Below are 55,285 nucleotides of genomic sequence, written 5' to 3' on the forward strand. Positions count from 1 at the left end.
CGCAAGCCCGGCGATGACGACACAGCGCCACCGGACAAGCACCAGCGCAAGGCAGGTGACTCCGAGCCGGTGGCGCAGTGGCGGGCGCGCATGGCCGGCGACGCGGCCAAGGCCGTGTACAGGCAGCGCGCGGCCACGGCCGAGTGCGTCAACGCGCTGGCGCGCAACCGGGGGCTGCAGCGCATGCCCGTGCGCGGGCTGGGCAAGGTGCGCGCGGCGGCCTATCTATGGGCGCTGGCGCACAACCTGCTGCGCCTGGTCACGATCGCGCCGCAGATGCTGCTGGGCAGAGGTGCGTCCGAAATGGCCGCGGCGGCGGCATAAGAGGCGTCCGAGGCGCACTTCGCGCCCCGAAGGCCCGCGGGGCGGCCCCTGTAGGCCCTGCGCCGACCCCGATCACCCGAATCCGCCAGCACATCGCGGGCAACTGCATCCCATGGCTCGCCGGCCACTCGGCTAACGGCAATCAAATGCTTCTCAGGCTCTGAGGCTGGGGCTGAAGATCAATTTCTCGGCCGCGACGCGTTGGACAAGGGTTTCTGGCGGGCGCTGGCCGGACTGCAATCCGAGCGCACGGCCGCCATCGCGCCGGCGGCGCGGCGCTATCCACTGAAGAACAGCGTGGACTTGCGCCGGTGCGCGAGATCACCGAGCGGCGCGTCGAAAGTCAGCGCGACTGAATCACTTGCATCGCGGCGCGCACCCGCAGCAGCATCGGCGAGGCCGCCGTCACGCTGGCGTCGAAGGGATGCAGGCGCTGACCGCCCGTGGCGGCCATGATCTTGCGCACGTACATCCGCGTCTCCGCATAGGGCGGCACGCCCAGATAGTGGTCCACCGCCTTCTCGCCGGCGTTGTAGCCGGCCAGGGCCAGCATCACGTCGCCCTCGAAGTAGGCCAGCAGCCAGCGCAGATAGGCCATGCCGGCACGGATGTTCTGCGCCGGGTCGCGCAGCTTGGTGGCCTTGAAGCGCAGCGCAGTGTCAGGCAGCAGCTGCATCAGCCCCTGGGCCTTCTTGGGCGATTCGGCCAGCGGGTCGAAGTTGGACTCGGTCGCCATCACGGCCAGCACCAGGGCCGGCGCGAGCTGATACTCGGGCGCGATCAGCTTCACGTAGTTGACGATGGCCGGCGGCGCCTGCGGCGGCAGGGGCAACATGGCCCACAGCGAGGTCGACGCGCGCGGCCCGCCCCCCCGCGCATCGGCGGCCACGGGCGGGTCGGTTTCCGGCGGGCGCAGGCAGGGCGGCGGGTCACCCAGCGGCGTGCCGCCCATGCGATCCAGCATGTTCTGCGCCTGCTGCATGCCCTGCTCGGCGGCGGCGGCGAACATATGGGCAGCCTCGGCATCGTTGCGCTGGATGCCGCGCGCATTGGTCAGCATCCAGCCCAGGCTGTACTGGGCCTCGGCATCGCCGTAGCGCGATGCGCGGCAGTAGAGCCGGGCCGCCTCGACCTCGTCGCGCTTCACGCCGTCGCCATACTCCAGCGCCTTGGCCTCAAGGCGCCAGCGCTCAACCTGCGCCGGCACCACCGGGCCACGCTCGCCGGGCGGCATGGTGGGGCGGGGCAGTTGCTCCAGCGTCAGCGACGGCACCTGGGCGATGGCCGCCGAACCGGCACACAACAGGGGCAGCAGCAGGCGTCGCAAGGGTCAGTCCGGAGGGAGACGTCGGTGACAGGAAGTCTAGACTGCCCCAAACAACTTCCACTCCCCATGAACAAGTCCCGGCTCGAAGCTTTCAGCGATGGCGTGATCGCCATCATCATCACCATCATGGTGCTGGAGATGAAAGTCCCCCACGGCAGCGACTGGGAGGCGGTGAAGCCGCTGTGGCCGGTGCTGCTGTCCTACGTGCTGAGCTTCATCTACGTGGGCATCTACTGGAACAACCACCACCATCTGCTGCATGCGGTGCACAAGATCAACGGCAGCGTGCTGTGGCCCAACCTGCACCTGCTGTTCTGGCTGTCGCTGCTGCCGTTCGCCACGGGCTGGATGGGCGAGAACCATTTCGCGCCGCTGCCCGTGGCCGTCTACGGCGGCATCCTCGTCATGGCCGCGCTGGCCTGGGCGCTGCTGCAGCGCACGCTGACCTGCATCCCTGGCAACAACACCGCCCTTGCCCGGGCGCTGGGCAAGGACTGGAAGGGCAAGCTGTCGCCGGTCGTCTACACCGCGTCCATCGTGCTGGCCTTCGTGCACGTGGGCCTGTCGCTGGCCGGCTACGCCCTCGTCGCGCTGTTGTGGCTGATCCCGGATCGGCGCATCGAAAAACACCTCAACCCCGCGGAGTGACCATGCCCACGCTCGACCCGCGCATCGACGCCTACCTGGCCGGCGTGCCGACGTTCGCGCTGCCCATCCTCGAGCGGCTGCGCGAGGACGTGCACGCCGCCTGCCCTGAGGTCGTCGAGACCATCAAGTGGAGCCGGCCCCACTTCATGCTGGACGGCAAGCTGCTGTGCGGCATGTCGGCCTTCAAGGCGCATTGCGCTTTCAGCTTCTGGGAGCGCGAGGGCGCGGGCGAAGGCAAGGGCGGCGCGATGGGCGACTTCGGCCGCATCGCAAGCCTGGCCGACCTGCCGCCACGCACCGAGCTGCGCCGGCAGGTCAAGGCCGCCGCCGCGCTGTTGCGGGCGGGCGCGCCGCGGGCGCAGAAGCCCGGCCGCGAACCGCGCGCCCGGCTGGAGATGCCCGCCGACTTCGCCGCGGCCCTCGCCAAGGTCGAGGCCGCCGAGCGGCACTACGACGCATTCCCGCCCAGCAAACAGCGCGACTATCTGGAATGGGTGCTGGAGGCCAAGCGCGAGGACACGCGCGCCAAGCGCATTACCCAGGCCGTGGAATGGCTGGCCGAGGGCAAGTCGCGCAACTGGAAGTACGAGAACTGCTAAAGGCGCTCGCCCGTCTCTGCGTCGAACACCAGCAGCGCGGATTCCGGCAGCCGCAGCGTCACCACGTCTCCCGGCTGCAGCGCCGGCCAGCCTGCGCAGCGCCAATGCAGGCGCTGCTCGCCCAGCTGCAGCTGCACTAGGCTGTCCACGCCAGTGGGCTCCACCAGCAGCACCGGTGCCTGCAGAGACAGGCCGGCCCCCCCCTCCCCCAGCGACTCCGCCCGCCAGCCCAGCAGCAGCGGCCGGCCCAGCAGGCGCTCGCGGCGCGGCAGCGTCTCGGGCCGCCAGCCCAGGGCGCCCGCGCCCTGCAGCGTCAGTGTGAACTCGCCCTCGGGCTCCAGCCGCGCCGGCAGCAGGTTCAGCGCCGGGCTGGACAGGAACTGCGCGACGAAGAGGTTGGCCGGCTGTTGGTAGACCTGCTGTGGCGTGCCGACCTGCTGCAGCCGGCCCGCCTTCAGCACCGCAATGCGCTGGCCCAGCGTCATCGCCTCGGTCTGGTCGTGCGTCACGTAGATGGCGCTGCGGCCCACGCGCTGGTGCAGCAGCTTGATCTCGCCGCGCATCTCGGCGCGCAGCTGGGCGTCGAGGTTGGACAACGGCTCGTCGAACAGGAACAGCCGCGGCTGGCGTGCCAGCGCCCGCCCCATGGCCACGCGCTGGCGCTGGCCGCCGGAGAGCTGGGCCGGGCGGCGCTGCAGCAGCGCCTGCAGCTGCAGCATGCGCGCCACCTCCTGCACGCGGGCGTCGCGCCGCGCGCGCGGCCAGCCCTGCATCTCCAGGCCGAAGCCGATGTTCTCGGCGACGCTCATGTGCGGATACAAGGCGTAGTTCTGGAACACCATTGCGATGTCGCGCTCGCGCGGGCTCAGGCCCTCGATGCGCCGGCCGTCCAAGTGGATCTCGCCCGCGTCCTGCGCCTGCAGGCCGGCCACCACGCCCAGCAGCGACGACTTGCCGCAGCCCGAGGGGCCCACGAGGATGAGCATCTCGCCCGGATCCAGCGACAGGCTCACGTCGTCCAGGATGGTCTGGCGCCCCACGCGCCGCGTGAGGCCGTCAATGCGCAACCCCGTTGCTTCTTCAGTCATCTCTAACCCTTGACGGCGCCCGCCACCAGGCCCCGCGTGAAATGCCGCCCGGCCAGCAGGTAGACCAGCAGCGTCGGCGCCGCCGCCAGCAGCGCCGCGGCCATCTCCAGGGGATAGGCACGCGCGCCGGTCTCGGTCTGGGCGCTGAGCTGGGCCAGCGCCGCGGTGATGGGCCGCGCGTCCTCGGGCCCGAAGACCAGTCCGAACAGGTACTCGTTCCAGATCGTCGTGAACTGCAGGATGAGCACGACGACGAAGATGGGCCGGGACAGCGGCAGCACCACGCGCCACAGCAGCCGCCAGAAGCCCGCGCCGTCCAGCCGCGCGGCCTGCAGCAGCTCGTCCGGGAAGGAGAGGAAGTGGTTGCGAAAAAACAGCGCCAGCGGCAGGCTGTAGATGACGTGGATGGCGATCAGCAGGCCCAGCGAGCGGTCCAGCCCGAGGCGCGCCATCGTGATGGCTAGCGGCAGCAGGTAGACCTTGATGGGCAGGAAGAAGGCCAGCACCAGCAACAGCCCCACCCAGCGTTCGCCGCGGAAGCGGTACTTGCACAGCACAAAGCCATTGACGGCCGCGAGCAGAGCCGACAGGAGCACGGCCGGCAGCGCCAGCATCAGGCTGATGCCGAAGCTGCCCGACAGCCTGGCCCACGCTTCACGCCAGGCCGCGAAACCGGGCTCGCGCGGCAGCGCCAGGAAGCCCAGCTGCGCCTCGGCCGTACCCTTGAGGCTGTTCATCAGCATCAGGAGCAGCGGCAGGGCGATGACCACCACGGCCAACGCCGCCAGCAGATAGAGCGAGGTCCGCTTCATGCCGCGGACCTCCGGCGCGAGCGCACCACCGCATAGGGCAGCGCGACGGACAGCACCATCATCACCAGCACCATCGCGCTGGCCGCGCCCAGGCCCAGGCGGCTGCGCTCGAAGGCCATCTGGAACATGTAGAACGCCGGCAGCTCGCTGGACTGGCCCGGGCCGCCCTCGGTCAACACGACGACCAGGTCGAAGGTCTTGATCGCGGCTGGCAGCAGCACCAGCAGCGCCGAGGCGAGGCTGGGCCCCAGCTGCGGCAGGATGACGCGACGCAGCAGCTTCCAGCCCCGGGCGCCATCCAGCCGCGCGGCCTGCAGCATGGACTCGTCGATGCCGCGCAGGCCCGCCAGGAACAGGGCCATGACGAAGCCGCTGATCTGCCACACGGCGGCCACCACCAGCGCGTAGACGGCCATGTCCTCCTGCGCCAGCCAGTCCCAGCGGAAGCCCGTCCAGCCCCAGCCGCGCACGGCCTCGGCGAGGCCTTGCTCGGGGTCCATCAGCCAGCGCCAGGCGCTGCCGGTGACGACCATGGACAGCGCCATCGGGTGCAGCCACACCCAGCGCAGCAGGCCCTCGCCGCGCAGCTGCTGGTCCAGCAGCAGTGCCAGGCCCAGGCCGATCAGCAGCGGCAGCACGACCAGCCCCAAGCCGAAGCGCAGCAGGTTCCACAGCGCGGCCTGCCAACGCGGGTCCAGCAGCAGGCGCTCGTACTGCTGCAGGCCGACGAACTCGGAGCTCGGCAGCAGGTTGGAGCGCGTCAGCGACAGCCAGCCCGTCCACAGCAGGAAGCCGTAGAAGAACACGGCGCCGATCAGCAGCAGCGGGATCAGGCAGGCCAGCGCGGTGCGTCTTTCGCTCACGATCAGTCCCTCTGCCTCAAGGCCTGCGCCAGCCGCGTCTGCGCCTGCGCCGCCGTCATGCGCTCGCTGGCCCAGTAGGCCGACAGCGCGTCCTTGAGGCCGCCATAGGCGCTCTCGCCCAGGCGTGCACTCAGGGCCAACACCAGTTCGCCGCGCGCCTCGCCGGCACGGAAGTCCGCCGCCGAGCGCTGGGCACAGGCGTTGAATCCGGACAGGTCCGCGTCGCGCCGCACCGGGATGCCGCCCTTGAGCCGCGCCAGCTGCGCCGAGGTCTCGGGCTGCAGCAGCAGGCCGGCCAGGCGCTGCTGGGCGCCCAGCCGCGCTGGCTGGGCGAAGAACACCAGCCGGTCGAACTCGAAGTAATGCAGGCCGCCGTTGCCGGGTGCCGCCGTGCAGTCGTAGTCCACGCCGGGCTGCCAGCCAGCCTTCCGGAACTCGCCGTTGGCCCAGTCGCCGGTGAACTGGAACACGGCGCGCCCTTGCAGCAGCAGCGCGGTCGCACCGGCCCAGTCGCGGCTGACCTGGCCGGCGTCGGTGTAGCTCTTGAGCGAGCGGAACTCCTGCAGCAGCGCGGCCATGCGCTCGCCAGCCAACAGGGCCGGGTCGGCCTGCACGACGGCACGCTCGAAAAAGTCCCGCCCCGCGCGGCCCAACACGACGGCGACGAACAGGCTGAGCTTCTGCCCCGCCGAACTGCCCATGGCCAGCGGCAGCAGGCCTGCGCCGCGCAGCCGAGCGGCGGTGCGGTGAAATTCGTCCCAGTCCTGCGGCACGGCCAGGCCATGGGCACGCAGCAGGCGCAGGTTGCTCCACAGCGTGTTGAGGCGGTGCACGTTCAGCGGCACGGCGGCCGGCTTGCCCGCATGCCGCAGCTCGGCCGCCACCGCATGCGGCAGCGCGGCGAACTGCACGTTGACCGCACCGCCAAGGTCGGCAAGCGGCACGGCCTCGGCCCAGATGCGCAGCGGCTTGTCGGTCTGCGCCAGCGTAGGCGGGTGGCCGGACAGGAAGCGGGCCTTCAGCAGCGTGTTGGCGTTGGACGCGCCAGCCACGGCCGTCGCCTTCAGGTCCACGCCGCCGCGGCGGGCGGCGGCGGCCAGCTCGCCGACCATGGCGGCCTCGCTGCCCGAGGTCCAGGCATGCAGCAGCTCCAGGTCGGCGGCCCGCGCGCCGCCGACCAGCAGCAGCGCGATGACGGCGAGGCGCCTCATGCCAGCGCGTCCAGGCGGTGCTGCAGCGGCTGCACGAGGGCGGGCAGCATCTCGTCGACGAGAGCGGCGGCGTCGTGCAGCCGCTGCTGCGCGTTGGCCGGCACGCGGCCCGCCCACAGGGCCAGGCCCAGCTCGAACAGGTCGGCCAGCACGTCCAGCAGCGGCAGGACCGGCACCAGTCGCGGCGCGGCGGACAGCAAGGCGCGCCATGCCGGCAGCCGGTCACGCGCCTCGCCCAGTGCGGACTGCCAGGCCGCCGCGTCGTCCCGCAGGGCCGGTATCAGCGGGCTCTGCGCCGGCAGCGCGTCGGCCAGGCGGTCCAGCGCTTCGCCCTGGTGGTAGGTCTGGGCGCTCTTCTTCGCGTGCTGGCGCGCATAGCCGGAGCCTGGCTCCAGCCACTGAGCCAGCGCACGCAGATTCGCGCGCTCGGCGGCATCGGGGCAGAGCCGTGCGAACAGCGGTGCCGCGGGGTCGGCGGGCACGCGGCCGGTGACCATGAGCCAGCGCTGCGCGGCGGCCAGGCGCTGGTCGAGCTGCCGTTCGTCGGCCGGGTCGCTCCACAGCCGCTCGGCCACGGCCAGGGCCCGCGGCCAGCAGCGCAGAGCCAGCTGCGGCGCCTCGACCAGCTCGGCCCACAGCGCGGCCTCGCCACCCAGCATGGGCGTGGGCCGGGCAGGCTCCTCGGCCGGCCAGGCCGGCGCGCCGGCCCGCAGCGGCAGCCAGTCGCAAGGCTGGCGCAGCGCCCCCAGACGCAGCCAGCCGCGGCCGCTCCTGTCGGGCCCCCAGAGCTCCAGCTCGCCCAGGTCGCTGTCGACCTGCAGCCGCCACACGCCTTGACCGGCAACGACGCGCGGCGCCAGCCATTCGTCCAGCGTGCCCGTGCTGCGCAGGTGCAGCCTGGCCGCGCCGCTGCCCAGCCACAGCCGGCCCTCGACCTGCCAGGCCCCGACCCTCGCCTGCAGCGACCAGGCCTCGGCGCCCTCGGCCGGCGCCGCGGGCCGCGTGGGCGGTCGCATGCTGCGGCGCCAGTGATAGGCGGCAGGATGGATCTGGTCCAGGTAGAAGCCCGCGCTGCGCAGCCGGCCGGCGAGGCCAGGCGGCGCCAGGCGCAAGGCCTCGTCGCCGCGCCAGCACTGCAGCAGGCTGCCCGGCGGCAGCGCGCTTGACTGGCCCATCTCGTCCCAGGCCACCAGGCGCCGGTCATGGCGGCGCAGCAGCTCACCGATGCGGGCGAGGTAAGCCGCCTGCAGCTCGGCCAGGCTGCCACCGCGCTGCTCGGCGAGCGCGGCCCAGGCGGCGGGCGCGAGCTCGTCGCCGCCCAGGTGGAGGAAGGGGTCGGGGAAGACCTCGGCCCACTCGGAGAACAGGCCGTCGAGGAAGGCATACAGCGCCTCGCTGTCGGGGTTCACCGCTGCTCCGAACACACCGAAGGCGGGCTGCACCTCGGTCGGCGCCGGCGCGCACAGCAGTTCGGGACACGCCAGGCCCAGCGCCCAGCAATGGCCGGGCAGGTCCAGCTCGGGCACGACGCGGATGCCGCGCGCAGCGGCCTCGGCCACCAACCGCCGCGCCTGATCCAGCGTGTAGAAGAAGCCGCCGCTCGCGCGTTCGTGCAGCGCCGGGAAGCGCCGCGACTCCAGCCGCCATGCCTGATCGTCCGTCAGGTGCCAGTGGAACACGTTGAGCCGCGCGGCGGCCATACCGTCCAGCAGGCCCAGCATCGCGTCGAAGGGCAGCGGCCGCCGCGCCACGTCCACCAGCAGGCCGCGCCACGGGTGGCGCGGCGCGTCGTCGATCTGCAGCGCCGGCAGCTCCCGCAGGCCGGCCTCGCGCGCCGCATGCCACAGCTGCGACAGCGCCTGCAGGCCATGGCTCACGCCGGCCGGCGTCTCGGCCTGCAAGCTCATGGACCCGGCCGTCAGGTGCAGGCGGAAGGACTCGTCGTCGCCCAGCTGCGGCAGGCGCGGCGCCAGGCGGGGCAGCGCCAGCCACTCCCGGCCCTCGGACTCGTCGCGCGGCACCGCCGGCCCGCGGCCGGGCAGCGGGGTCAGGGACTGCGGCTGGGGCAACAGGGCGGCGGCGATCTCGTCCAACGACATGCGGCCATCATCTGCCCGCCCAGCTTGGAGCCACCTCAAGCAAATCTGAAGATTGCCTCAAGACAGGGCAACCCCCTTACCCCAGCGGCCGGTATGCCACCGCGTCGATCTCCACCTTGGCCGGGATCATCAGCCGCGACTCCACCGTCGAGCGCGCCGGCCTGGCCACTGGGAAGAAGCCCATGTAGACGCGGTTGAAGGCGCCGAAGTCGCGGGCGTCCTCCAGCCAGACGGTGGTCTTGCAGACGTCGGCCAGCGTTGCGCCGGCCAGCGCCAGCGCGGCCTCCAGGTTGGCGAAGACCTGGCGCGTCTGCGCCTCTATGCCGCCGTCGACGACATGGCCTTGCGCGTCCACCGGCACCTGGCCAGAGACGTAGACGAAGTCGCCGGCGCGCACGGCGGGCGACAGGGGGCGGGGCTGGCGATCGCTGGCCGCGGGCTCGGCGCCGAGGAAGGTCAGTGCAGTCATGCGCGGCAGTCTGGTGGCGCGCCAAGCCTTGTGCAAGAGCACCCTTTAGACGCTCTTCAGACAGCGGCGCGATGATGACGCCATGGAACAAGATGACACGCCGCGACCGGACTGGCTGGGTCCCTGGCTGAAAGGCTTTCCCGCGCGGCAGCCGCCGCTGCCGCTGGCCGACGTCGCGCAGCGCGGCTGGACGCTCGCCGAGCTGCCCACGCCGCTGGCCGTCGTGCGGCGGCAGGCTCTGGCGCACAACATCGCGTGGATGCAGGACTTTGCCGCGGCACGCGGCGTGCAGTTGGCGCCGCATGGCAAGACGACGATGAGCCCGCAGCTTTTCCGCCGCCAGCTCGATGCCGGCGCCTGGGGCCTGACCTTCGCCAACGTGCACCAGCTGCGCCTGGGCCTGGCCGCGGGCGCGAAGCGGGCGCTGATCGCCAACCAGCTGATCAGCGCGGACGAACTGGCCGAGCTACTGGACCTGAGACGTCGCCACCCGGGCCTGGAGCTGGCCTTCTTCGTCGACTCGCAGGCGCAGCTGGACCTGCTGGCCGCCCACTGGGCGCGGCTGGGTGCGGGTGAAGCCCGCGTGGACGTACTGATCGAGCTGGGCAGCTCGCGCTGCGGCCTGCGCGAGCATGGGCAGGCGCTGGCGCTGGCGCGCGCGCTGAGAACCCACCCGGCATTGCGACTGCGCGGCATCGGCTTCTACGAGGGGTTGCAGGTGGCCGGCGAGACCGGGCCCGATACCGCGCTGATGAGGCAATGGCAGGCGCGCATCGAGGCGCTTCTCGCCGACATCGAGTCCGAAGGACTTGCCGAGGTCCAGCCGCTGTGGCTCAGCGGCGGCGGCTCGGCGCTGTTCGACCTGGTGGCCCCCGTCATCGCCGGCAAGCCGGGCCGCCTGGGCCTGCTGCGCTCGGGCTGCTACGTTTGTCATGACCATGCGCACTACGGCCGCTACATGCGGGTCATGGATGCACGCATGGGTGCGCCGCAGCCCAGCCTGCAGCCGGCACTTGAGGTCTGGACCCAGGTGCTCTCCTGCCCCGAACCGGGCCTGGCGCTGCTGAATGCCGGCCGGCGCGACGTCTCCTTCGACCAGGGCTGGCCGGTGCCGGTCTGGCATCTGCGCGGTGGCACTCGGGCGCCGGCGAGCTGGCAGGTGACGGGGCTGAACGACCAGCATGCCTATTTGCGCTGGGACCCGGCCGAGACCGACGGACCGGCCGTGGGCGAGCGCGTGGCGCTCGGGCCGTCGCATCCCTGCACGACTTTCGACAAGTGGGCGTGGATGGCTGTCGTGGACGAGGACGACCGCGTCGTCGACGCCATCACGACGCATTTCAGCTGATGCTGCTCCTGCACGGCGCGCTGATCGTCGACGGCAGCGGCGCGGAGGGCTGGATCGGGGACCTGCTCATGGCCGGCGGACGGATCGCGGCACTCGGCCCCGCGCTGCAGGTCGACGCCGCCGTGCCGCGCCGCGACTGCACCGGCCTGGTGCTGGCGCCCGGCTTCATCGACGCGCACAGCCATGACGATGCAGCGCTGATCACAACGCCTGCGATGACGCCCAAGCTCAGCCAGGGCGTAACCACCGTCGTGACCGGCAACTGCGGCATCTCTCTGGCGCCACTGGTGACGCCCGACCCGCCGGCGCCGCTGAACCTGCTGGCGCGCGAGCAGTTCCGGCACGCCGGCTTCGCGGACTGGCGCGACGCCGTGAACGCAGCCCGGCCGGCCGTGAACGCGGTAGGCCTGGTAGGCCACACCGCGCTGCGGCTGCGCTGCATGGACGAGCTGAACCGCCCGGCTTCCGCAGCCGAGCGCGACGCCATGGGCGAGCTGCTGGACGAGGCCATGCGGCAGGGTGCCGCGGGCCTGTCCTCCGGCACCTTCTACGCCCCCGCCACCGCCGCCGACCCCGCCGAGCTGCTGGCCCTCGCCCGCGTCGCGGCGCGACACGGCGGCGTCTACGCGGTGCACCTGCGCAACGAGATGGCCCAGGTGCTGGACGCCATTGCCGAAGCCGCTGACTGCGCGCACGAGGCCGGCCTGCCGCTGGTCATCTCCCATCACAAATGCGCCGGCCGCGCGCAGTGGGGGCGCAGCCTGCAGACGCTGGCCCTCATCGAGCGACTGGGCCAGCGGCAGGCGCTGGGGCTGGATGTCTACCCCTACCTGGCCGGCTCCACGGTGCTGCGCGAGGACCTGGCCGATGGCCTGACGCCCATACGCCTGACCTGGAGCGAGGCCCACCCGGAGCTGGCCGGCCGCTGGCTGGCCGACATCGCCCGCGACTGGGGCGTCAGCGAGCCCGCGGCCGTCGCGCGGCTGCAGCCGGGCGGGGCCTGCTATTTCCAGATGCACGATGACGACGTCGACCGCATCCTGACCCACCCGCTGGCCATGATCGGCTCCGACGGACTGCCGCACGACCGCTTCCCGCACCCGCGACTTTGGGGCGCATTCCCGCGCGTATGGGCGCACTACGGCCGCGAGCGCGGGCTGCTGACACTGGAACAGGCTGTGCACAAGATGACGGGCCTGACGGCGCAACGCTTCGGGCTGCCGGACCGCGGCGTGCTGCGCGAGGGCGCGGCGGCGGACCTGGTGCTGTTCGACGCCCTGTGCTTCGGCGATCGCGCGGACTACGGCGAACCTTGCGCGCCCGCTGCGGGGCTGACGGCCGTGTGGGTGAATGGCGAACTGGCGCTGGACAACGGCCGGGCGCTGGCCCGCGCAGGCCGCGTGCTCACGCGGCAGGCTCGCGCGGGAAGCTGACCTTCACCGTCAGCCCACGGCCGCCGGGTCCGTCCAGGAGCTCCACGCGCGCGCCGTGCTGGGCCGCCGCGCGCTCGACGATGGTCAGGCCCAGGCCGCTGCCGTGGTAGTCCTGCTGGCCCGCCAGGCGCACGAAGCGCTCGAAGACGCGCTGGCGCAGTTCGGGCGGGATGCCGGGGCCGGCGTCGCTGACCGTCAGCACGACGGCGTCGTCTGCCTCAACCAGCACGACGCTGACCTGGCCGCCGGCGGGCGAGTACTTGATCGCGTTGTCGACGAGGTTGTCCACCAGGCTGCACAGCGACTCGCGGTTCAGCCAAAGCGTCAGCTGCTCGGGCGCCACCAGTTCCAGCTCGATGCGCCGCTTCACGGCCAGGCCGCCGCCCAGCGCGATGCGCTCGCGCACCAGGTCGACGAGGTCGTGGCGGGCCTTGCTGAGGTCCAGCGTGTCGGCGCCCGAGCGGGCCAGGGCAAGCAGCTGGTGCACCGTATGGGTGGCGCGCCGCACACCCAGGCGCAGGCGCTCGCGTGACTCTTCGCGGGCGCGCTGGTCAGCCTGGTCCAGGCCCTCGGCGCCGAGCTGGATGACGGCCAGGGGCGTCTTCAGCTCGTGCGCGGCATCGGCAAGGAACTCATGCTCGCGATCCAGCCGCTGCTGCAGCCGAGCCATCAGCGAGTTGACGGCGTTGACCAGAGGCGCCAGCTCCACGTAGCGCGTGGCCGACAGCGGCGTCAGGTCGTGCGCGGAGCGGGCCGAGATCTGTGCGCCTATGCGCTTGAGCGGCGCGAAGCCGAGGCGGAACAGCAGCCACAGCGGCAGCGCCAGCAGCGGCAGGCCGTACAGCAGCGGCCGCGCGTAATAGCTCAGGCCGGCGAGGCTGAAGTGCCAGTCGCCGGGCCGCTCCTGCCAGCGGCGCACGACCAGCTCACGCGCGTCGTCGCGTACCTCGGTGTAGAGCCAGCGCTCGTCCTCGCCCGGCGCGGACTCCTGCGGCAGCACGCGGTCGCGGCCGCGCAGGTCGGGCAGCTGCTCGGCCAGCACGACATCGCGCCTGAGCACCTGCAGCAGCCGGAAGGGCGTGCGGTGACCCTTGAGCCGCCACTCGCGCGCGCGCATGCCCTCCAGCGCCAGCAGCGCCTGGTCAAGCCGGGTGGCGTCGGCATGGGTGTCGCGGGCGCGCTCCAGCGCCAGTTCGGCCCACAGCCGGTTCTCGGCCTGGCCGTTCCTGACCTGCAACACGCGGATGTCGATGAGCTCGCGCGCGACGAGGAAGAGCCAGCACAGGAACAGCACCGCGAACACGGCGCCCAGGCTGCGCCGGAACAGCGAGCGCGGCGCCGACGCCACCAGGTCGGTCACGCTTCGCGCTCGACCAGATAGCCCACGCCGCGCACCGTGCGGATGTAGCCCTCGCCGATCTTGCGGCGCAGGTTGGAGATGTGCACGTCCAGGCTGCGGCCGTCCATCTGGCAGGGCGCACGGTTCTCCAGCTGGCGGCGCGTGACGACGCGGTCTGGCAGCTTGATGAGGGTGAGCAGGATGGTGAACTCGGTGCGCGACAGCGGCACTCGCTCGGGGCCGCGGCGCACCTCCATGCGCGGCTCGTCCAACACCAGGTCGCGCAGCTGCCATTCAGCGGGCTGGTCGGCGGCGTCTTCACCCTGCGTGCGACGCACCACGGCGCGCAGCCGCGCCAGCAGCTCGGAGCCGGCGAAGGGCTTGACGAGGTAGTCGTCGGCACCGCCGTCCAGGCCGTCCAGCCGGTCCTCGATGGCGTCGCGTGCCGTGATGACCAGCAGCGGCAGCTTGCGGTGGTTGCGGCGCAGCGCGCGCAGCAGCTCCATGCCGTCGCCGTCGGGCAGGCCCAGGTCCATGACGACCGCGTCAAAGCCGCCCTCGGCGATCCACAGCCGCGCGTCGGCGATGCGGCGCAGCCACATCACCTCGTGGTCGGCGTTCTGCAGCAGCGCCTGCAGCGAACGGCCCAGTTCCAGATCGTCTTCGAGCAGACAGATTCGCATGGCACGGATTCTGGGGCCGGCCGCGTTAAGACGGCCTTAACAAGCCATTGAAGCAGCGCATAGGCACCCCGTCGGACAGTCGCGGCCATGATCCGAGTCATCGTCTCCCTGTGCCTGCTGCTGCCTCTGCTGTTGCCCTCGGCCGCGGTGGCCGGTTCGCCCTTCCTGCCCAGCCGCGCGCAGTTCGACGCGCTGTTTCCCGAGCGCATTGCCTTCTACAGCTACGAGGGCTTCGTCGAGGCGGTACGCCAGACGCCCGGCTTCGCCGACTGGGGCGACGAGGTCGGACGCCGCCAGGAGATGGCAGCCTTCCTGGGCCAGATTGCGCACGAGTCCGATGAGCTGCGCGCCCAGCGCGAGTACAAGCGCGAGAACTGGGACAAGTACTGCCGCGACGACGCCCGCCTGCCCTGCGCGCCGGGGCGGCAATACTACGGTCGCGGCCCCATACAGCTGAGCTGGAACTACCAGTACAAGGCCGCGGGCGACTTCCTCGGCATCGACCTCTGGAGCGACCCCGACCGCGTCGCACGCGACTCCACCGTCGCCTGGCGCACGGCCCTCTGGTACTGGATGACGCAGCCCGGCGAATCCGAGCAGCCCGCCCATGCGGCGCTGCGCGGTGGCGCCGGCTTCGGCGCCACGACGCGGGCCATCAACGGCCCGCTGGAGTGCGACAAGCCCGCCGACCCCGACGCCAGGCGCAAGAACGCGCGCCGTGCCGAGTTCTACAGACACGCCAGCCAGCTGTTTGGCGTCCCCCTACTGCACCCACTGGGGTGCTAACTACAACGGAGACAAGCGCATGAAAAACCAGAACACCCTCCCACCCAAGCGCCGGGCCATCGCCGCGGCCGCGCTGCTGGCGCTGGGCTTGCCCGCGCAAGCCCAGCAGGCCGCGCCGGACGGGAACGACAACAAGCTGGACACCGTCGTCGTCACCGGCATACGCGCCAGCATGCAGAAGGCGCTGGAGGCCAAGCGCAACGCTGACGCCATCGTCGACGTCATCACCGCCGAGGACGTGGGCAAGTTCCCGGCTACCAACGTCGCCGAGGCCATCACCACCATCCCCGGCGTGACCATAGACAAGGCCTTCGGCCAGGGCGAGAAGGTCTCCATCCTGGGCACCGACCCGGCGCTGAACCGCACGTTGCTGAACGGCCAGGCCGTGGCCTCGGGCGACTGGTTCTTTTCCGAGCAGCAGGGCCGCACCTTCAACTACACGCTGCTGGCGCCGCAGATCGTCAGCAAGGTCGAGGTCTACAAGTCGCCCGAGGCCTGGCTGGACGAAGGCTCCATCGGCGGCACGGTCAACATCTCCACGCGCAAGCCGCTGGAGCTGAAGGGGCTGACGCTGGCCGCCTCGGTGAGCTACCTCTACAACGACCGCACGAAAAGCGGCAAGCCGACGCTGTCAGGCATGTTCGGCTGGAAGAACGAGGCCAACAGCTTCGGCGTGCTGATGTCGGTGCAGCGTGCCGAGGAGCAGATCCGCCGCGACGGCGTCGAGTCCTACGGCACGGTGTTCGGCCGTGACTACATCAACGGCAAGGGCGGCTCGCCCAACTCCGTCACGACCACCACCACCGACTGGTCGCAGAACCCGCCCGCCACGATGCCGCCGAGCTGCGTCGGCGCCTGCAAGACCACGCTGCTGGCCAATCCGAACGCCATCGCGCCCAACTCCATCAGCGCCCACTACTTCGACCAGACGCGCAAGCGCGACACGCTGTCGCTGGCACTGCAGGCCCGCCCGCTCAAGGAGATGGACGTCGAGTTCAACCTGCTCAAGGTCAAGGCCAACTACGACAACCTGACGCACTCCATGTTCGCCTTCAACGGCAACCCCTGGAATTCGCTGAATGCGCTGACGGGGCTGACAGTCGACGGCGGCGTCATCACCCAGGCCTCCTTCCGCAACGGCCTGACGGTCTACGACTTGATCAACCGCCGCGCCAAGGTCGACACCGACTCCTACGACCTCAAGCTGGGCTGGAAGGAGGACCGCTGGTCCGCCTCGGTTCATGCCGGCTACTCCAAGGCCGCCGGCGGCACCGACCGCCAGGTCTTCGGCGAGTTCCTCGGCAAGGCCAACTACAGCTACGACCTGAGCGGTCCCGTGCCCCAACTGGTCTTCGGCGGCTACCAGACCGCCCCCATCAGCGACATCGCCTCGCACATGGCACCGGCCAAACCGGGCAGCCCGCTGAGCGACCCGAACGGCTTCCGCCTGGACGGCGGCGGCCCGGCCGGCGGCTGGCACACCAACCCGCCCAGCGCCACCAACTGGAGCGCAGGCTGGGGCGGCAACATCGTCGCCAAGCCGACGCGCGACCAGGAGCGCTTCTTCCAGACCGACTTCGCCGTCAAGTTCGACGCGCCCGTCTACCAGGTGCGTTGGGGTTTCAAGCACCGCGAGCACGAGACCGGGCAGACCATGGCCGGGGTTTCTCTGGCCTCGATCAAGGGCTATGGCGACCTGAGTGCGGCGCAGTTCAGCCCGAAGTCGGTGCCGGGCAACTACCTGTCCGGCTTCGGCAACGTCGGCGACCTGAGCAAGCGCTTCATGATCGACGGCTGGGCACTGGCCGACTACATCAACAGCGGCAAGTGGCTGGCGCCATGGCAGACCATGCCCACGCCCAGCACCTTCAGCGACCCGTCCTACGCCTCCAACACCTGGACGGTGAAGGAAAGCATCGACGCCGGCTATGTGCAGGGTGACTTCAGCCATGACAAGCTGCGCGGCAACCTCGGCCTGCGCGTGGTGCAGACCAGCTCCGACAGCATAGGCTGGACCTGCCTGGCCAATGTCAGCCCCTGCCCGGCCGACAAGTACGGCCCGACCAGCGTCAAGAAGTCCTACACCAACGCGTTGCCCAACCTGAACCTGACCTATGACCTGAGCGACACGCTGGTGCTGCGCGGCTCGGTGGCCAAGGTCATGTCGCGCCCCAACTACGGCGACATGTCCAGCTATCTGTGGATAGGCGACGCGACGCTGACCGGCGGCGGCGGCAACCCCAACCTCGCCCCCTACAAGTCCACCAACCTGGACTTCTCGGCCGAGTGGTATTTCGCGAAGAACGCCATCCTGGCCGGCACTGTCTTCCACAAGCGGGTCAACGACTATGTACTGGTGACGACGCAGAAGGAGATCCATTACAACCAGAACCAGCAGAAGGACACCGAGTACGACGTCTCGCGGCCCAACAACGCCGGCAGCGCCACCATCCAGGGCGCGTCGCTGGCCTTCCAGGCCAACGTCGGCTGGGGCCTGGGCCTGCTGACCAACTACACCTATGCCGACGCCAAGGCCGCGGCCGGCTCCCGCCTGCCGTTCAACTCCAAGCACCAGATCACGTTCAGCCCTTACTTCGAGAACGACCGCTGGAGCGCGCGCACAACGTACTCATGGCGGTCCAAGTACTACACCCAGGCCGACCGCGGCAACTTCCTCGTCACCGACGGCCAGAAGTCGCTGGACGCCAGCATCAACCTCAAGCTGACGGGCCAGCTGACGCTGGGCCTGGACGGCATGAACCTGCTGGACAGCGAATACCGCTCCTACGCCGACGTGCCGGGCGTGGCCAACACCGAGAAGCTGACCCGCGGCATCTACCGTACGGGCCGGCGCTACATGGCCTCGCTGCGCTACACCTACTGATGTCGACGGCCGCCCGTTGATCTCTCCTCGTGGTGGCAGTCTCCTGCCTCCTGTTGGGCGGCCCGTGCGGGCCGCCCTTTTTTGCTGGGCGCCCGCCGTGCCAGCGCGCCCCGGGTCTAGCCGACGACCGACTGCAGCGTCGAGTTGCGCAACCAGTCGTCGGCCACGACGACGCGGTTGCGGCCCTTCTGCTTGGCCTGGTAGAGGGCCTTGTCGGCCAGGTGCATCAGCGTCTCCGGCGTGTCGCCGCGCGCCGCCTCGGCGACGCCGGCAGACAGCGTCACGCGCAGCGGCTGGCCACCGTCGCCACGCAACTCCAGCGCCTCGACGGCCAGGCGAACCTGCTCGGCCAGATGCCGGGCGCCGACCGCGCCGGTGGCCGGCAGCACCAGGCCGAACTCCTCGCCGCCCAGGCGGCCGAACACGTCCGAGCCGCGCAGCCGCGCCCGCGCGCAGGCCGCGACGGCCTTCAGCACCTGGTCGCCCATGGCATGGCCATGGCGATCGTTGACGCGCTTGAAATGGTCCAGGTCCAGCATGACGAAACCGACCGGCTGCCCCTCGCGCCGGCCGCGTTCCATCGCATGGGCCAGCAGCGACACCGTCGTGCTGTGGTTCATGGCGCCGGTCAGCCCGTCGACGCTGGCCAGCTTGCGCATCTGGCTGGCCATGCGCTCGAAATGAGCCAGCACGAAGGCAAAGCCCGCCGCCAGCACGGCGAGGAAGGCCAGCAGGAAGACGTCGCGGCTGCCGTCCTGCCAGGCCGCGGCCTCGGCCGGCGGCGCGCCCAGCCAGCGGGCGGCCAGGCCCGCGCGCAGCCACAGCAGGAGACTGGCCAGCAGCAGCAGCAGCGCGACGGCACGGAAGCTCAACTCGCCACGCCAGCCCAGGCGCATCGCGGCGAGGGTGGCCGGCAGCAGCAGCACGCCCATCGCCACCGACATCGCGCCGGCGCGCACCGGCGTCGGCACGTCCAGCACGGCCGGCACCACCAGGGCCGCGGCCAGCAGCAGCCCATGGTGCCAGACCGGTGGCTCGCGGTTCAGAAGATGGCGCGACACCGCCGCAGCCAGCGCGGCCAGCCCCGCCATCAGCAGCCAGTTGCCGCCCAGCAGCACCAGCCAGCCAGGCAGCCAGGGTCGCAGGCCGAACAGCGCGAAGCCGAGGCAGAAGGCCAGGCCGGCCAAGCTCAGGCGCCTGAGCTCGCTGCGGCCCAGCGCGCCGCAGCCGGCCATCCAGAGCTGCAGCGTCAGCAAGCCGAAGCCGGCCGCCAGCATCAGCACCAGAGTGGGCACGTGTAGCGTCATGCGCGACAGGCAGCTTGTCGTAGTCGAGTCCTGGTGCAGTGTAGGCAGGCCCCACGGCACGTGGCGCCAGGGTCTGCGCCGATGGCGGGCCTCGGCGCGCACGGCTTCAATGCCGGGGCGATCGCCGCCCCGATCCCAGCCGCCATGGCCTGCCCTTTGGACCCGCATGCCGCCCTCGCCTCCCACATGAAACGCCGCCACCTGCTGAGCCTGCCTGTCGCCGCCCTGATGCCCGCCGCTGCCGCCACGACCTCGCCACGCTTCCTGCATGTAGGCAGTTATGCCCCGCTGGGCCAGGGCCTCTACAGCTTTGGCATCGCACCGGACGGCGGCCTGACGTCGCTGGGCCTGACGGCCAATGCCCACAGCCCCAGCTGGCTGGTTGCCCAGGGCCGGCGCGTCTACGCCGCCGAGGAGGGCGCCGACCAGGTGGCCGTCTACGCCCAGGACGAGGCCGGCGGCCTGCAACTGCAGCAGCGCCTGGCAAGCGGCGGCCAGGGACCCGTCCACCTCGCGCTGGGCGCCGGACGCGCCTGGGTGGCCCACTACGGCGACGCCCGCTTCGCCGCGCTGCCGCTGGGGGCCGATGGCCGGCTGGGCCCGGCCGAGAGCTGGACCGCCTGCTCCGGCGCCGACTGCCGCCCCGGACCCGTGCGGGCGCAATACGGCCCGTCCGGCAGCAATGCCATCAGCGGCCACGACGCGCCGCATGCCCACATGGTCCAGCCCAGCGTCGACGGCCGCTGGCTGCTGGGCACCGACCTGGGCCGCGACCGCCTGCTCGTCTGGCCGCTGACGCCCGGCACGCCGCAGGGCCCGGCGCTGGAACTGGCCCTGAGCCCTGGCTCGGGCCCACGACACTTCGTCTGCCACGCCGACGACCCGCGCTGGGTCTATGTGCTGCAGGAGGAGTCGTCCACGCTGTCCACCGTCGAGCTCACGCCCGCCGGGCCGCTCCTGCGCGGCGAGATTTCCGTGCTGCCGGCCGGCTTCGCCGGCACCAGCTACGCGTCCGACCTGCTGCTCGCATCCGGAGGCCGGCATCTCTACGCGCTGAACCGCCTGCACGACAGCCTGGCAGTGCTGTCCCTGGCCCGGCCCGCCGCGCCGCGCCTGCTGGACCACCACTGGGTGCATGGCAGCTACCCGCGCAGCGCCTGCCGCGCCGGCCCCCACCTCTATGTCTGCAACCAGCGCAGCGACCAGCTCAGCCACTTCGACCTGAGCCGCCCCGAGCGCCCGCGCTTCACAGGGCGGCAGACCGCCGTTCCAGCCCCCGCCAGCGCCTGTTCGCTCTAGACTGGGCTGATGAAGCACGCTGCCCTCGTCCTGCTGCTCGCCGCCAGCGCGCTGGCCCGGGCCGAGCCCATAGGCTCGGTCGACACCGCCTTCAAGCTCATCGGCCCCGATCACAAGATCGTCGTGGACGCCTATGACGACCCCAAGGTGAGCGGCGTCGCCTGCTATGTGTCGCGCGCCAAGACCGGCGGCATCAAGGGTGCCATCGGCCTGGCCGAGGACAAGTCCGAGGCTTCCATCGCCTGCCGTCAGGTCGGGCCCATCGCGATAGCGCAGCCGCTGCCGCGCCAGGAGGAGGTCTTCAACGAGCGCATCTCCCTGGTTTTCAAGCGGCTGCGCATCGTCCGCATGGTGGACGTGCAGCGCAACACGCTGGTCTACCTGACCTACTCCGACCGCCTCATCGACGGCTCGCCGCAGAACAGCGTGACCGCCGTGCCGGTGCCGCGCGAGACCGCCATCCCGGTCAAAAAATGAGTTTCACGGAAGCCCTGTTCGCGCTGATGCCCATGCAGGCGCTGGCCGCGGCGCTGGTGCTCGTCACCCTGATTGGCTGGCGCGGCGCGAACGCCGGCGGGCGCTGGGCCCAGGTCGGCATGGTGGCCGTGGCCCTGGGCCTGGCTCTGGCAAGCCCGGCGCTGAGCGGACACCCCACCGCGCTGCACGGCCTGCACAGCGCGGGCGTGGCGGCCCTGAGCGTCGGGCTGTCGGCGCTGTGGTGGGCCCTGGGCCTGTGGCTGACGCCTCGGCCCGGACGCTGGGCGATGGCGGCAGCGCCGCTGCTGCTGGGCATCGGCCATGCGCTGCTGCAGGGCGACCAGGAAGGCGCGCAGACGCTGATCGACCTCATCCTCGGCGCCCAGCTCGCCTGGCTGGGCGTGGCGCTGACCCTGCCCAGCCGCAACACCTTGCTGCAAGGCCTGAACAGCCGACGCTGGCGCCTGCTGGGCCTGGCCGCCGTGCTGCCGCTGCTGGCCGCCATGCTGTGCCGCGCCATCAGCACTCAACTGGGCGAGGCAGCGGCCTGGCCCCAGCTGCTGCTGGGCCTGGCCGGCCAGCTCGCGCTGCTGCTGACCCTGCCCATGCTGCTGCTGGCGTGGCGCGGCCAGATCGAGGCCGAGCTCGCCAGCCTGACCCACACCGACAGCCTGACCGGCCTGACCGACGGCGACGCCTTCGTCAGGCGCTCGGTGGAACTGATCTCCATGGCGCGCCGCTACGACGAGCCGCTGGCCCTCGTCGTGCTGAACCTCGACGACTTCGAGACGCTGCAGGCCGAACGCGAGCTGGACTTCGCCGGCCACGCGCTGGCGCTGTTCGCCAGCTGTGTGCAGGCCCAGATGCGGCTGGGCGACCTGGCCGGGCGCCTGGCCGACGACTGCTTCGGCGTGCTGATGGCGCGCAGCCTGCCCGAAGGCCCTCAGGCCCTGGACCAGCGCCTGCGCGCCGCGCTGGCCGAGCGCGCACCTGCGGAGCTGGGCGTCAAGCTGTCGTTCAGCGCCGGCTGGGCCCGGCTGCGCCCGGGCGACCGCGGCCTGGCCGACATGCAGCGCCGTGCCGAGACAGCGCTCTACGAGGCGCAGCGCGCCGGCCGTGGCCAGCTGAGAGCCGAACCGGGAGTCGCAGATTGAACGCCGCGCCGGACAACCTCGTCGACGACTGGGTGGGGCACAACCTGCTGAGCAGCGACCCGGCCCTGCTCGCCGCGCTGCGCAAGGCCGCGCCCCAGGCCGTCGAGCCCCTGACGCGCTACGGGGCCGAGCTCGGCAGCGCCGAGACCGCCCAGCTCGCGCGCGACGCCAACCGCAGCGGCCCGGTGCTGCGCCAGCTCGACGCCCGCGGCCGGCGCGTCGACCTCGTCGACTTCCACCCGGCCTGGCATGCGCTGCTGGCCATGTACCGCCGCCAGGGACTGGTGGCCGACGTGTTCGCCAGCGACACGCCGGGCCGCTGGGCCGCGTTCGCGGCCGGCTGCTACCTGCACGGCCAGGTGGAGGCCGGCTCGCTGTGCCCGGCGACGATGACACAGGCCGCCATTCCTGTGCTGGCGAAGCAGCCCGAGCTGTTCGCGCCGCTGCGCGACAAGCTCTTCAGCCGCGAGCATGACCCGCTGGACCGCCCCATGACGGAGAAGCCGTCCCTCTGGGTGGGCATGGGTATGACCGAGAAACAAGGTGGTTCCGACCTGCGCCGCGTGGCGACCGAAGCCGTCGAGCAGGCGGACGGCAGCTACGCCATCAGCGGCCACAAATGGTTCTTCTCGGCGCCCACGAGCGACGCCCATCTGGTGCTCGCGCGCACCGGGGCCGGCCCGACCTGCTTCTGGCTGCCGCGCTACACGCCCGACGGTGCGCGCAACACCATCCAGGTGCTTCGACTGAAGGACAAGCTCGGCAACCGCAGCAATGCCAGCAGCGAGGTCGAGTTCCATGGCGCCTGGGCACGGCGCCTGGGCGACGAGGGCCGCGGCATCCCGACGCTGATCGAGATGGCCGGCTACACGCGCCTGAACTGCGTCATCGGCAGCGCGGCGCTGCTGCGCGCCGGCCTCGTGCAGGCCTTGCACAACGCGCGCGAGCGCCAGGCCTTCGGCCGGGTCCTCGCAGAACAGCCGCTGATGCAGACCGTGCTGGCCGACCTGGCCCTTGAGAGCGAGGCCGCGATGCGTCTGATGCTGCGCCTGGCCCAGGGCTTCGAGCAGGGCGAGCCGGCCTGGCAGCGGCTGATGACGCCGGCCGCCAAGCTGTGGGTCTGCAAGCGCGCCGTCGAGTGCAGCGGCGAAGCCATGGAGCTGCTCGGCGGCAATGGCTACGTGGAGGACGGCGTGCTCGCGCGGCTGTACCGCGAGGCACCGGTCAACTCCATCTGGGAGGGTTCGGGCAACGTGATGGCGCTGGACGTGCTGCGTGCCGTGGCCCGCGAGCCCGATGTGGCGCTGGCGCTGCTCGACGAGTTCGACGCCAGCGTGGACGCCCCGGTGCGGGCCGAGGCCCAGGCGCTGCGCCGCCTGCTGACCGGCGACCCCGCCGCGCTGGAGGCCCGGGCCCGCCGCGTCGCCCAAGGCCTGGTGCTGTGCGCCCAGGGCTTGCTGATGCGCGAGCAGTCGTCCACCGCCGCTGCCGATGCCTTCGTCGCGACGCGCTTCGGCGGCGACGGCCGCCTGGTCGGCACGCAGGCAGTGCCGGGCGCGGCGGCCCTGCTGGACGCGGCACTCGCAAGCTAGGGTGCCGGGTCACCCAGGTACTTGTTGAGGACGCGCGCCAGCGTGCCATCCCTCTCCATGGCCGCGCTGACCTCGCGATAGCGCTGCACCAGCGCCGCATCGACGGAGCGCTTGCTGAGCATGATCTGCACAGGCTCATGCGGCACGGCGACGGGTGTCGCCACGACGCGCCCCACCAGACCGAGCTCGCGCAGCTCCCAGCGCGCAGTCGTCTCGCTGGCGATCACGCCATCGATGCGGCCGATGTCCAGCATCTGCCACAGACTGCGGCGCGCCGAGACCTGGGTCAGCGCGGCACGGAAGGCCTCGTTGCCGAGCAGCTCCGCATAGTCGGGGCCGTAGACGACGCCGATCTGCACGCCCAGCTTCAGGCCGGGTCGCCAGGCCTCCTGCAGACGCGTCGCGGCGCCGAACTCGTTCTCCCGGCCGGCGCGCACGAAGAGCCGGTTGGACAGGGCGATGTGCTGCGGCACCCAATGGGCATAGGACTCGCGCTCGGGCCGGCGCAAGGCGCCGGGCAACATGTCGAGGCGGCCGGCCTGCAGCTCTACGAGGGCGCGCGCCCAGGGCAGCTCGACCCAGACCGCCCGGCAGCCCAGACGCTGCAACGCCTGCTCGATCAGATCGACCTGCAGGCCGACGACGTGGCCGGCCGCGTCGCGCATCGTGTACGGCGGGTCGGGGTTCCAGCGCACCCGCAGCTCGCAGGCTTGCAACGGCAGGACGGTGAACGCCAGACAGGCCAGGCCCAGGCGCAGCAGTGAGCGGAGTGTAGACACCCCCGCATTCTGGGCGAGACGCGCGCTTGTCGGCGCTCTCCGACACGCCGCAGCGTTACAAGCCGATATCTGGCAACAGGGGCCGACGCCAAGCTGTCGCTCACAACCGGAGCCGCCCATGATTCCCGACGCCCCGCCGCAAGACCCCATGGCCGAAACCCGCCCGCGCCCCGTCTGGTCGCTGCTGACGCGCTTGTGGTCGCCCGCCGCGGCCGCGGGCGAGGCCGAACTGGGCTATGAATCCGCCCTGCCCTGGACGCTGGGCGAACCCGCCCCGACGGACGGCAACGAGACCCGCTACTGAATCAGCCCGTTCTTCAGGGCGTAATAGGTCAGGTCGCTGTTGGTCTGCAGCTTGAGCTTCTCCAGCACGCGCGTGCGGTAGGTGCTGACGGTCTTCACGCTCAGGAACAGCGCTTCGGCGATATGCCCCACGGTCTCGCCCTTGGCCAGGCGCAGGAAGACCTGGAACTCGCGCTCTGACAGCGCCTCATGCAGCGGCTTGTCGGCCGCCGCCGCGCCCGGGCCGCCAGCGACGCTGTCCGCCAGCTGCTCGGCCACGGCCGGGCTGATGTAGCGCCGGCCACGCGACACGAGGCGGATGGCGTTGGCGATCTCCTCGGGATCGCATTCCTTGTTCAGGTAGCCGCTAGCGCCCTGGCGCAACAGCGTCGTCGCGTAATGCGCCTCGGGAAAGCCGCTGAGGATGAGCACTGGCAGCTCGGGGAAGCGCGCCTTGATGGCCGCCAGCGCGTCCACGCCGCTCTGGTCTGGCATGGAGATGTCCAGCAGCAGCACGTCGACCTCGCCGCCGCGCGCCATCTCGAGGGCATCGTGGCCGCTGGAGCCTTCGCCGGTGACACGCAGGTCGACGTGGTCGGACAGGTACTGGCGCAGGCCGGTGCGCACGATGGCGTGGTCGTCGACGATGCCGATTCGGATCATGGTGGTAACAGGGTGCGGGACTGCCGCCAGCGTAGCAGTCCGGCGCGCCGGCCGCGAGAGCTCCCGTCCTACAGCGGCGCCGGCCAAGTCCGACAGGGGGCTGCGCCGAGGGACTATGCCCGCAGGTCTGGCCGGGCGCGATAGTGACTCCAGCGACTCCCGGAGTCGCCCACCACAGGAGATTCCAATGCTCAACAAATCCATCCTGACCCTCGCCTGTGCCGCTGCCCTGGCGGCCACACTGGCCGCCACCAGCGGCTGCGCCGTCACCCGCAGCCAGGAAACCGTGGGCGCCTATGTCGACGACACGGCGCTGACCACGCGCGTCAAGGCCAAGTTCGCCGCCGACCCCACCGTCAGCGCCATGGCCATCAGCGTCGAGACGCTGAAGGGCACGGTGCAGCTGTCCGGCTTCGCGAAGTCCTATGAGGAGAAGTCCATCGCCGAGAAGCTGGCCCGCGAGACTTCGGGCGTCGTGGCCGTGCGCAACGACATCGCCGTGCGACAAGGCTCCTAGGAGAAGTCCTACAGCGTGATGCGTTGCCGGCACCACCGGCCCGAGGCCGAAGCAGTCCATACTTCAGCCCTCATCCTCCCCCACCGCAGCCGTCGGGCCATGCCAGCACTCAAAGCCTTCATCGTCGAAGACAGTCCGGTGATTCTTGAGAACCTCATCGCGACGCTGGAGGAGCTGGCCCAGGTGGAGGTGGTCGGGTCGGTGGCCGACGAGGCCGGCGCCGTGCGCTGGATGAAGCGCGACCCGGGCGCCAATGCCGACCTCTTCATCGTCGACGTCTTCCTGCGCTCCGGCACCGGCCTGGGCGTGCTGCAGGCCGCCCAGCAGCTCGGCGTGCGGGCCCGCCGCGTCGTGCTGACCAACTACGCCACCGAGGAGATGCGCCGCCGCTGCGCCAGCCTGGGCGCGGAGCGCGTCTTCGACAAGAGCCACGAGCTCGACGACCTCATCAGCTACTGTGCCGAACTGGCCGACCCGGCAGCTGCGGCCAACTGAGCGGCTGCGCGTGCTGCGCCATCTCGACCCCTGGCTGGAAGGCGCCAGCCGCAACCGCGGTCTGGCCATCGGCCTCGCGGCACTGGCTGCCGCGGCCGTCATGGGCGTCAGCGAGGCCGCCTTCCGCGGCGCCGACGAGGCGCTGAAGGTATCCCAGGCCCGCCACATCGCGCGCAACGACGGCCTGCGCCTGCGCGAGCTGCTGACCGACGCGGAGACCGCCCAGCGCGGCTACCTGCTGACTGGCCGCGAGGACTACCTCGGTCCCATCCAGCTCGCCGAGCGCGAGCTGCCCAGCGTGCTGGCCCGGCTGCGCGGCCAGTACGCCAGTTCCGAATGGGAAGCCCTGGTAGCCGACGCCAGCCGGCGCGCACGGGAGAAGCTCTCGGAGCTGCAACTGGTCGTCAAGCTCTACCGCGAGGGACAGGAGACCGCCTGGCGCGGCCTGGTCGAGTCCGACATCGGCCGCGAGAAGATGCAAGCGGTGCGCGACGCCGTCGCCCAGCTCGACCAGCACGAGCTGGTGCAGATCGCCAGCGAGCGCGACGCCGTCTTCCGCTCCCTGACCTATGGCCGCATCGGCACGCATGGCCTGACCCTGCTCAGCCTGTTCGGCCTGGCCGTCTTCCTGCGCCGCAACGAGGCCTTGCACCGCGCCCGCCGCGAGCATGCCCAGGAACTGGCGCTGGAGCGCGACCGGCTGGACGGCGAGGTGGCGCGCCGAACCGCGGAGCTGACCGAACTGGCCCGCCACCTGCAGACCGTGCGCGAGGACGAGCGCGCCCACCTTGCCCGCGAGTTGCACGACGAGCTCGGGGCGCTGCTGACGGCGGCCAAGCTCGACGTCGCGCGCATCCGCCGCATGACTCGCACCCACGCGCCCGAGATCGATGAGCGCCTCAAGCACATGAGCGAGCTGCTGGATCAGGGCATCGCGCTGAAGCGCCGCATCATCGAGGACCTGCGCCCCTCAGCCCTGTCCAACCTGGGCCTCGTCCCGGCGCTGGAGATCCTGACGCAGGAGTTCGCCCAGCGCTCCGCCCTGCAGCTCAGCCTGGAGCTGGCCGACGCGCCCACCAACGAGGCCAGCCGCCTGGCGCTGTACCGCCTCGTGCAGGAGGCGCTGACCAATGTGCTGCGCCACGCCAAGGCCAGACATGTGCGGGTGTCGCTGAGTGTGGCCGACGACTGGCTTCAGCTGCAGATCCGCGACGACGGCCAGGGCTTCAACCCCGAGGCCGTGGGAGCAGGCCACCATGGCCTGCTGGGCATGCGCTATCGCATCGAGAGCCTGGGCGGCACGCTGCAGCTGTTGTCCGCCGCGGGCCGCGGCACGCTGGTACTGGCGCGCCTGCCACGGACGGAACCCGAGCCCGAGCCCGAGCCGCCCCCGGCCACGGTGCCCGGCGACCTGGGCGGGCCCATACGCTCCTGACACCCCTCCCGTCGTCCTACAGGCCAAGCCTGCGCAGGCCGACAAGCCGCGGCCCGCCTGCCGTCCAGACTTGAAGCAGCGCGTCACGGACCGATCCAAGGAGAGCCATGCAGTTCCCGAAATCCTCGCATGCCGAAGGCTGGCATGAGCAACTGGCCGACCTCCCCCTCGGCGCGCGCGATACCGACTCGGTCTCCCCGCCCCTGCGCAGCCGGCGCTTGCATGCGCTGGCCATCGTTGCCGTCGCGACACTGGGCGCGAGCGCCGGGCTCAACCTCGTCGACGACCCGCGGCCGCTGGACGTGCAGCTGAGCGCCGCCATGGACCACGCCGGAGAAACGCTGCAGCAATGGCAGGCCCAGCTGTCGCGCGGCCTGCAGGTGTCGCTGCGCGCCGTGGCGGACACCCGCGAACCGCCCGCCGCCGAGTCCACCGTGGTGGCCCAGGCCCCCGCCGCATCGCAGCCGGTCGCCGACGAACACTAGACCGGCAACGCCTCCTCGAGCCCGGCCAGGACCTCGGCCAGAGGCTGCGGCCGGTGCAGCAAGAAGCCCTGCACCTCGTCCACGCCCAGGCGCGCCAGCTCCTGCAGCACCTCGGCGGTCTCCACGCATTCGGCAACGGTCGCCAAGCCCAGGGTCCGGGCTGCGTCGACGAAGCTGCGCACGGCCACCTGGTCCAGCGGGTTGCTCATCAGGGCCCGCACGAACTGGCCGTCGATCTTCAGCAGGTCCACCGGCAGCACCTTCAGGTGGCTGAAGGACGAGACACCGGCGCCGAAGTCGTCCAGCGCGATGCGCGCGCCCAGCGCCCGCATCTGCTGGATGAAGCTCGCGGCCTCGTCCAGCCGCGTGATGACGGCCGTCTCGGTGATCTCAAGGCACAGCGCCGCCGCGCGGGCCGGGCCGAGCGCGGTCAGCAGCGCCCGCGCCTCCTGGTGGTAGGCCACGTCCCGCAGCGTCAGCGCCGACACGTTGATGGACAGCGCCGTGATCCGCGGCGCGCCGGCGCGCTGCAGCAGCTCGACGGCCTGACCCAACACCCAGCGGTCCAGCCGCGGCGCAAGGTGAAAGCGCTCGGCCGCCGGCATGAAGGCGCCCGGCAACACGCGGGTGCCGTCGCGCTCGCGCAGGCGCAGCAACAGCTCGCCGCGCAGCCGGCCGTCATCCTCGCCCTGGGCCGGCAGCACGCGTTGCAGGTCCAGCTCGAAGCGCTCCTCGTCCAGCGCCTGCTGCAGCCGCGTAGCCCAGCGCTGCTCGGCCTGGTGGGCGCGTAGCGCGGCGTCGTCGGGCGCCCATAACTGCACGCGGTTGCGCCCCTGCTCCTTGGCGGTCATGCAGCAGGCATCGGCCTCACGCAGCGCCGTGTCGGCATCGGGCCAGCGCGCATCCAGCGGTGCAACGCCTATGCTGGTGCCGATGCGAAAGCGCTGCTCACCATGCACATAGCGGTACTGGTCCATCGCATCGCAGAGCTTCTGTGCGACATGGCGCGCCTCGTCCAGGGAGCAGTTCTCCAGGATGGCCGCGAACTCGTCGCCGCCCAGGCGGGCCACCGTGTCGCGGCCGCGCACGCCGGCCTCCAGCCGCCGCGCCACCTCGCGCAGCACCTCGTCGCCGGCGGCATGGCCGCAGTGGTCGTTGACGAGCTTGAAGCGGTCCAGGTCGAAGGCCAGCAGGGCGTGCCGGCTGCCGTCGCGCCGGGCGCGCTCCAGCGTGCGCGCCAGGCGCTGGCCGAACTCGGCGCGATTGACGAGGCCGGTCAGGCCGTCGTGGCTGGCGCGCCAGCGGATCTCGTCGAACTGGCGGCGCTGCTGTGTGACGTCGCGGAAGACCAGCACGGCGCCCAGCACGCGCCCCTCGCCGTTGCGTATCGGCGCCACCGAGTCGTCCACCGCGCGCAGCGCGCCGTCGCGCCCCTGCAGCATGGCGCCGGCGGGCAGGCGCGTCGGCCGGCCGCTCGCGAGGCAGCGCTGCACCGGGTCGCCCAGCGGCTCGCGGCCCTCCTCACCCTGGGCCACGAAGACCTCGCCGGCCGGCCGGCCCCGCGCCTCGGCGGCCGACCAGCCCGTCAGTCGCTGGGCCACCGGATTGAGCCAGGTGACGCGCCCCAGCGCATCGGTGGTCAGCACAGCGTCGGCAATGGACTGCAGCGTCACCTCCAGCAGCTCATGCTGCTCCTCCAGCTGTTGCTGCAGCCGCCGCGCCTCGCTGACGTCCCAGCACACGCCCGACAGGCGCAGCGGCCGGCCGGCGGCGTCGCGCAGCACGCGGCCGGAGCCGCGCAGCACGTGAACGCTGCCGTCGGGCCAGCGGACCCGCCATTCGCCCTCCAGCTGCGGGCCGCCGCGCAGCGCGGTGCGCACCGCCCGGATGGCCGCGCCGCGGTCCTGCGCATGCAGGCGCCGGCGCCAGCCCGCCAGGCTGAGCTGCTGACCATGCGCCGTCTCGCCGTGCAGCCGCCACATCGCGTCGTCCCAGGCCAGCCGGCCCAGGTTCAGGTCCAGGTCCCAGACACCGATGCCGCCGCTGTGCGTGGCCAGGTCCAGGCGCTCCAGCGTGCGCTCCAGCTCGGCGCGCACCTCGGCCGGTTCGCTGACGTCCAGCATGACGACGCCGACGCGACGGCCGCTGCCGTCGTCTTCGTCGGGCCGGCCGACAACGCGCAGCACGCGTCGCAGCGGCGCCTGCGGCTCGCAGGGAAGCTCCACGTCCCAGCCCCGCCCCTCGCTCGCGGCGCATCGCAGCGCGGCATCCAGCATGGCGGCGCCATCAGGGCCGAAGCGCTGCAGCAGGACCTCCAGCGTCGGCACCCGGCCGACCGGCAGGCTCAGCAGTTCGCAGGCGGAATCCGACAGCGTCAGCTGCTCGGTGTCGGCCTGCCATTCCCAGGCGCCAACGCCGGCCAGCCGGCTGCAGCGCTCCAGGAAGCGCGCGTTCTGCGCCAGCGCCAATTCGGCGGCCGACAACGCGGTGGATTCGCTCATCAATGCTTGCTCCGTCGCCAGGACGGGCAAGCTTCAGACCCGCGGCGGCGGCGATGCGTCGGCAGGCCGGGCGCCCACATGTAGGACAAGGCCGCGTTCGAGCACACCGGCCGCCTGTCCTACAAGCCCGGCGCCCCCGCACTGACAACGACGCCGCCCGCGGCCGCGTTCCACTGGAGGCAGCGGCCACGCCGCGCCCCTTGCAGGAGAACCAGATGAACACCCGCCGCAACACTTTCAACCGCTGGCTCGCCCCCGCCCTCGCCGGCCTGGCCGCGCTGGCCACCCTGCCGGCGGCGCGCGCGGCCGACGTGGGCGTCTCCATCGGCTTCAGCCAGCCGGGCATCTACGGCCGGGTCGACATCGGCCGCTATCCGGCGCCGGTGCTGATCGCGCCGCAGCCGGTCATCATCGGCCGCCCGGTCTACCGCGCCGAGCCGGTCTACCTGTGGGTGCCGCCCCAGGAGCGCCGAGACTGGCGCCACAGCTGCTACCGCTATGGCGCCTGCGGAGCGCCTGTCTATTTCGTAGAAGACGGCTGGTATCGCCAGAACGTCATCGTCCACCGCGAGCGCCGCGGTCATGAGCATCGCCGCGACGAATGGCGCGACCATGACCGCGGCCGCGGCCATGGGCACGATCGCGACTGACGCTCCCGTCCGTCAGCGGCGCGGCAGCGGATAGCTCGCCAGGCCGGCGTAGCCCTTCTTGGACACGGCCTGCACGCCGAACACGACGTTGTCCTTGGACACCGGCAGCGTCACGCGCGTGACCTTGCCCACGTCCCTGGACTGCTGCCAGGCGGCTGCATCGGTGTCGCGCCAGACGACGCGGTAGCCGGCCACCTCGGGGTCGTCGCTGGCCTGCCATTCCAGCGTCGAGTCGTTGGTCAGCTCGCGCGCGTCCAGCCTCACACCCTTGAGCGGCGCCGGCGCCCAGGCCAGAGTCGCCAGGCCGGCGAGGTTGGCACGTGCCACGTCGGCCACATAACCGAAGTCGACGAACTCTGGCAGGTCACCGTAGACGACGCCGTTCTCCGTCCGCGGGTTCTGGTGCTGGTGGGCGAAGTTCTCGAAGGGCTCGCTGATGCGCACGGCGGCGTAGCCGCGCTCCAGGAAGGGGATGTGGTCGCCGCCGCGCAGGTAGCGGTCGCGGCGCTGGATGAGCTGCACCGTGAAGCCGGGCATGGCGGCCTCGGCCGCGACCTTCAGGTGCCGACCCAACTGGTGGGTCGGCAGGTCCTCGCTGCCCCCGGCCTGCAGCAACGGCAGCAGTTCGGCCTGCATCGCGGCGGCGGACCGCGCATCGGCCTCGCCGGCCGGGCGGTTGGCGTTGGCGGCGCTCAGCAGGCGCACCAGCGGGTCCAGGCCGTCGGCGAACAGGCGCAGGCGCTTGGGGTCGTACTGCCCGGCGTCGCCGCGCGAGCTGCCGACGATGTCGTTGGTGATCATGGCCTCGACGTTGGTGCCGGCGGCGCGCGCCTCGCGCGCCCATTGCGCGGCGCCCAACAGGCCCTGCTCCTCGCCGGGCACGGCCATGAAGACCAGCGTGGCGTCGAACTGGCGCCCGGCCATCACGCAGGCCAGCTCCATGACGGCAGCGGTGCCAGAAGCGTCATCGTTGGCGCCGGGCGCCTCGCCCAGGGAGTCCATCACGTCGCTGTTGCGTGAGTCGTAGTGGCCGCTGACGACCAGCACACGGCTCTTGGAAGCGCCACGGCCCGGCAGCGTCGCGACCACGTTGACCAACTCGGTCGGCTGGCTGACGCGGTTGCCGGGCGGCTCGATGAAGCTCTGTTCCTCGACCTGCAGCCGCCCGCCGGCAGCTTTGGCGCAGGCAGACAGCTCCGACGTGATCCAGCGCCGTGCGGCACCGATGCCACGCGTATCGGAGCCGATGTCGGACAGCGTGTGCCGCGTGCCGAAGCCCACCAGCTTGCGGATGCGCGCCTCGATGCGCGCCGGACTGACCTCGGCCAGCATGGCCTTCAGCTCGTCGGCCGGGTTGGTCTGGGCCTGCGCCGTGGCAGCGAGCAGGGCGAGGGTGAGGGCGGTCAGTTGGGCGTGCATGCAAATGATTCTGCCCTTGCCGGCTCCACCGGGTTCTTCTACGCTGGCCCCACCACCGAGGAGGGCTGCCATGAACGAAGGCCTGGATTCACGTGTGAGAGCGATCCGCACGGTCGCGCTGGTCGGGCCGGCCGCGGCCGGCAAGACGCTGCTGCTGGATGCGCTGCTGGCGCATGCCGGCGCCATCCCGCAGGCCGGCAGCATCGAGCGCGGCAGCACGGTCAGCGACCATGACCCGCTGGAGAAACGCCTGGGGCATTCGCTGCAGTCCAGCCTCGCCCATTTCACGCATGGCGGCATCCGGGTGCACGCCATCGACACGCCCGGCGCGCCCGACTTCGTCGGCCAGGCCCTGCCGGCGCTGGAGGCGGCGGACACGGCCCTTGTCGTCGTCAATGCGCTCAACGGCGTCGAGCTGATGGCCCAGCGCCTGCTGACGGCCGCCGGCGAGCGCGGGTTGGCGCGACTCATCGTCGTCAACAAGATCGACTGCCCGGACACCGATCTCCCCGGCCTGCTGGCCCAGATCCGCGAGGTCTTCGGCAAGGAATGTCTGCCGCTCAACCTGCCCTGCGACGGCGCCAAGCGCGTCGCAGACTGCTTCTTCTCGGCCTCCGGAGAGGCCGATTTTTCGTCGGTGGCCGACGCCCACCGCGCGCTGGTGGAGCAAGTCGTCGAGGTGGACGCCGCCTTCGTGGACCGCTACCTGACCGACGGCGACGTCGATCCGTGCGAGTTGCACGCGCCGCTCGAGCAGGCGCTGCGCGAGGGGCACCTGATCCCGGTCTGCTTCTGCTCGGCCAGGACGGGCGCCGGCATCGCCGAGCTGCTGTCCGTCATCGAGCTGTTGATGCCCAATCCGGCCGAGGGCAATCCGCCGCCCTTCCTGGAGGGCAAGGGCACGGAGTCCACGCCCTACCCCGCCCGGCCCGACCCGGCCGGCCATGTGCTGGCCCATGTCTTCAAGATCGTGGCCGACCCCTACCTCGGCAGGATGGGCGTCATGCGCGTGCACCAGGGCCGCGTCGCCCGCGGCGGCCTTCTCTTTGTCGGCCATGCGCGCAAGCCCATACGCGTAGGCCACCTCTTCATGCTGCAGGGCGCCAAGCATGTCGACGTCGACGAGGCCCTGCCAGGCGACCTCTGCGCCATCGCCAAGGTGGACGACATCGCCTTCGATGCCGTGCTGCACGACGCACAGGAGGACGAGCACATCCACCTGTTGCCCCTGGACTTCCCGACGCCGGTACACGGCCTGGCCATCGGTCCGGCGCGACGCGGCGACGAGCAAAAGCTCTGGGAGGTGCTGGCCCGCCTGGTCGACGAAGACCCCTGCCTGCGCATCGAGCAGGTCGGCGAGACCCACCAGACCCTGGTCTACGGCCTGGGCGAGCTGCACCTGCGCCTGCTGCTGGAGCGCGTGCGCGAGCTCTACAAGGGCGAGGTCGTCACCGAGCCACCCCGCATCGCCTACCGCGAGACGGTCGCGACGTCGGCCGAGGGCCACTACCGCCACAAGAAGCAAAGCGGCGGAGCCGGCCAGTTCGGCGAGGTCTATCTGCGCATCGAGCCGCTGGAGCGCGGCGCGGGCTTCGAGTTTGTCGACGCCGTCAAGGGCGGCACCATCCCGGGCCAGTTCATGCCCGCCGTCGAGAAGGGCGTGCGCTCGGCGCTGGCCAGCGGCGTCATCGCGGGCTATCCGCTCGTCGACCTGCGCGTCGTCGTCTACGACGGCAAGCACCATTCGGTGGACAGCAAGGAGATCGCCTTCGTCACCGCCGGCCGTCGCGCGCTGATGGCGGCCGTGCGCGAGGCCAGCCCGCTGGTGCTGGAACCCATCGTGCAGGTGGAGATCACGGCGCCCGAGCACAGCATCGGCGACATCACCGGCGACCTCGCCTCGCGGCGCGGCCAGGTCAACGGCACGCGAGCCGCCGTGCCGGGCAGCCTCATCGTGCAGGGGCTGGCACCGCTGGCCGAGCTGGCCAGCTACCAGTCGCGGCTCAACGCGATGACGGCCGGCGAGGGCCGCTACACGCTGCTGCTGTCGCACTACGAGGCGGTGCCGCCCAACACGCAGGCCGGCCTGGTCGGGGCTTACAAGGGCGGCGACGAAACCGACTGAGCCTCCCCGGGGGCGGGGCAACGCTCATTTATCATTGCCGCCCATGCCCAGCGCCCCCCGCGACGTCGCGCAGATCCGTTTGGACAACGCGATGCGGCTGTTCGAAGAGTTCGTCAGCGCCACTGTCAAACATGCCGATGCGGCCACCTTGCGTGGCCTGGAGCGTCGTTTTGCCGAAAGGCTGCAGATCCAGCCAAGCTACTGGAGCCAGATCAAGGGCCGCTCCCGCCAGATCGGCGAACGCCTGGCGCGCCAGTTCGAGCAGCTCTGCCACAAGCCCCCCGGCTGGATGGACCTGGAGCACGGCGCCCTGGCCACTGGGGCTCCGCCTGCCATGGCGGGCGGAGCCGCGGCACCCACGGCGGTCGAGGCGCCGCCCAGTCAGCCGCAGGACGACGACGAGCGCTTCATCATCGGTCTGGTGCTGACCTATTACCGCCGCCATCCGCAGCGCGCCCGCACGCGGCTGCTGGACCTGCTGGGCGAGGTGCTGACGCCCAGCACCCCGCCGCCGCCCGCGCCCAAGGCCGCCGCGCCCAGCCCGCAGGCCGAGCTGGACGAGTGGCGCCGCCTGCAGGCCGGCATCGCCCCGCTCAAGCCCAAGAAGCGCTAAGGCCGGGCCGAGTACGGCGCCTGCGCGCTGCCCGACGCGGATGAAGGCCTGGCGGCCTGCAAACCGGCCGGATTGATCCTGCGCATCCATCATTGGATGGCGCCAATGCCTCATGTCAGGGGTGTTGGATAAAAACCGCTTGCGCAAGAGCAACGTTTGTTTATCATTTGCGCAAGTCGTGATGCAGAAGTCCCCGGGCATCGCGGCGAGGTCGCACACCCCCAGCCCGACCGCCCGGCCCGCCTGTCTCGAGCGCAGGCCCCGGGCACCAGAACCTTTTCGCGCAAAAGCCGACCCATCCGGGTCGAGCCGCTGCATTGCCCGCCGTGCCGTGCACGGCATCTACCGGAGCACGCCATGCCCCAGTTCACCTCCCCGCGTCCCATGCAGTTGAACCTGCGCAAACCGCGCAATCCGCTCGTCGCACCGGCATTGAAACGCCAGGCCGGCCGGCACCAGAGCCCGCAAGACGCCCGCGCCCGGCGCCAGCAGGCCCGCCTGGACCTGCGACGCCTGCTGCGCGAACGCTTCCCCGACGACAGCCCCTGAACAGACCTCGCCGCCCGCCCTTCATCCATGGTTGATCCATGTCATGAGGGCCGGCTGCCCAAGGAGATCCTCATGAGATTGATCGAACTGAGCGGCCCCGATGCCGCCGAAACCCACGCCGCCTGGGTCCGCCGCTGGACCCGGGTCAAGCGCGCAGCGCGCGCCATCCGGCTGGTGTTCTCGCCCGCCTACCGGCGCCGCCGCGCCCGCAGCCACCTGGAGTTCTACGCCGAGGCCGGAGCGCCCGAAGGGGCGCTCTACGCCGACGGCCGGCTCACCGCACAGCTGGACGGCGTGCGCAGGCTGTGAACTGAGGCCGAAATGGGGGTCGCATGCGACGAGCATGCGGCCCCTCGTCGTCCTAGCATCGGGTCATCATGCCCGACCGCCTGCGCATCACCGCCCCGCTACCCAGCCTAGACGCCTGGGTCGACGCCTTCGCCCGGGCCGAGATCCCGGTGCTGGCCGAGACGGCCGAGGCGCTGGAGCTGATGCGCGCGACCGAGGACGCCGTCGACGCCCGCAACCTGGGCGAGATGATGGCCACCGACCCGCTGATGACGCTGAAGGTGCTGGTCCATGCCAGCGAGCAGCGCCGCGGCCGCAGTGCCGGGCTGCGCGCCGACGCAGAGACGGTGACCGCGGCCCTGGTGCTGCTGGGCATCTCGCCCTTCTTCCGCGACTTCGGGGCCCAGCCGACGCTGGAGACGGCGCTGGCCGAGCATGAGGAGGCCCTGCTGGGCCTGTCGCGCGTGATGCAGCGCGCCGAGCGTGCCTCCCGCTATGCGTTGGGCTTCGCGGCCCACCGCGCCGACCCCGACGCCGCCGTCATCCACAGCGCCGCATTGCTGCGTGACTTCGCCGAGATGCTGCTGTGGGTGCACGCGCCCGAGCTGGCGCTGCAGATCGCCGCGCTGCAGCAGGACGACCGCCATCTGCGCAGCGCCACCGCACAGCGCCAGGTGCTGGGCATCGTGCTGGCCGACCTGGAGCAGGCGCTGATGCTGCGCTGGCATCTGCCGGAACTGCTCACGCGCATCACCAGCGACAAGGACGGACGCGACCCGCAGGTGCGCTGCGTCCAGCTCGCCGTGCGGCTGGCACGGCACACGGCTCGGGGCTGGGACGACGCCGCCGTGCCGGACGACCTGCGCGACATCGCCGAGCTGCTCAATCTCAGCGAGCCCCATACCCTCAAGCTGCTGCACGAGTTCGACTGAGCGGGCTGCGAGCCGGCCTCAGACCGGCAAAGCCGTCGTGTTCTTCAGCCGCTCCAGCACGAAGCTGGTCTTGCAGTCCTGCACGCTGGGGTGCATCAGCAGCGTGTCGCTGATGAAGCGGGCGTAATGCTGCATGTCCTGCACCAGCACGCGCAGCAGGTAGTCCATCTCGCCGGTCAGCGCCGCGCACTCCACCACCTCGGGCCAGGTCTGCACCGCGGCGCGGAACAGGTCTCGCGGGTTGCGCAGCGGGTTGTCGGTCTGCTTCTCCAGTCTGACGTTGATGTATGCCGTCAGCCCCAGGCCCACGCGCTCGGGCGGCACCAGGGCCACGTAGGCAGCAATGACGCCCGCCTCCTCCAGCCGTCGCACGCGGCGCAGCACGGCGGACGAGGACAGGCCCACCTCGCCGGCCAGCGCGTCGTAGGTGACACGGCCGTCCTGCTGCAGCGCACGCAGGATGCGGCGGTCTATGGCATCGAGCTCGATAACAGCTTCCATGAGCTGTATTTTGCAGTTTCTATGCATATCCATGTCATGTGACGCCGACATTTGCATGAAAACTGCGCCGTTCACGCCGCAAAATTTCTGGTTTCAGACATTTACTGCGAGACAGACATGGCCAAGTTCACCCCCTGGGACAACCCCATGGGCACCGACGGTTTCGAGTTCATCGAGTTCGCTGCGCCGGACCCGGCCGCTCTCGGTCAGCTGTTCAAGACCATGGGCTTCACGGCCGTGGCCCGGCATCGCCACAAGAACGTGACGCTGTACCGCCAGGGCGGCGTCAACTTCATCATCAACGCCGAGACGGACTCGTTCGCGCAGCGCTTCGCGCGCCTGCACGGCCCGTCGATCTGCGCCATCGCCTTCCGCGTCGACAACGCCGCCCACGCCTACCAGCGCGCGCTGGAGCTAGGCGCCTGGGGTTTCGACAACAAGGCTGGCCCGATGGAGTTGAACATCCCGGCCATCAAGGGCATAGGCGACTCACTGATCTATTTCGTCGACCGCTGGCAGGGCAAGGGCGGCGCCAAGGCCGGCGCCATCGGCAACATCTCGATCTATGACGTGGACTTCGTGCCCGTGCTGGACGCGGCCGGCCAGCCGGTGGACCCCAACCCGGCGGGTCATGGCCTGACCGAGATCGACCACCTGACGCACAACGTCTTCCGCGGCCGCATGAAGGAATGGTCGGAGTTCTACGAGCGCTTCTTCAACTTCCGCGAGGTGCGCTACTTCGACATCGAGGGCAAGCTGACCGGCCTCAAGTCCAAGGCCATGACCAGCCCCTGCGGCAAGATCCGCATCCCCATCAACGAGAGCTCGGACGACAAGAGCCAGATTGCCGAGTACCTGGACCTGTACCACGGCGAGGGCATCCAGCATGTGGCGCTGGGCACAACCGACATCTACGCCACCGTCGAGGGCATGAAGAACGGCGGCGTGGTGTTCCAGGACACGATAGACACCTATTTCGACCTCATCGACAAGCGTCTGCCGGGCCATGGCGAGAAGGTTGACGAACTGCGCCGCCTGCGCATCCTCATCGACGGCGCCACCCATCTGGGCGTGGACAATGAACTGCTGCTGCAGATCTTCACGAAGGAGGTCATCGGCCCGATCTTCTTCGAGCTGATCCAGCGCAAGGGCAACGAGGGCTTCGGCGAGGGCAACTTCAAGGCGCTGTTCGAAAGCATCGAGCTGGATCAGATCCGCCGAGGCGTGCTGAAGGACGACACCAAGGCGGTCTGAAAGATCGCCCAAGCGCGGGCGTCGTTGACCAGGCCCACATGGCCCACCGCGTCGATGCGGTGGGCGGTGCCGCCCGGCTGCACCGCCGTCAACGCAGGCATCACCATCTGGTCGCATGGCGTCCAGACGCAGGCCACGCGCGGCAGCGGCGGCAGGGCCTTTATCCACTCGCACTGCCGGCGCATCTGCCGTGCGTTGTACGCTGGCGAGAACGCCGCCAGCAGCGTGCCGCCATGCGGCGTACCCAGCGTGACGACCTGGGGCGCCTCCCCGCCGCCGAACTTGCGCCACCAAGCCCGCACGGCCACGCCGCCCATGCTGTGGCAGACGATCACGGGCATGCGCCCGGTCAGTGCGCGCAGGCGCTGCACCGCCTGCTCAATGGGCTCGGCGTAGGCGTCGATGCTGCCAAAGGCAGGCTCCAGGCTGGGCGCGACGAAGGCCAGGCCCGGCTGGCGGCGCAGCCGCGCCATCCACGGATTCCAGAACGCCCGGTTGCAGCTGAAGCCGTGCACCAGCAACACGCCTACCTCCGCCTGCGCCGGCAGCAGGTCGGGTTCGGCGTGGGTGCGCCAGGGCTGGCGCCATCCAAAGCTCAGTTCCGTCGCCATCACCTCCCTGCCCCAGGCTTGCAACAGTTCACCCCAGCCGGGCCGGTCGGCGCCGCGGTTGATCCAGCGCAGCACCGCAAACGAAGGCAGCAGAAGCAACGGGTAGGCGAAGTAGGCCGCCAGCCCCCAGGGCCAGCCGAAGCGCCAGCCCACGGCGATGCCGATCAACCAACGGATGAAGAACCAGGCTCTCTGCAGTCGCGCATTCATCGAGTCAGTCTAAGGCCCGCTCCAGGGCGAGAATCGATTCGTCCATGAACCCATCGAGTGCCGAATCCCTGCTGAAGGAGCTGCGCGCCGTCGACGCCGAGCGCGCCCGCCGTGCCGCCGACCCCGAACTCGATGCCCGCGTGCACGCGCTCAAGACCTGGCAGCAGCGCCGCTTCGCCGACACCTATGCCGACCTGCTGGCCAGCCCGCGCTACGAGGCGGCGACGCGCTTCTTCCTGCACGAGCTGTACGGCCCGGGCGACTACCGCCAGCGCGATGCCCAGTTCGCCCGCGTCGTCCCGACGCTGACCCGCCTGTTCCCTGCAGAGGTCGTCGACACCGTCGCCCGGCTGGCGCGCCTGCATGCGCTGTCCGAGCACCTGGACACGCGCCTGGCGGAGCACCTGCTGTCCGCTGACATCACGCCCACCGAGTACGCCATTGCCTGGCGCGCCTGCGGCGAGCCGGCTTCGCGCCAGCGCCAGATCGACCTGACGATGGCGGTGGGCGAGTCACTGGACCGGCTGACGGCAAAGCCGCTGTTGCGCCAGACACTGCGGCTGATGCGAGGCCCGGCACAGGTGGCGGGCCTGGGCACGCTCCAGGCCTTCCTCGAGAGCGGTTTCGACACCTTCCGCGCGATGCGCGGGGCCGCGGAGTTCCTGGCCACCGTCAGGCAGCGCGAGGAAGCAATGGCCCGGACCCTGTTCGGCAGCGGCTGAAGGCCTTGTCGCCGCGGCGACGTAGGGCAAGTCCCCTAGGCGGGGGACACGTGGCAACCCAAGATCAGCGACCTTCTCCCGCCGAGGCCTGCCGATGACCGCCGCCGCTGCCACCCTGGATGACGCCCCCGTGCTGAGCCCACGCGACAAGCCCTGGCTGACCAGCTATCCGGCCGGCGTGCCGGCGCAGGTCGACACTGGCGCCCACGGCTCGCTGGTGGACCTGCTGAGCGAGGCTTTCCGCCAGCATGCCCAGCGCGATGCGGCCATCTGCATGGGCCAGCGCCTGCGTTTCGCCGAGGTCGACCGGCTGTCCACCCAGCTCGGCGCCTGGCTGCAGGCCCAGGGGCTGAAGCAGGGCGACCGCGTCGCCCTCATGATGCCCAACCTGCTGCAGTACCCGGTGGCCATCGCGGCCGTACTGCGCGCGGGCTTCGTCGTCGTGAACGTCAACCCGCTGTACACGCCGCGCGAGCTCGAGCACCAGCTGAAGGACTCCGGCGCCCGCGCCATCATCGTGCTGGAGAACTTCGCCCACACGCTGTCGGAGGTCATCGCTGCCACCGACGTGCGGCATGTGGTGCTGGCGTCCATGGGCGACCTGCTGAACTGGTGGAAGGGTCCGCTGATCAACTTCGCCGTGCGCCATGTGAAGAAGATGGTGCCGGAGTACCGCCTGCCCGTGGGCGAGGGCCGCACCGTCGTGCGCTTCAAGGAAGCGCTCGGCCACGGCGAGCGGCTGCGCCTTAAAAAGCCCGAGCTGGGCCCAGACGACGTGGCCTTCCTGCAGTACACCGGCGGCACCACCGGCGTGTCCAAGGGGGCCACGCTGCTGCATCGCAACATCGTCGCCAACATCCTGCAGGTCGAGGCCTGGTTCCAGCCCATGCTGTCCAAGGTGCCCGGCTATGCGGACGGCAACGTGCAGTTCACCAACGTCTGCGCGCTGCCGCTGTATCACATCTTCGCGCTGACGGCCTGCTTCATGCTCGGCGCGCGCATGGGCCACCTGAACATCCTGGTGCCCAACCCGCGCGACATCCCCGGCTTCATCGAGACGCTGCGCGGCCACAAGATCCACATCTTCCCGGCCGTCAACACTCTCTTCAACGCGCTGGCCAACGAGCCCGGCTTCTCGCGGCTGGACTTCTCCGAGCTGGTCATCTCCAACGGCGGCGGCATGGCCGTTCAGCAGGCCACGGCCGAGAAATGGCTCAAGGTCACCGGCTGCCCGGTCGTGGAGGGCTACGGCCTGTCCGAGACCTCGCCGGTTGCCACCATCAACCCGCTGGACCAGCGTGCCTTCAACGGCAGCATAGGCCTGCCCATCCCGTCCACCGAGATCGCCATCCGCGACGACGACGGTCGCGACATGGCTCTGGGCGAGCGCGGCGAGATCTGCATCCGCGGCCCGCAGGTCATGGCCGGCTACTGGAAGCGGCCCGACGAGACCGCCAACGTCATGCATGCCGACGGCTTCTTCAAGAGCGGCGACGTCGGCATCATGGACGAGCGCGGCTATGTGCGCATCGTCGACCGCAAGAAGGACATGATCCTGGTCAGCGGCTTCAACGTCTACCCGACCGAGATCGAGCAGGTCGTCAACCTGCACCCCGGCGTGCTGGAGTGCGCCGCGGTGGGCGTGCCGGATGCCAAGTCCGGAGAGGCCGTCAAGCTCTTCGTCGTCAAGAGCGACCCGGCGCTGGCCGAGGAAGACCTGGCCGGCTATTGCAGCCAGCAGCTGACGGCCTACAAGCGCCCCAAGTTCATCGAGTTCCGCGACGAACTGCCCAAGAGCAACGTCGGCAAGATCCTGCGGCGCGAGCTCAGGACCAACAGCGCCTGAATCCTCGCGGCATCGCGGCCGGCAACAGCCCTCAAGGGCCACCAGCGCCCAGGCCCGGCCCCCTTGCCCGGCGGGGCGCGGCGGGCTTAGAAGGGATTGTTCCGCGCGCGGCTCAGGTACATCGAGCCGATGCGGCTCTGTGCATTGGGGCCCAGCAGCGTGTCGCCGGCCCACAGCCATTGCGAGGATGTGGCGTCGACCTGTAGCGTATTCGTCGTGCAGTCCTGCGGCGCGATGTCGGTACGGCAGGCCGCGTGGGTGACATCGGAGTAGCCGAAAGCAGACGGGTAGCGCACCATCTGCTGGATGGTTTCATCCGTCAGCACCAGGCCGATCAGGCGACCGTCGTTCAGCAGGTTCAGGCGCAGCGACGTGTTGAAGGCCGTGCTCAGGTCGTCCAGGAAGACGGCGCGGTCAATGTCGGTCTGCTGCGCCTTCTCCCTTTGGCCGAAGGGCGTCACGCCCACGTCGAAGATGGTGCTCACTACCACGCGGCCATTGGCGTTGGCGATGCGGTTGACCTGGTCGGCCAGCAGCTTGCCGCGCGCCTTGGCTTCGTTGATCAGCGAATCGCGGCTCTGCTGCGGGAACTGGCGGTACAGGTCCACGATGTCGTTGACGCCCACCATGATGGACACCAGGTCCTTGGGACCGAAGCTGTCGTTGGACAGGTGCTGGTCGATCTTGTCGCGCACGTCGGCGACCTTGACGCCGGCCGCCGCGTACATGATGCCCTGCGGCAGAGCTACGTAGTCGGCGTTGCACTGCGGGTAGACGAAGTTGAAGCCGCTGGCCAGCATCTGGCTCCAGACCGGGTTGAGCCGGCAGTCCACCAGTTGGGTGTCGGTGCTCAGGCCGTTGATCGTGTACTTCTTGCCGCTTTGCAGGATGGCGCCGCTCTCATCGCCGAACGTGATGATGCGAGTGGGCGCGAAGGGGTCGATCTGCTGCGTGCTGCCGCCGCCGCAGCCGGCGATCAGCGCGGCCGCCGCCACCGTGGCCAGCGCCAGGCCGCGCTTCAATTTCTGGGAGACAACACGTTGCATGACGATGAACTCAGGGCAGGAAAACTCAATCGGTGAAGGCAGCAGCGGCCCGGCTGAGCCGGTCCCGGACGCCGTCCCAGGCCGGGTCGCGCGGAGGCGCCTCGACCCAGATCTCGCGGGCGCCGGCCGCATCCAGGGCCCGCAGCACCGCAAACAACTCGTGGGCCGCCGCCGCCGGGTCGGCCGGCAGGGCCTGCCAGCGCCACGCCGGCAACTGGGCGCGTGAATATACCGCCACCCCTTCCAGGCTTCCGCTGGCGGCCGCCGTGGCAAAACGTAAAGCCAGGTGTTCGGCATCCAGCAGGCGCACGCGGGCGCTGGGTGCGTAATGGGCGGCCAGCGTGCCCGAGGCCTTGGGCGCGGCGGCGTCCGGCTCCGCCAGCGTCTCGCCCAGCACGGCCTCGATGCCTGTGCGGCCGATCAACCCCGGACGCAGCAACGCCGGTCGAGCGCGGCTGCAGTCCACGATGCTGGACTCTATGCCCACCTCGCAGGCGCCGCCGTCCAGCACCATCAGCCCCGGGCCGAATTCCTCGACGACATGGCGCGCCAGCGTCGGGCTGACGCGACCGAAACGGTTGGCGCTGGGCGCGGCCACGCCGGCCACCCCCAAGCCGCGCGCCGCGGCCAGCACGGCGCGGGCCACCGGGTGGGCCGGCGCGCGCAGCGCCACCGTCACGTGCCCCCCGGCCGCGGCCTCGGCCATGCCGGGTCTGCGCGGCACAATGACGGTCAACGGGCCGGGCCAGAAGGCGTCCATCAACCGGCGGGCCGCGGCGGGCAGGTGGTCGGCAAAGGGTTCCGCGCCGGCCGTGTCCAGCACATGGACGATCAGCGGGTGGTCGCTGGGCCGGCCCTTGGCGGCAAAGATCTTCGCGACGGCCTCGTCGCGATCGGCGCGGGCCGCCAGGCCGTAGACCGTCTCGGTCGGCAGGCCCAGCAGTTCGCCATCCGCCAGACGCCGTGCGGCGGCCTGGATGGCGGCAGGATCGTTGCCCGGCAGCAGCAGCATCAGAAATCGGCGGGCAGGCCCAGCAGGGCGGCAGCCTCGGCGGCGACCGCGTGCGCGGCCTGCGGCGTGGCCGCCGTGACGTTCAGGTGCCCCATCTTGCGGCCGTGGCGCGCCTCGGCCTTGCCGTACAGGTGCAGATGGGTACCGGGCAGGGCCAGCACGCGGTCCCAGGCCGGCGGCGTCGGGCCCCCATCACCGGAGAACCACAGATCGCCCAGCAGGTTCAGCATGACGCTGGCCGAATGCTGACGCGGCTCGGGCAGCGGCAGGCCGGCCAGCGCCCGCACCTGCAGCTCGAACTGCGACACGTCGGCGCCGTTCATGGTCCAGTGGCCGGAGTTGTGCGGGCGCGGCGCCATCTCGTTGACAACGAGGCGGCCGTCATCCAGCCAGAAGAACTCGACGCACAGCACGCCGACATAGGCCAGCGCGTCGGCCACCTGGCGGGCGGCGGCGATGGCCTGCTGCGCCACCGCGGCCGGCACGTCCGGCGCCGGCACCTCGGTGACGGCCAGGATGCCGCCGCGGTGCAAGTTCTGCTGCACGGGGTAGTTGACGAGTTGTCCGTCCGCGCCGCGCGCGACCAGCACGCTCAACTCGACCTTCAGCGGCAGCATCTGCTCCAGCACGCAGGGCACGCGCTTCAGGTCCGCCCAGGCGGCGGCCAGCTCGGCGGTGCTGGACACCCGCACCTGGCCTTTGCCGTCGTAGCCCATGCGGCTGGTCTTCAGGATGCCGGGCAGCAGCGCCGGGTCCGCGGCGGCCAGCTCGATGTCGTTGGTGATGACGGCATGCGGCGCGCAGGCCACGCCGGCCGCCTTGAAATGCGCCTTCTCGACCGCCCGGTCCTGGCAGACGGCCACGGCCGCGGCGGCGGGCGCGACGACGCGCATGCCGGCCAGCGTCTCCAGCGCCAGCGCCGGCACGTTCTCGAACTCGGTCGTGATCGCATCGCAGTCGCGCGCGAGCCGGGCGAGGCCCAGGGAGTCCAGGTAGTCGGCCTTGATGTGCACCTCGGCCACCGAGCCGGCCGGACTGACGGCGTCCGGGTCCAGCACGACGCAGCGATAGCCCAGCGCCTGGGCGGCGTGAACGAACATGCGGCCCAGCTGGCCGCCGCCCAGGACGCCCAGCGTTGCTTGGCGGGACTCGCCGAGGGTGGCGGCGCCCGGGAGCAGGGCCGGCATCAGCGCAGCTCCTCGCTCATGGCCCGGGCGGCGGCCGTCTGCCTGGCGCGGAAGGCGTTCAGCCGATCCAGCAGTGCCGCGTCACCCGTGGCCAGCATCGCGACGGCGAACAGCGCCGCGTTGGCCGCGCCAGCGTTGCCGATGGCGAAGGTCGCGACCGGGATGCCCTTGGGCATCTGCACGATGGAGTGCAGCGAATCGACGCCCTGCAAGTGGCGGCTGGCGACCGGAACACCCAGCACCGGCACCGTCGTCTTGGCGGCCAGCATGCCCGGCAGGTGGGCCGCGCCGCCGGCGCCGGCGATGATGGCCTTCAGCCCCCGGTCGGCGGCGGCCTCGGCATAGGCGAACATCTCGTCCGGCATGCGATGGGCCGACACGACCCGCGCCTCGAAGGGGACACTGAACTCGGTCAGAATCTCGGCCGCCTGCTTCATCGTCTCCCAGTCGCTGCTGGAGCCCATGACGATGCCGATGACGGCGTCCGGGATCAAAGGGGCTGACGACGTAGACAAAGCGCGCTCCGAGGCTCAGAAAAGCCTTGAATTGTAGGTGGCGCCCCTCACACTCCCCTGGCCATGATCGACATCACCCTCCAGAACTTCGAAGCCGAACTGATCACCGCCTCCCAGCAGCAGCCCGTGCTGCTGGACATCTGGGCGCCCTGGTGCGGCCCCTGCCGCACGCTGGGGCCCCTGCTGGAGAAGCTGGAGACGGCCTACGCCGGCCGCTTCACGCTGGCCAAGCTCAACAGCGACGAGGTGCCCGAGATCGCCACGCAGCTGAGCCAGATGTTCGGCGTGCGCTCCATTCCCTTCTGCGTGATGTTCGTCGACGGCCAGCCGGTGGACGGCTTTGTCGGCGCGCTGCCGGAGGCGCAGATCCGCGAGTTCCTGGACAAGCATGTGCCGCCGGGCGAGCAGCTCGAGGCGGAGGCCGACCTGGCCGACGCCCAGGACCTGATGGCCGATGGCGACCTGGAGGCCGCCCTGGGCAAGCTCGCCCATGCCGTGCAGACCGACCCGGGCAACGACGCCGCCCGCTTCGACTATGTGAAGGCCCTGCTGGAGCTGGGCCTGGTGGACGACGCGCGCACCGCCTTCGCGCCCGTGGCCGCCAAGGCGGCCGACACGCTGACGCCATCGCCCCGACTGGCCGCGCTGGCCACCTGGCTGACGGCCTTCGAGGCGGCCGGCGACCCCGCTTCGCTGCAGGAGGCCATCGCCGCCAACAAGCGCGACTTCGACGCCCGCTTCGCGCTGGCGCAGCACCATCTCGCCCAGCAGCGCTTCACCGAGGCCATGGACGAGTTGCTGGAAATCATCATGCGCGACAAGGCTTGGAACGGCGAAGCCGCGCGCAAGACCTATGTCGCCATCCTGGAGCTGCTGACCAAGCCGGCCCCCAAGCCCGCGGCCGAGGCCAAGAGCGGCACGCTGGAGCTGGCCGGCAAGGCGGCCGTCGTGCAGAGTGACCCGCTGCTGGACCAGTACCGCCGCAAGTTGTCGATGGCGCTGTTCTGACGCCCGCTCAGGGCAGGCTGCCGTTGCGGCTGCTGCGGATCTCGCGCAGCTTCACGCAGTCGGGGTCGTTCTGGTAGGCCGGCTTCTCGCACTGCCGGTCTATGCACCAGGCACGGGCCAGCAACACCCGACCGCCGCAGGCCTCGCTGGCCGTCTTGGGTTCCCCTGTCGACGCAGGCGCCGCCGAGGCCGCCGGCTCGGACGAGACCGGGTCGGCGCTACGCGGGATGGGACGGTAATCACCCATCTTTTCGGTGATGACGGGCCTGGTCGCCGCGTCACGACGCGCTGGTTTGGCGGGCGTGCTCACGGGTGTTGAGGCGGGCGCCGATGCGGGCGCGCTGGCCGCAGGCCGGGGCTGCGCCACGGACACGACGGCCGACGCGGCCGGCTCGGCAGGCGCAGCCTCGGGCCGACCGCCGCGCAGCTGCATGACGAAGAGGCCCAGTAGCAACAGCGCCGCGCCGCCGCCGCCCGCCACCGCCAGTCCTTGCCGGGCGCGCCGCCGGGGGGCCGGCGCGGCGGCCGCAAGCGGCATGGCGTCGGTGGCGTCCAGCTGCGACGGCAGGCCTTGCACGGTGTCGGCGAATTCGAGATCCAGCGACGCGGCGTGCTCCGGCGCCGGCGCCGGCGCCCGAGCGGCGCGCGGCGGTGCGGGCTGGGCAGCTGGCACGCCGGCATGGCCGTCGAGCACCTCCCGCCAGGCGGCCACGCTCTGCGGCCGCTGGTGGGGCGGCACGCGCAGCGCCCAGTCCAGGCCGGCCAGCAAACGCGGCGAATAGCCCGCCACGGCCAGCGGTGCGAGTTCGTCGCCCATCGCGCGGGCCGTGGCCGGCGGCGGCGGCCGGCCGGTCAGCAGCTCATGCATGGCCGCGGCCAGCGAGTAGAAGTCGGTCCAGGGGCCCTGGCGCAGCGTGGCGGCCTCGGCGTACTGCTCGATAGGCGCAAAGCTGGGCTTGAGGATGGCCGTGAAGACCTGGGTGCGGTCGCCGATGGCCATGCGGGCGGCGCCGAAGTCCAGCAGGACGGGCGGGCCGCCGTCGGCAGGCAGGAAGATGTTGTCGGGCGCGACGTCGCGGTGCCAGACGTGCTGTGCATGCAGGGTCTCCAGGCCGCCGAGGACGGCGTCGAAGATGCGCCTGAGCCAGGCTTCGGGCGGCGGCGTCGGGCGTGCCTTGCGCGCCTCGCGCAGGTTCTGGCCCACCAGCCGCGGCATGGCCATGTAGGCGGTGCCGTTGGCCTCCCAGAAGCGGTAGACCTTGAGCAGTGACGGGTGATCGAAGCGGGCCAGCAGCCTGGCTTCGTTGACGAAGCTGCGCCGGCCGAGCTCGAAGGTCTCCTTCATGGACACCGAGCGCACCGACACCTGGGAGCGCCCATCGCGCGAGGCGAACTGGCTGGGCATGTACTCCTTGATCGCGACCTCGCGCTCCAGGGCATGGTCGCGCGCCAGATAGACGATGCCGAAACCGCCCACGCCCAGCGTGCCGAGGATCTCCAGCTCGCCAAAGCGGGTACCCGCGGGCAAGGCGTGGATGGCTGCGGCGTCGCAGGCGTCGGCGGTCATAGGCGGGCGAGGGTACCGTAGCCGGGGGGCATCGACGCCCCGGAAAAAGTCCGCTCAGTGTGGCGGACTGCCCAGTCCGGCCGAACTCAGCCTTCCGGCCCCGAGGCGGCGCCAGGCGGCGCACTCGTCGAGGTCGCAATGCGGCGAGTCCTCGGCCAGCACCTCCACGGCCGCCTGGTCGGCCAGCAGGCAGCCGCCGATGCGGGACGGGCCGGCAGCCACGGCCTCGGGCAGCTGTACCTCGTGCAACGCGGCGGCAGCCCTGAAATCACCCTGCACGGCCAGCAACTGGGCGCGCCGAGCCGCCGCCGACGTCGTCGAAATGGCCAATGGAGTCCACGCCCATCGGCGCGGCCGCGCCTCGCCGGGCTCGCCGTCCGGCGCCGCTTCGCGGATTCGCAGCGCACGCGTCGGCACTGGTTGTAGAGCAGCGCTGCGAGGCCAACATCGTCACCGTGGGCACTGGCGGCGCGACGGCCCCCGGGCATACCAGGCCGGGGTGGCGACCTCGTCCCCGGCGAGATCCCAGGCCATGCCCAGGGCCGAGGCGACGCGACACGCGGCCGCGTTCGACGCCGCACTCGCGACGCCTGCGGCAGGGGCTGCCGGCGCGGCCAGCACGGCGGCGGCGTGGGCGTGGGCGACGAGGCACTCGATGTCTCGGTCGACCAAGGCCATCTGCGCCAGCCAGGCGTCACACAGGGTTTTCAGCGGGGCCAGACCGGCGGCCTGGGCCATCAGCTGAGCGCGACGCACAAGCTCGCGTGCGCCGCTGCCAAAGATGCTGAAGTAGGCCGTCGGGCCCTCGGCCAGGTGCAGCCAGGCGGCTGCGAAGCTTGACGCTCACTGGCGCACCCTTTGGCCTGCGGCCTTGCCGGGCCGACGACGCGGCCCGGCAAGGCCGCTCATGCGGTCAGCCGCTGCAGCGCTTCCTCGTATTTCTGCACCGTGTTGGCGATGACCTCGGCGGGCAGCGCCGGCGCGGGCGCGGTCTTGCCCCAGGGCTGGCCGTCTATGCGCACGGCCTCCAGCCAGTCACGCACAAACTGCTTGTCGTAGCTGGGCGGGTTGCTGCCCGGCGCATAGCTCTCGACCGGCCAGTAGCGCGAGGAGTCGGGCGTCAGCACCTCGTCCATCAGCGTCAGCGTGCCGTCGTCGTCCAGGCCAAACTCGAACTTGGTGTCCGCGATGATGAGCCCACGGGTCAACGCGAAGTCGGCGGCGCGCTGGTAGAGCTGGATGGAGATGTCGCGCACGCGCGTGGCGAGGTCGGCGCCGATGATGGCTGCGGCCTGCTCGAACGAGATGTTCTCGTCGTGGTCGCCCATCTCGGCCTTGGTGGCCGGCGTGAAGATGGGGGTGGGCAGCTTGTCGGCATTGCGCAGGCCTGGAGGCAGCGCGACGCCGCAGACGCTCTGCGTCTTCTGGTACTCGGTCCAGCCGCTGCCGGCCAGGTAGCCGCGCACGACGGCCTCGATGGGCAGGGGCTTGAGGCGCTTGACCAGCATGGCGCGGTCGCGGATCTGCTCCCGCTCGGCCTCCGTCGCGACGGCAGACAGCGGGTCCTCGCCGGTCAGGTGGTTGGGGACGATGCCCTGCAGCTTGCCGAACCAGAACAGCGCCATCTTGGTCAGCAGCGCGCCCTTTCCCGGGATGGGCTCGCCCATGATGACGTCGAAGGCCGACAGGCGGTCGCTGGCGATCATCAGGATGCGGTCCGCGCCGACGGCGTAGTTCTCGCGCACCTTGCCGCGGCCGAGCAGCGGGAGGGAAGTCAGGCTGGATTCGTAGAGGGCTTGGGGCATGGCGACGGCGCTGGGATGGGACACGCAATTTTAGGTGCCGCCTGCGGGCCGAGAGCCGGGCCGCTCCCAAGCCAGCCCTGCGGGCCCTGGGGGGCTGGGGTCGGACACGACAGGCCCCGTGGGCTGGCCACACCCGTCGAAGAGCAGCAGTTGCCTCGGCTGCGCGGTCTGCAAGACCGGCCGGGCGCGTCGGCGTTCAGCGCGGCGCAGCCGGGCAAAGGTCTCACAAATAGCTGCGCACGCTGGCGGCGAAGCTGTACACGTCTATGGGCTTGCTGAGGTAGCCGTCGCAGCCGGCTGCGCGAAAGCGCTCCTCGTCACCCTGCATGGCGTAGGCCGTGAAGGCGACGACGGGCAGGTCGGCGAGGTCAGGCGTGGCCTTGATGGCGCGCACCAGGCTGAGGCCGTCGGCGCCGGGCAGCTGGATGTCGACCAGCGCGATGTCGGGCCGGCGGGCCCGCAGCCGCGCCCAGGCTTCGTCGACGTGCAGCGCGCGGTCGACGACGAAGCCGCCGACCTCCAGCACATACTGGGCCAGTTCGAGGTTGAGCTCGTTGTCGTCGACGACGAGGACGCGTTCACCCGGCATGTTCAGCTCCCTACGCGGCGGCGGCCGCGGCGTTCCTGACGGGCCGCGCGCAACAGGGCGTCGCGCACCTCGGCCAGCGGTTGGGCGCGGCCCGGCGGCGCGCGGCCCGCGATGGTGCTGGCCGAGCGGGCCAGCGCCTCGATCTCCTCGACGTCCAGCGCCAGCGCCGTCCAGACGATGACGGGCAGCTCGGCCCAGCGCGGCTCGGAACGCAGCTCGTGCAGCACCTGGAAGCCGTCGACGCCCGGCATCATCAGATCGAGCACGATGGCCGCCGGCTGCAGCGTCGCCAGGCGCCGCAAAGCCTGGGCGCCGCCGGCCTCGGCGACGGCCTCGACGCCTGCAGCCTGCAAGGCGGCGCACATCAGCTCGCGCGCACTGGCCTCGTCGTCGACGACCAGCACGGGCCGGCCCGGCCCGAGGCGGTCGCGCAGCGGCACCAGGGCGCGCGCCAGCGCTGGCCGGCGCAGCGGCTTGGCCAGCACGTCGGCCACCGCGAAGGCGACGCCGGCGCCGGAGGCAGGCGTCAGCGCAAGCGCCTTGACCGCGGCGTGCATGGACGGCCCGCCGCTGCGCAGCGCGGCCAGCAGGCCCAGCCCCTGAGAGTCGGGGAGGCCGAGGTCGATGGCCAACTCGGTGTAGCGGCGCACGCGCGCCAGGCGCAGCACCTCGGCGGCCGTGGCGGCGGTATCGGTGGCCACGCCGGCCTGCGACAGCTCGCGCGCGACACCGTCGCGCAGCGGGTGGTCGCGCAGCGCCACCAGCTGCTGGTGCGCCGGCCGCGGCACCAGGTCTTCATCGTCGGCCGGCCGGCGCGGCAGCACCGCGTAGAAGCAGCTGCCCTGGCCGGGCTGGCTGTAGACGCCGACCCGCCCGCCCTGGGCCTCGACGAGACGGCGTGTCAGTGCCAGGCCCAGGCCGGTGCCCTGGTGCTGCTTGGCCAGGCCGTCGTCGAGTTGCTGGAACTCGACGAACAGCTGCCCGATGCGGTCGGGCGGGATGCCGATGCCGCTGTCCTCGACCTCCAGCCGCCACAGCCTCGGTCCTTCACCCAGCATGCGCAGCGCGATGCGACCGCCGCCCGGCGTGAACTTGATGGCGTTGGACAGGTAGTTCAGCAGCACCTGCTTGAGGCGCGCAGCATCGAGCACGAGGTCGTGCAGCTCAGGCGCGATGGCGGACTCCAGGTGCAGTCCGCGTTGCTCGGCCAGCACGGCGACGGTGGCAAGCACGTCGTCGACGAGGGCCGGCAGGTCCACCGGCGCGGGATGGAAGTCCAGCTTGCCGGCCTCGATCTTGGAGAGATCCAGCACATCGTTGATCATGTTCAGCAGGTGCCGGCCGCTGCTGGCGATGTGCTGCAGCCATTCGCGCTGGCGCGCCGCGTCGGGTGGCTGGCGGTCCATGATCAGCAGCTCGGAGAAGCCGATGACGGCGTTCAGCGGCGTGCGCAGCTCGTGCGACATGTTGGCCAGGAACAGGCTCTTGAGCCGGCTCGACTCCTGCGCGCGGCGGTTCTCCGCGGCCAGCCAGACGGCCTGCTGGCGCGCCTGCTCAGCGGTGCGCATCGCGGTCACGTCGGCAACGATCCCCACAAGGCGCGGCGCGCCGGCCTCGTCGCGCGTGACGCGTGCATCCAGGCGCAGCCAATGCTGGCTGGCATCGGGCCAGACGACGCGAAACTCGGCATGCCAGGGCAGTTGCCCGATGCCGGTGTCCAGCAGGGCGCCGAGGCCGGCCTCCACCAGCGCGCGGTCGTCGGCGTGCACGGCGGCCAGCAGACGGTCGCGGTCCCAGGGCCCGGCGGCATCGTCAAGGCCGAAGCATTGGTCGTAGCGGCGCGAGCGGTGGATGACGCCGGTCTCCAGCTCCATCTCCCAGTCGCCGATGGCGGCGGACTCCAACGCAAAGCGCAGCCGCGCCTCGCTCTGGCGCAGCGCCGCCTCGATCTGGCGCTGGTGGGTCAGGTCGCGCGCAGACTTGACGCGGCCGACGACGTGGCCGGCCGCGTCGCGCAGCGGCGAGACCTGGATCGAGACCTCGACGCGCCGGCCGTCCTTGGCGAGCCGCATGGTGCGCAGCGGCGGCAGCACCTGGCCCTGGGCGATGCTGGCCAGGATGCGCAGCTCCTCGGCCTCGCGCTCCGGTGGGATCAGCATCTGAGCCGGCTGGCCCACGGCCTCCTCGACGGTGTAGCCGAACATCCGCTCGGCCGCCGCGTTCCAGTTCGTGATGCGGCCGTCCAGCGCCTGTACGACGATGGCGTCGGCCGAGGATTCGACGACGGCCGCCAGACGCCGAACCTCCGCCTCGGCCTCGGTGAGCCGGCCGACATCGCGAAAGACGAGGGCGATGCCACGCGCGCGGCCGTCGGCATGGTGGGTGAGTTCGGCCTGGACCTCGATGGGCCGCGTGCCGCCATCGCGCGCCACGCAGACGGCCTGGCGGCGCAGGGCCGCCTCCGGCTGGCGCTGGCGCACCACGTCGACCGGGTTGCGCCGAGCCAGCTCGGCCGGCATGCCCTCGCGCACGAAGACCTCCCAGACCGAGCGTCCCAGCGCCTCGCCGGCCGGCCAGCCGGTGATTCGCTCGGCCACGGCGTTGATGCGCGTGACGCGCCCCTCGCCATCGGTGGTGATGAAGCCGGCATCGATGGTGGACAGCGTCGTGGCCAGGCTCTGCTCTGCTTCCAGCTGGTGATCCTCGGCACTGTGGCGGCGGTCCACCTCGCGGCGCAGCGCCTCGTTGGCGACGCGCATCTCCTCCAGCGACGGCACGGCCAGAAGCGTCGGCATCAGCCGCCAGGCAACGGCTGCCGTCAGCACCGAGGCCAGGGCCGTGAAGACCTTGCCCGCCGCCTGCAACTGGTAGTCAGGGCGCCAGATCGTCCAGACGTCCAGCACATGGGTCACGCCGCAGGCGAAGATGAAGACGGCGAACAGCGTCGCGATGCGGCCCAGGTTCACCTCGGGGCGCTGGCGCGCATAGCTGGCGATGACGAGCGGGATGGAGAAATAGGCCAGCGCGATGGACAGGTCGGCGCCCACCATGCTCCAGAGCAGGCCCGGTGCCCACTGGAAACAGTAGCCGTGCGGCAGGAAGCCCGCCCGCGCGACGATTCCGGTCAGCTCGTCCATCCCACGCTCCCGGCCCCAGAAAACAAGGGGTTATGCCGGGCCATTGTGACCCCGGCGGCGGAGCGCGAACGTCCGTAAAGGTGGTGAATTGCCGCCCGACCGTCAGCGCGGCCCGAGCGCGTCGAAGCCGGCGTAACGCGCGGTGAACCGCGCATGGCCTTCGCGCTCGAAGGCAGTCGCGTCCCAATCGCCCGGTAGCAGGCAGGCGGCGAACTCGGCGCGGAAGCGGTAGACCCAGGCGGCGGCGGTCGCGCCGCCTGCGAGTCGCACGTCGACGCGCACGCGCTCGTATGCCTCGCCCTCGAAGGCATCGAGCCGCGCCCAGGCACGGGCGTCGACGTCCCGGTAGAGCCGGCCCGGCACGACGCCGCCAGACGCGGGCCTCAGGCCTGGGTAGTCCTGTCCGCGCACCGGATGGCGAGCATGGCCGGCCAGCGAGGCGGGCTCGCTGGCGAATTCACGCCCGCAGACGCGGGCCATGATGTCGGCCCACATCAGCGAGCCGTAGGTGAAGCAGTGGTCGGTCACTGCACCTGCTGCGCCAGCTCGCCGCGCGCATACGCACCGGCGATGTCGGCCAGCGTGCGTGCCTTGATCTTCGCGGCCTGGCCCTCGCAGCCGAACTCGAGGTAGCGCTGCTTGCAGACGGCCTTGGCGGCCTCGCGCGCCGGCTTGAGCCATTCGCGGGCGTCGAACTTGTCGGGGTTCTCGGCCAGGAACTTGCGCACCGCGCCCGTCATCGCCAGGCGGATGTCGGTGTCGATGTTGATCTTGCGCACGCCATGCTTGATAGCCTCCTG

General features: G+C 71.1%; 54 protein-coding genes (1 of these 54 cut by a window edge). 26 read left to right on the plus strand and 28 right to left on the minus strand.

All coding sequences use genetic code 11. The annotated features are described in order from the left end of the window. Positions 1–324 (plus strand): transposase (locus tag JOY88_RS09620; protein ID WP_293502043.1); only part of this gene is annotated, 324 nt, incomplete at its 5' end. 343 nt (positions 325–667) lie between these two features. Here JOY88_RS09620 and JOY88_RS09625 read toward each other — a convergent pair. After that, on the minus strand, positions 668–1,651 hold the full coding sequence (locus tag JOY88_RS09625; RefSeq protein WP_293502044.1) for a transglycosylase SLT domain-containing protein: 984 nt from the start codon (positions 1,649–1,651) through the stop codon (positions 668–670). Positions 1,652–1,717: 66 nt separating this feature from the next. Here JOY88_RS09625 and JOY88_RS09630 point away from each other — a divergent pair, with 66 nt between their 5' ends. Continuing rightward, entirely contained in the window at positions 1,718–2,299 is a 582-nt protein-coding gene (locus JOY88_RS09630; protein WP_293502045.1) for a TMEM175 family protein, read from the plus strand. A gap of 2 nt (positions 2,300–2,301) precedes the next feature. Then, positions 2,302–2,898: a YdeI/OmpD-associated family protein gene (locus JOY88_RS09635; protein WP_293502046.1), complete on the plus strand. Its 597-nt coding sequence runs from the start codon at positions 2,302–2,304 to the stop codon at positions 2,896–2,898. On the opposite strand, the gene JOY88_RS09640 is transcribed toward JOY88_RS09635, so the two are convergent. From JOY88_RS09640 to JOY88_RS09665, 6 genes are all read right to left on the minus strand, one after another. Then, entirely contained in the window at positions 2,895–3,986 is a 1,092-nt protein-coding gene (locus JOY88_RS09640; protein ID WP_293502047.1) for an ABC transporter ATP-binding protein, read from the minus strand. The genes JOY88_RS09635 and JOY88_RS09640 overlap by 4 nt on opposite strands. Before the next feature lie 2 nt (positions 3,987–3,988). Further along, positions 3,989–4,798 (minus strand): carbohydrate ABC transporter permease, encoded by an 810-nt coding sequence (locus JOY88_RS09645; RefSeq protein WP_293502048.1) that lies wholly within the window; start codon positions 4,796–4,798, stop codon positions 3,989–3,991. Further along, complete coding sequence (locus JOY88_RS09650) at positions 4,795–5,661, minus strand: carbohydrate ABC transporter permease (protein ID WP_293502049.1); 867 nt, start codon at positions 5,659–5,661, stop codon at positions 4,795–4,797. Before JOY88_RS09650 ends, JOY88_RS09645 begins: the two co-directional genes overlap by 4 nt. A gap of 2 nt (positions 5,662–5,663) precedes the next feature. Then, positions 5,664–6,872 (minus strand): ABC transporter substrate-binding protein, encoded by a 1,209-nt coding sequence (locus tag JOY88_RS09655; RefSeq protein WP_293502050.1) that lies wholly within the window; start codon positions 6,870–6,872, stop codon positions 5,664–5,666. Beyond that, entirely contained in the window at positions 6,869–8,971 is a 2,103-nt protein-coding gene (locus JOY88_RS09660) for a family 20 glycosylhydrolase (RefSeq protein ID WP_293502051.1), read from the minus strand. Before JOY88_RS09660 ends, JOY88_RS09655 begins: the two co-directional genes overlap by 4 nt. A 76-nt stretch (positions 8,972–9,047) precedes the next feature. Next, the gene (locus JOY88_RS09665) at positions 9,048–9,440 is read right to left on the minus strand and encodes a RidA family protein (protein ID WP_293502052.1); all 393 of its coding nucleotides are present in this window, start codon (positions 9,438–9,440) and stop codon (positions 9,048–9,050) included. An 82-nt stretch (positions 9,441–9,522) separates the two neighbouring features. Between JOY88_RS09665 and JOY88_RS09670 the strand changes: the two genes are divergently transcribed. Both JOY88_RS09670 and JOY88_RS09675 read left to right on the plus strand, forming a co-directional pair. Then, on the plus strand, positions 9,523–10,788 hold the full coding sequence (locus tag JOY88_RS09670) for an alanine racemase (RefSeq protein ID WP_293502053.1): 1,266 nt from the start codon (positions 9,523–9,525) through the stop codon (positions 10,786–10,788). Beyond that, entirely contained in the window at positions 10,788–12,221 is a 1,434-nt protein-coding gene (locus JOY88_RS09675; protein WP_293502054.1) for an N-acyl-D-amino-acid deacylase family protein, read from the plus strand. The genes JOY88_RS09670 and JOY88_RS09675 overlap by 1 nt, the downstream gene beginning before the upstream one ends. Here JOY88_RS09675 and JOY88_RS09680 read toward each other — a convergent pair. Both JOY88_RS09680 and JOY88_RS09685 read right to left on the minus strand, forming a co-directional pair. Beyond that, positions 12,193–13,581 carry a sensor histidine kinase gene (locus JOY88_RS09680; protein ID WP_293502055.1) on the minus strand — a complete coding sequence of 463 codons (1,389 nt, stop codon included), beginning with the start codon at positions 13,579–13,581 and terminating at the stop codon, positions 12,193–12,195. The two genes, JOY88_RS09675 and JOY88_RS09680, sit on opposite strands and share 29 nt — an antisense overlap. Further along, positions 13,578–14,243 (minus strand): response regulator transcription factor, encoded by a 666-nt coding sequence (locus tag JOY88_RS09685; protein WP_293502056.1) that lies wholly within the window; start codon positions 14,241–14,243, stop codon positions 13,578–13,580. The genes JOY88_RS09680 and JOY88_RS09685 overlap by 4 nt, the downstream gene beginning before the upstream one ends. Before the next feature lie 87 nt (positions 14,244–14,330). Here JOY88_RS09685 and JOY88_RS09690 point away from each other — a divergent pair, with 87 nt between their 5' ends. Continuing rightward, complete coding sequence (locus tag JOY88_RS09690) at positions 14,331–15,029, plus strand: chitinase (RefSeq protein WP_293502057.1); 699 nt, start codon at positions 14,331–14,333, stop codon at positions 15,027–15,029. Positions 15,030–15,048: 19 nt separating this feature from the next. Continuing rightward, positions 15,049–17,913 carry a TonB-dependent receptor gene (locus JOY88_RS09695; protein ID WP_293502058.1) on the plus strand — a complete coding sequence of 955 codons (2,865 nt, stop codon included), beginning with the start codon at positions 15,049–15,051 and terminating at the stop codon, positions 17,911–17,913. Positions 17,914–18,029: 116 nt separating this feature from the next. On the opposite strand, the gene JOY88_RS09700 is transcribed toward JOY88_RS09695, so the two are convergent. Continuing rightward, positions 18,030–19,220: a GGDEF domain-containing protein gene (locus JOY88_RS09700; RefSeq protein WP_293502059.1), complete on the minus strand. Its 1,191-nt coding sequence runs from the start codon at positions 19,218–19,220 to the stop codon at positions 18,030–18,032. A gap of 186 nt (positions 19,221–19,406) precedes the next feature. Between JOY88_RS09700 and JOY88_RS09705 the strand changes: the two genes are divergently transcribed. From JOY88_RS09705 to JOY88_RS09720, 4 genes are read left to right on the plus strand one after another with little or no spacing between them, the layout of a single operon-like run. Then, positions 19,407–20,519 (plus strand): lactonase family protein, encoded by a 1,113-nt coding sequence (locus JOY88_RS09705; RefSeq protein ID WP_293502060.1) that lies wholly within the window; start codon positions 19,407–19,409, stop codon positions 20,517–20,519. A 9-nt stretch (positions 20,520–20,528) separates the two neighbouring features. Further along, positions 20,529–20,996 (plus strand): CreA family protein, encoded by a 468-nt coding sequence (locus JOY88_RS09710; RefSeq protein ID WP_293502061.1) that lies wholly within the window; start codon positions 20,529–20,531, stop codon positions 20,994–20,996. After that, positions 20,993–22,150, plus strand: coding sequence for a GGDEF domain-containing protein (locus JOY88_RS09715; protein ID WP_293502062.1), 1,158 nt, complete (start codon positions 20,993–20,995; stop codon positions 22,148–22,150). Before JOY88_RS09710 ends, JOY88_RS09715 begins: the two co-directional genes overlap by 4 nt. Further along, the gene (locus JOY88_RS09720) at positions 22,147–23,742 is read left to right on the plus strand and encodes an acyl-CoA dehydrogenase family protein (protein WP_293502063.1); all 1,596 of its coding nucleotides are present in this window, start codon (positions 22,147–22,149) and stop codon (positions 23,740–23,742) included. The genes JOY88_RS09715 and JOY88_RS09720 overlap by 4 nt, the downstream gene beginning before the upstream one ends. Here JOY88_RS09720 and JOY88_RS09725 read toward each other — a convergent pair. Next, a complete protein-coding gene (locus tag JOY88_RS09725; RefSeq protein WP_293502064.1) occupies positions 23,739–24,521 on the minus strand; it encodes a substrate-binding periplasmic protein in 783 nt (260 codons plus the stop codon). The two genes, JOY88_RS09720 and JOY88_RS09725, sit on opposite strands and share 4 nt — an antisense overlap. Before the next feature lie 118 nt (positions 24,522–24,639). On the opposite strand from JOY88_RS09725, the gene JOY88_RS09730 reads away from it, so the two are divergent. Further along, positions 24,640–24,825 (plus strand): hypothetical protein, encoded by a 186-nt coding sequence (locus JOY88_RS09730; RefSeq protein ID WP_293502065.1) that lies wholly within the window; start codon positions 24,640–24,642, stop codon positions 24,823–24,825. Here JOY88_RS09730 and JOY88_RS09735 read toward each other — a convergent pair. Further along, positions 24,819–25,466 (minus strand): response regulator, encoded by a 648-nt coding sequence (locus tag JOY88_RS09735; RefSeq protein WP_293502066.1) that lies wholly within the window; start codon positions 25,464–25,466, stop codon positions 24,819–24,821. The genes JOY88_RS09730 and JOY88_RS09735 overlap by 7 nt on opposite strands. 187 nt (positions 25,467–25,653) lie before the next feature. Here JOY88_RS09735 and JOY88_RS09740 point away from each other — a divergent pair, with 187 nt between their 5' ends. From JOY88_RS09740 to JOY88_RS09755, 4 genes are all read left to right on the plus strand, one after another. Beyond that, positions 25,654–25,983, plus strand: a complete 330-nt coding sequence (locus JOY88_RS09740; RefSeq protein ID WP_293502067.1) for a BON domain-containing protein — start codon at positions 25,654–25,656, stop codon at positions 25,981–25,983. 99 nt (positions 25,984–26,082) lie between these two features. Then, a complete protein-coding gene (locus JOY88_RS09745; protein ID WP_293502068.1) occupies positions 26,083–26,478 on the plus strand; it encodes a response regulator transcription factor in 396 nt (131 codons plus the stop codon). A gap of 10 nt (positions 26,479–26,488) precedes the next feature. Next, entirely contained in the window at positions 26,489–27,913 is a 1,425-nt protein-coding gene (locus JOY88_RS09750; RefSeq protein ID WP_293502069.1) for a CHASE3 domain-containing protein, read from the plus strand. Between the two features lie 107 nt (positions 27,914–28,020). Beyond that, positions 28,021–28,398 carry a hypothetical protein gene (locus tag JOY88_RS09755; protein ID WP_293502070.1) on the plus strand — a complete coding sequence of 126 codons (378 nt, stop codon included), beginning with the start codon at positions 28,021–28,023 and terminating at the stop codon, positions 28,396–28,398. On the opposite strand, the gene JOY88_RS09760 is transcribed toward JOY88_RS09755, so the two are convergent. Then, positions 28,395–30,899, minus strand: coding sequence for an EAL domain-containing protein (locus JOY88_RS09760; RefSeq protein WP_293502071.1), 2,505 nt, complete (start codon positions 30,897–30,899; stop codon positions 28,395–28,397). The genes JOY88_RS09755 and JOY88_RS09760 overlap by 4 nt on opposite strands. A 215-nt stretch (positions 30,900–31,114) precedes the next feature. On the opposite strand from JOY88_RS09760, the gene JOY88_RS09765 reads away from it, so the two are divergent. Next, a complete protein-coding gene (locus tag JOY88_RS09765; RefSeq protein ID WP_293502072.1) occupies positions 31,115–31,549 on the plus strand; it encodes a hypothetical protein in 435 nt (144 codons plus the stop codon). Positions 31,550–31,561: 12 nt separating this feature from the next. Here JOY88_RS09765 and JOY88_RS09770 read toward each other — a convergent pair whose 3' ends face one another. Continuing rightward, positions 31,562–32,968: a M28 family metallopeptidase gene (locus JOY88_RS09770; RefSeq protein WP_293502073.1), complete on the minus strand. Its 1,407-nt coding sequence runs from the start codon at positions 32,966–32,968 to the stop codon at positions 31,562–31,564. Between the two features lie 70 nt (positions 32,969–33,038). On the opposite strand from JOY88_RS09770, the gene fusA reads away from it, so the two are divergent. From fusA to JOY88_RS09795, 5 genes are all read left to right on the plus strand, one after another. Then, the gene (fusA, locus tag JOY88_RS09775) at positions 33,039–35,093 is read left to right on the plus strand and encodes an elongation factor G (protein ID WP_293502074.1); all 2,055 of its coding nucleotides are present in this window, start codon (positions 33,039–33,041) and stop codon (positions 35,091–35,093) included. 43 nt (positions 35,094–35,136) lie between these two features. Beyond that, complete coding sequence (locus JOY88_RS09780) at positions 35,137–35,706, plus strand: hypothetical protein (protein ID WP_293502075.1); 570 nt, start codon at positions 35,137–35,139, stop codon at positions 35,704–35,706. Positions 35,707–36,063: 357 nt separating this feature from the next. Continuing rightward, positions 36,064–36,255: a hypothetical protein gene (locus tag JOY88_RS09785; RefSeq protein ID WP_293502076.1), complete on the plus strand. Its 192-nt coding sequence runs from the start codon at positions 36,064–36,066 to the stop codon at positions 36,253–36,255. A 72-nt stretch (positions 36,256–36,327) separates the two neighbouring features. Further along, on the plus strand, positions 36,328–36,564 hold the full coding sequence (locus JOY88_RS09790; protein ID WP_293502077.1) for a hypothetical protein: 237 nt from the start codon (positions 36,328–36,330) through the stop codon (positions 36,562–36,564). A 68-nt stretch (positions 36,565–36,632) separates the two neighbouring features. Further along, positions 36,633–37,475, plus strand: a complete 843-nt coding sequence (locus JOY88_RS09795; protein WP_293502078.1) for an HDOD domain-containing protein — start codon at positions 36,633–36,635, stop codon at positions 37,473–37,475. An 18-nt stretch (positions 37,476–37,493) separates the two neighbouring features. Here JOY88_RS09795 and JOY88_RS09800 read toward each other — a convergent pair whose 3' ends face one another. Continuing rightward, positions 37,494–37,976, minus strand: coding sequence for an Lrp/AsnC family transcriptional regulator (locus JOY88_RS09800; RefSeq protein WP_293502079.1), 483 nt, complete (start codon positions 37,974–37,976; stop codon positions 37,494–37,496). Between the two features lie 117 nt (positions 37,977–38,093). On the opposite strand from JOY88_RS09800, the gene hppD reads away from it, so the two are divergent. After that, positions 38,094–39,230: a 4-hydroxyphenylpyruvate dioxygenase gene (hppD, locus tag JOY88_RS09805; protein ID WP_293502080.1), complete on the plus strand. Its 1,137-nt coding sequence runs from the start codon at positions 38,094–38,096 to the stop codon at positions 39,228–39,230. Here the strand turns inward: hppD and JOY88_RS09810 are convergent. Further along, positions 39,185–40,051 (minus strand): esterase/lipase family protein, encoded by an 867-nt coding sequence (locus JOY88_RS09810; protein ID WP_293502081.1) that lies wholly within the window; start codon positions 40,049–40,051, stop codon positions 39,185–39,187. The genes hppD and JOY88_RS09810 overlap by 46 nt on opposite strands. Positions 40,052–40,095: 44 nt before the next feature. Here JOY88_RS09810 and JOY88_RS09815 point away from each other — a divergent pair, with 44 nt between their 5' ends. Both JOY88_RS09815 and JOY88_RS09820 read left to right on the plus strand, forming a co-directional pair. Next, the gene (locus JOY88_RS09815; RefSeq protein ID WP_293502082.1) at positions 40,096–40,773 is read left to right on the plus strand and encodes a DUF8198 family protein; all 678 of its coding nucleotides are present in this window, start codon (positions 40,096–40,098) and stop codon (positions 40,771–40,773) included. A 94-nt stretch (positions 40,774–40,867) separates the two neighbouring features. Continuing rightward, complete coding sequence (locus JOY88_RS09820; protein WP_293502083.1) at positions 40,868–42,619, plus strand: long-chain-fatty-acid--CoA ligase; 1,752 nt, start codon at positions 40,868–40,870, stop codon at positions 42,617–42,619. Between the two features lie 86 nt (positions 42,620–42,705). Here the strand turns inward: JOY88_RS09820 and JOY88_RS09825 are convergent, their stop codons facing one another. Genes JOY88_RS09825 through purE form a run of 4 tightly spaced genes read right to left on the minus strand, consistent with a single transcriptional unit; the run spans position 42,706 to position 46,328 of the window. Continuing rightward, entirely contained in the window at positions 42,706–43,665 is a 960-nt protein-coding gene (locus JOY88_RS09825; protein WP_293502084.1) for an SGNH/GDSL hydrolase family protein, read from the minus strand. Positions 43,666–43,690: 25 nt separating this feature from the next. Beyond that, positions 43,691–44,677: an L-threonylcarbamoyladenylate synthase gene (locus JOY88_RS09830; RefSeq protein WP_293502085.1), complete on the minus strand. Its 987-nt coding sequence runs from the start codon at positions 44,675–44,677 to the stop codon at positions 43,691–43,693. Continuing rightward, positions 44,677–45,864, minus strand: a complete 1,188-nt coding sequence (locus JOY88_RS09835; RefSeq protein WP_293502086.1) for a 5-(carboxyamino)imidazole ribonucleotide synthase — start codon at positions 45,862–45,864, stop codon at positions 44,677–44,679. Before JOY88_RS09835 ends, JOY88_RS09830 begins: the two co-directional genes overlap by 1 nt. Further along, a complete protein-coding gene (gene purE, locus JOY88_RS09840; RefSeq protein ID WP_293502121.1) occupies positions 45,864–46,328 on the minus strand; it encodes a 5-(carboxyamino)imidazole ribonucleotide mutase in 465 nt (154 codons plus the stop codon). The genes JOY88_RS09835 and purE overlap by 1 nt, the downstream gene beginning before the upstream one ends. 114 nt (positions 46,329–46,442) lie before the next feature. Here purE and JOY88_RS09845 point away from each other — a divergent pair, with 114 nt between their 5' ends. Beyond that, the gene (locus JOY88_RS09845) at positions 46,443–47,387 is read left to right on the plus strand and encodes a tetratricopeptide repeat protein (RefSeq protein WP_293502087.1); all 945 of its coding nucleotides are present in this window, start codon (positions 46,443–46,445) and stop codon (positions 47,385–47,387) included. A gap of 7 nt (positions 47,388–47,394) precedes the next feature. Here JOY88_RS09845 and JOY88_RS09850 read toward each other — a convergent pair whose 3' ends face one another. The 8 genes from JOY88_RS09850 to fba all read right to left on the minus strand — a co-directional run. Further along, the gene (locus JOY88_RS09850) at positions 47,395–48,954 is read right to left on the minus strand and encodes a serine/threonine protein kinase (protein WP_293502088.1); all 1,560 of its coding nucleotides are present in this window, start codon (positions 48,952–48,954) and stop codon (positions 47,395–47,397) included. 54 nt (positions 48,955–49,008) lie between these two features. Further along, positions 49,009–49,284: a hypothetical protein gene (locus JOY88_RS09855; RefSeq protein WP_293502089.1), complete on the minus strand. Its 276-nt coding sequence runs from the start codon at positions 49,282–49,284 to the stop codon at positions 49,009–49,011. Positions 49,285–49,404: 120 nt separating this feature from the next. Further along, positions 49,405–49,692 carry a hypothetical protein gene (locus tag JOY88_RS09860; protein WP_293502090.1) on the minus strand — a complete coding sequence of 96 codons (288 nt, stop codon included), beginning with the start codon at positions 49,690–49,692 and terminating at the stop codon, positions 49,405–49,407. Positions 49,693–49,859: 167 nt separating this feature from the next. After that, positions 49,860–50,759: a phosphoribosylaminoimidazolesuccinocarboxamide synthase gene (locus JOY88_RS09865; RefSeq protein ID WP_293502122.1), complete on the minus strand. Its 900-nt coding sequence runs from the start codon at positions 50,757–50,759 to the stop codon at positions 49,860–49,862. Positions 50,760–50,982: 223 nt separating this feature from the next. Beyond that, positions 50,983–51,348, minus strand: coding sequence for a response regulator (locus tag JOY88_RS09870; protein ID WP_293502091.1), 366 nt, complete (start codon positions 51,346–51,348; stop codon positions 50,983–50,985). 2 nt (positions 51,349–51,350) lie between these two features. Beyond that, a complete protein-coding gene (locus JOY88_RS09875) occupies positions 51,351–54,485 on the minus strand; it encodes a PAS domain S-box protein (RefSeq protein WP_293502092.1) in 3,135 nt (1,044 codons plus the stop codon). A gap of 102 nt (positions 54,486–54,587) precedes the next feature. After that, a complete protein-coding gene (locus JOY88_RS09880; protein ID WP_293502093.1) occupies positions 54,588–55,013 on the minus strand; it encodes a gamma-glutamylcyclotransferase family protein in 426 nt (141 codons plus the stop codon). Then, on the minus strand, positions 55,010–55,285 hold the final stretch of the coding sequence (fba, locus tag JOY88_RS09885) for a class II fructose-bisphosphate aldolase (RefSeq protein WP_293502094.1). 789 nt of this gene lie beyond the right edge of the window; 276 of the gene's 1,065 nt are visible here — the last part of the coding sequence; its start codon lies beyond the right edge, outside the window — the gene reads right to left on this strand; its stop codon occupies positions 55,010–55,012. The genes JOY88_RS09880 and fba overlap by 4 nt, the downstream gene beginning before the upstream one ends.

The organism is Roseateles sp. (assembly GCF_019237615.1).
Classification (GTDB): domain Bacteria; phylum Pseudomonadota; class Gammaproteobacteria; order Burkholderiales; family Burkholderiaceae_C; genus Pelomonas.

What these genes read in the sequence shown, in the direction of transcription:
- JOY88_RS09800 (WP_293502079.1), bottom strand. Translation starts at nt 37,976, where the DNA reads ATGGAAGCTGTTATCGAGCTCGATGCCATAGACCGCCGCATCCTGCGT.
- JOY88_RS09780 (WP_293502075.1), top strand. Translation starts at nt 35,137, where the DNA reads ATGCCCAGCGCCCCCCGCGACGTCGCGCAGATCCGTTTGGACAACGCG.
- JOY88_RS09630 (WP_293502045.1), top strand. Translation starts at nt 1,718, where the DNA reads ATGAACAAGTCCCGGCTCGAAGCTTTCAGCGATGGCGTGATCGCCATC.
- JOY88_RS09835 (WP_293502086.1), bottom strand. Translation starts at nt 45,864, where the DNA reads ATGCCGGCCCTGCTCCCGGGCGCCGCCACCCTCGGCGAGTCCCGCCAA.
- JOY88_RS09790 (WP_293502077.1), top strand. Translation starts at nt 36,328, where the DNA reads ATGAGATTGATCGAACTGAGCGGCCCCGATGCCGCCGAAACCCACGCC.
- JOY88_RS09715 (WP_293502062.1), top strand. Translation starts at nt 20,993, where the DNA reads ATGAGTTTCACGGAAGCCCTGTTCGCGCTGATGCCCATGCAGGCGCTG.
- JOY88_RS09845 (WP_293502087.1), top strand. Translation starts at nt 46,443, where the DNA reads ATGATCGACATCACCCTCCAGAACTTCGAAGCCGAACTGATCACCGCC.
- JOY88_RS09730 (WP_293502065.1), top strand. Translation starts at nt 24,640, where the DNA reads ATGATTCCCGACGCCCCGCCGCAAGACCCCATGGCCGAAACCCGCCCG.
- JOY88_RS09810 (WP_293502081.1), bottom strand. Translation starts at nt 40,051, where the DNA reads ATGAATGCGCGACTGCAGAGAGCCTGGTTCTTCATCCGTTGGTTGATC.
- JOY88_RS09825 (WP_293502084.1), bottom strand. Translation starts at nt 43,665, where the DNA reads ATGCAACGTGTTGTCTCCCAGAAATTGAAGCGCGGCCTGGCGCTGGCC.
- JOY88_RS09635 (WP_293502046.1), top strand. Translation starts at nt 2,302, where the DNA reads ATGCCCACGCTCGACCCGCGCATCGACGCCTACCTGGCCGGCGTGCCG.
- JOY88_RS09665 (WP_293502052.1), bottom strand. Translation starts at nt 9,440, where the DNA reads ATGACTGCACTGACCTTCCTCGGCGCCGAGCCCGCGGCCAGCGATCGC.
- JOY88_RS09700 (WP_293502059.1), bottom strand. Translation starts at nt 19,220, where the DNA reads ATGACGCTACACGTGCCCACTCTGGTGCTGATGCTGGCGGCCGGCTTC.
- JOY88_RS09690 (WP_293502057.1), top strand. Translation starts at nt 14,331, where the DNA reads ATGATCCGAGTCATCGTCTCCCTGTGCCTGCTGCTGCCTCTGCTGTTG.
- JOY88_RS09875 (WP_293502092.1), bottom strand. Translation starts at nt 54,485, where the DNA reads ATGGACGAGCTGACCGGAATCGTCGCGCGGGCGGGCTTCCTGCCGCAC.
- JOY88_RS09760 (WP_293502071.1), bottom strand. Translation starts at nt 30,899, where the DNA reads ATGAGCGAATCCACCGCGTTGTCGGCCGCCGAATTGGCGCTGGCGCAG.
- JOY88_RS09740 (WP_293502067.1), top strand. Translation starts at nt 25,654, where the DNA reads ATGCTCAACAAATCCATCCTGACCCTCGCCTGTGCCGCTGCCCTGGCG.
- JOY88_RS09735 (WP_293502066.1), bottom strand. Translation starts at nt 25,466, where the DNA reads ATGATCCGAATCGGCATCGTCGACGACCACGCCATCGTGCGCACCGGC.
- JOY88_RS09695 (WP_293502058.1), top strand. Translation starts at nt 15,049, where the DNA reads ATGAAAAACCAGAACACCCTCCCACCCAAGCGCCGGGCCATCGCCGCG.
- JOY88_RS09785 (WP_293502076.1), top strand. Translation starts at nt 36,064, where the DNA reads ATGCCCCAGTTCACCTCCCCGCGTCCCATGCAGTTGAACCTGCGCAAA.
- JOY88_RS09655 (WP_293502050.1), bottom strand. Translation starts at nt 6,872, where the DNA reads ATGAGGCGCCTCGCCGTCATCGCGCTGCTGCTGGTCGGCGGCGCGCGG.
- JOY88_RS09830 (WP_293502085.1), bottom strand. Translation starts at nt 44,677, where the DNA reads ATGCTGCTGCTGCCGGGCAACGATCCTGCCGCCATCCAGGCCGCCGCA.
- JOY88_RS09685 (WP_293502056.1), bottom strand. Translation starts at nt 14,243, where the DNA reads ATGCGAATCTGTCTGCTCGAAGACGATCTGGAACTGGGCCGTTCGCTG.
- hppD (WP_293502080.1), top strand. Translation starts at nt 38,094, where the DNA reads ATGGCCAAGTTCACCCCCTGGGACAACCCCATGGGCACCGACGGTTTC.
- JOY88_RS09745 (WP_293502068.1), top strand. Translation starts at nt 26,083, where the DNA reads ATGCCAGCACTCAAAGCCTTCATCGTCGAAGACAGTCCGGTGATTCTT.
- JOY88_RS09860 (WP_293502090.1), bottom strand. Translation starts at nt 49,692, where the DNA reads ATGGCCCAGGCCGCCGGTCTGGCCCCGCTGAAAACCCTGTGTGACGCC.
- JOY88_RS09660 (WP_293502051.1), bottom strand. Translation starts at nt 8,971, where the DNA reads ATGTCGTTGGACGAGATCGCCGCCGCCCTGTTGCCCCAGCCGCAGTCC.
- JOY88_RS09670 (WP_293502053.1), top strand. Translation starts at nt 9,523, where the DNA reads ATGGAACAAGATGACACGCCGCGACCGGACTGGCTGGGTCCCTGGCTG.
- purE (WP_293502121.1), bottom strand. Translation starts at nt 46,328, where the DNA reads ATGGGCTCCAGCAGCGACTGGGAGACGATGAAGCAGGCGGCCGAGATT.
- JOY88_RS09640 (WP_293502047.1), bottom strand. Translation starts at nt 3,986, where the DNA reads ATGACTGAAGAAGCAACGGGGTTGCGCATTGACGGCCTCACGCGGCGC.
- JOY88_RS09865 (WP_293502122.1), bottom strand. Translation starts at nt 50,759, where the DNA reads ATGCCCCAAGCCCTCTACGAATCCAGCCTGACTTCCCTCCCGCTGCTC.
- fusA (WP_293502074.1), top strand. Translation starts at nt 33,039, where the DNA reads ATGAACGAAGGCCTGGATTCACGTGTGAGAGCGATCCGCACGGTCGCG.
- JOY88_RS09705 (WP_293502060.1), top strand. Translation starts at nt 19,407, where the DNA reads ATGAAACGCCGCCACCTGCTGAGCCTGCCTGTCGCCGCCCTGATGCCC.
- JOY88_RS09765 (WP_293502072.1), top strand. Translation starts at nt 31,115, where the DNA reads ATGAACACCCGCCGCAACACTTTCAACCGCTGGCTCGCCCCCGCCCTC.
- JOY88_RS09770 (WP_293502073.1), bottom strand. Translation starts at nt 32,968, where the DNA reads ATGCACGCCCAACTGACCGCCCTCACCCTCGCCCTGCTCGCTGCCACG.
- JOY88_RS09755 (WP_293502070.1), top strand. Translation starts at nt 28,021, where the DNA reads ATGCAGTTCCCGAAATCCTCGCATGCCGAAGGCTGGCATGAGCAACTG.
- JOY88_RS09820 (WP_293502083.1), top strand. Translation starts at nt 40,868, where the DNA reads ATGACCGCCGCCGCTGCCACCCTGGATGACGCCCCCGTGCTGAGCCCA.
- JOY88_RS09815 (WP_293502082.1), top strand. Translation starts at nt 40,096, where the DNA reads ATGAACCCATCGAGTGCCGAATCCCTGCTGAAGGAGCTGCGCGCCGTC.
- JOY88_RS09675 (WP_293502054.1), top strand. Translation starts at nt 10,788, where the DNA reads ATGCTGCTCCTGCACGGCGCGCTGATCGTCGACGGCAGCGGCGCGGAG.
- JOY88_RS09870 (WP_293502091.1), bottom strand. Translation starts at nt 51,348, where the DNA reads ATGCCGGGTGAACGCGTCCTCGTCGTCGACGACAACGAGCTCAACCTC.
- JOY88_RS09710 (WP_293502061.1), top strand. Translation starts at nt 20,529, where the DNA reads ATGAAGCACGCTGCCCTCGTCCTGCTGCTCGCCGCCAGCGCGCTGGCC.
- JOY88_RS09850 (WP_293502088.1), bottom strand. Translation starts at nt 48,954, where the DNA reads ATGACCGCCGACGCCTGCGACGCCGCAGCCATCCACGCCTTGCCCGCG.
- JOY88_RS09645 (WP_293502048.1), bottom strand. Translation starts at nt 4,798, where the DNA reads ATGAAGCGGACCTCGCTCTATCTGCTGGCGGCGTTGGCCGTGGTGGTC.
- JOY88_RS09795 (WP_293502078.1), top strand. Translation starts at nt 36,633, where the DNA reads ATGCCCGACCGCCTGCGCATCACCGCCCCGCTACCCAGCCTAGACGCC.